Origin of the sequence: Undibacterium paludis (assembly GCF_022568815.1) — a bacterium.
In the GTDB taxonomy this organism is placed as follows: Bacteria; Pseudomonadota; Gammaproteobacteria; order Burkholderiales; family Burkholderiaceae_D; genus Undibacterium.
In genome coordinates, this window is sequence record NZ_JAKZHX010000007.1 from 230686 (window position 1) to 288356 (window position 57671).

At 51.6% G+C, this 57671-nt stretch carries 53 protein-coding genes (2 of these 53 only partly in view); 17 read left to right on the forward strand and 36 right to left on the reverse strand.

Annotation, left to right across the window (positions count from 1 at the left end):
- The 8 genes from LZ463_RS13765 to LZ463_RS13800 all read right to left on the reverse strand — a co-directional run.
- A protein-coding gene (locus LZ463_RS13765) for a cytochrome C assembly family protein (RefSeq protein WP_241456383.1) crosses the window boundary here: on the reverse strand, positions 1–414 show its 5' portion. 396 nt of this gene lie to the left of the window's left edge; 414 of the gene's 810 nt are visible here — the first part of the coding sequence; the start codon lies at positions 412–414; its stop codon lies beyond the left edge, outside the window.
- A gap of 56 nt (positions 415–470) precedes the next feature.
- Positions 471–1829 (reverse strand): sigma-54-dependent transcriptional regulator, encoded by a 1359-nt coding sequence (locus LZ463_RS13770; protein ID WP_241456384.1) that lies wholly within the window; start codon positions 1827–1829, stop codon positions 471–473.
- Between the two features lie 47 nt (positions 1830–1876).
- Positions 1877–3706, reverse strand: coding sequence for a sensor histidine kinase (locus LZ463_RS13775; RefSeq protein ID WP_241456385.1), 1830 nt, complete (start codon positions 3704–3706; stop codon positions 1877–1879).
- A gap of 6 nt (positions 3707–3712) precedes the next feature.
- Entirely contained in the window at positions 3713–4171 is a 459-nt protein-coding gene (locus LZ463_RS13780; RefSeq protein WP_241456386.1) for a cache domain-containing protein, read from the reverse strand.
- A gap of 60 nt (positions 4172–4231) precedes the next feature.
- On the reverse strand, positions 4232–5029 hold the full coding sequence (locus LZ463_RS13785; RefSeq protein WP_241456387.1) for an ABC transporter ATP-binding protein: 798 nt from the start codon (positions 5027–5029) through the stop codon (positions 4232–4234).
- A gap of 1 nt (position 5030) precedes the next feature.
- Positions 5031–5828 carry an ABC transporter permease gene (locus LZ463_RS13790; protein WP_489686118.1) on the reverse strand — a complete coding sequence of 266 codons (798 nt, stop codon included), beginning with the start codon at positions 5826–5828 and terminating at the stop codon, positions 5031–5033.
- 113 nt (positions 5829–5941) lie between these two features.
- A complete protein-coding gene (locus tag LZ463_RS13795) occupies positions 5942–6913 on the reverse strand; it encodes an ABC transporter substrate-binding protein (protein WP_241456389.1) in 972 nt (323 codons plus the stop codon).
- A gap of 210 nt (positions 6914–7123) precedes the next feature.
- Positions 7124–8272: an ABC transporter substrate-binding protein gene (locus LZ463_RS13800; protein ID WP_241456390.1), complete on the reverse strand. Its 1149-nt coding sequence runs from the start codon at positions 8270–8272 to the stop codon at positions 7124–7126.
- 444 nt (positions 8273–8716) lie between these two features.
- On the opposite strand from LZ463_RS13800, the gene ffh reads away from it, so the two are divergent.
- Positions 8717–10084 carry a signal recognition particle protein gene (gene ffh / locus LZ463_RS13805; protein ID WP_241456391.1) on the forward strand — a complete coding sequence of 456 codons (1368 nt, stop codon included), beginning with the start codon at positions 8717–8719 and terminating at the stop codon, positions 10082–10084.
- Positions 10085–10342: 258 nt separating this feature from the next.
- Complete coding sequence (locus LZ463_RS13810; RefSeq protein WP_241456392.1) at positions 10343–10750, forward strand: SWIB/MDM2 domain-containing protein; 408 nt, start codon at positions 10343–10345, stop codon at positions 10748–10750.
- A 308-nt stretch (positions 10751–11058) separates the two neighbouring features.
- On the opposite strand, the gene LZ463_RS13815 is transcribed toward LZ463_RS13810, so the two are convergent.
- From LZ463_RS13815 to LZ463_RS13830, 4 genes are all read right to left on the reverse strand, one after another.
- Positions 11059–11709, reverse strand: coding sequence for a hypothetical protein (locus tag LZ463_RS13815; protein WP_241456393.1), 651 nt, complete (start codon positions 11707–11709; stop codon positions 11059–11061).
- A 62-nt stretch (positions 11710–11771) separates the two neighbouring features.
- The gene (locus LZ463_RS13820; protein ID WP_241456394.1) at positions 11772–12473 is read right to left on the reverse strand and encodes a hypothetical protein; all 702 of its coding nucleotides are present in this window, start codon (positions 12471–12473) and stop codon (positions 11772–11774) included.
- Between the two features lie 366 nt (positions 12474–12839).
- The gene (locus tag LZ463_RS13825; RefSeq protein ID WP_241456475.1) at positions 12840–13418 is read right to left on the reverse strand and encodes a lytic transglycosylase domain-containing protein; all 579 of its coding nucleotides are present in this window, start codon (positions 13416–13418) and stop codon (positions 12840–12842) included.
- 122 nt (positions 13419–13540) lie between these two features.
- Positions 13541–15265: a proline--tRNA ligase gene (locus LZ463_RS13830; protein ID WP_241456395.1), complete on the reverse strand. Its 1725-nt coding sequence runs from the start codon at positions 15263–15265 to the stop codon at positions 13541–13543.
- A gap of 215 nt (positions 15266–15480) precedes the next feature.
- On the opposite strand from LZ463_RS13830, the gene LZ463_RS13835 reads away from it, so the two are divergent.
- Together LZ463_RS13835 and LZ463_RS13840 are read left to right on the forward strand one after the other, a co-directional pair.
- Positions 15481–16053, forward strand: a complete 573-nt coding sequence (locus tag LZ463_RS13835; protein ID WP_241456396.1) for an RNA pyrophosphohydrolase — start codon at positions 15481–15483, stop codon at positions 16051–16053.
- Between the two features lie 3 nt (positions 16054–16056).
- Complete coding sequence (locus LZ463_RS13840; protein ID WP_241456397.1) at positions 16057–16563, forward strand: CNP1-like family protein; 507 nt, start codon at positions 16057–16059, stop codon at positions 16561–16563.
- A gap of 78 nt (positions 16564–16641) precedes the next feature.
- On the opposite strand, the gene proB is transcribed toward LZ463_RS13840, so the two are convergent.
- The 4 genes from proB to rplU form a co-directional block, all read right to left on the reverse strand.
- A complete protein-coding gene (gene proB, locus LZ463_RS13845) occupies positions 16642–17760 on the reverse strand; it encodes a glutamate 5-kinase (protein WP_241456398.1) in 1119 nt (372 codons plus the stop codon).
- A 244-nt stretch (positions 17761–18004) separates the two neighbouring features.
- On the reverse strand, positions 18005–19114 hold the full coding sequence (gene obgE, locus LZ463_RS13850) for a GTPase ObgE (protein ID WP_241456399.1): 1110 nt from the start codon (positions 19112–19114) through the stop codon (positions 18005–18007).
- 271 nt (positions 19115–19385) lie between these two features.
- Positions 19386–19649 (reverse strand): 50S ribosomal protein L27, encoded by a 264-nt coding sequence (gene rpmA, locus LZ463_RS13855; protein WP_241456400.1) that lies wholly within the window; start codon positions 19647–19649, stop codon positions 19386–19388.
- 44 nt (positions 19650–19693) lie between these two features.
- Complete coding sequence (gene rplU, locus LZ463_RS13860) at positions 19694–20005, reverse strand: 50S ribosomal protein L21 (RefSeq protein WP_162020347.1); 312 nt, start codon at positions 20003–20005, stop codon at positions 19694–19696.
- Positions 20006–20246: 241 nt separating this feature from the next.
- On the opposite strand from rplU, the gene ispB reads away from it, so the two are divergent.
- The 7 genes from ispB to LZ463_RS13895 all read left to right on the forward strand — a co-directional run bounded on the left by ispB (position 20247) and on the right by LZ463_RS13895 (position 27155).
- Positions 20247–21251 (forward strand): octaprenyl diphosphate synthase, encoded by a 1005-nt coding sequence (ispB, locus tag LZ463_RS13865; protein WP_277624061.1) that lies wholly within the window; start codon positions 20247–20249, stop codon positions 21249–21251.
- Between the two features lie 337 nt (positions 21252–21588).
- Positions 21589–23316, forward strand: a complete 1728-nt coding sequence (gene pilB / locus LZ463_RS13870) for a type IV-A pilus assembly ATPase PilB (protein ID WP_241456401.1) — start codon at positions 21589–21591, stop codon at positions 23314–23316.
- Between the two features lie 24 nt (positions 23317–23340).
- Positions 23341–24576: a type II secretion system F family protein gene (locus LZ463_RS13875; RefSeq protein WP_241456402.1), complete on the forward strand. Its 1236-nt coding sequence runs from the start codon at positions 23341–23343 to the stop codon at positions 24574–24576.
- Positions 24573–25436, forward strand: a complete 864-nt coding sequence (locus LZ463_RS13880; protein ID WP_277624049.1) for a prepilin peptidase — start codon at positions 24573–24575, stop codon at positions 25434–25436. The genes LZ463_RS13875 and LZ463_RS13880 overlap by 4 nt, the downstream gene beginning before the upstream one ends.
- Positions 25436–26050 carry a dephospho-CoA kinase gene (coaE, locus tag LZ463_RS13885; RefSeq protein WP_241456403.1) on the forward strand — a complete coding sequence of 205 codons (615 nt, stop codon included), beginning with the start codon at positions 25436–25438 and terminating at the stop codon, positions 26048–26050. The genes LZ463_RS13880 and coaE overlap by 1 nt, the downstream gene beginning before the upstream one ends.
- 136 nt (positions 26051–26186) lie before the next feature.
- Complete coding sequence (gene zapD / locus LZ463_RS13890; protein ID WP_241456404.1) at positions 26187–26942, forward strand: cell division protein ZapD; 756 nt, start codon at positions 26187–26189, stop codon at positions 26940–26942.
- Positions 26943–26978: 36 nt separating this feature from the next.
- A complete protein-coding gene (locus tag LZ463_RS13895; protein ID WP_241456405.1) occupies positions 26979–27155 on the forward strand; it encodes a DNA gyrase inhibitor YacG in 177 nt (58 codons plus the stop codon).
- 14 nt (positions 27156–27169) lie between these two features.
- On the opposite strand, the gene LZ463_RS13900 is transcribed toward LZ463_RS13895, so the two are convergent.
- The 4 genes from LZ463_RS13900 to alr form a co-directional block, all read right to left on the reverse strand.
- Positions 27170–28729 carry a sigma-54-dependent transcriptional regulator gene (locus LZ463_RS13900; protein WP_241456406.1) on the reverse strand — a complete coding sequence of 520 codons (1560 nt, stop codon included), beginning with the start codon at positions 28727–28729 and terminating at the stop codon, positions 27170–27172.
- A 42-nt stretch (positions 28730–28771) separates the two neighbouring features.
- Positions 28772–29335 (reverse strand): hypothetical protein, encoded by a 564-nt coding sequence (locus LZ463_RS13905; protein WP_241456407.1) that lies wholly within the window; start codon positions 29333–29335, stop codon positions 28772–28774.
- A complete protein-coding gene (locus LZ463_RS13910) occupies positions 29332–30624 on the reverse strand; it encodes a D-amino acid dehydrogenase (RefSeq protein ID WP_241456408.1) in 1293 nt (430 codons plus the stop codon). Before LZ463_RS13910 ends, LZ463_RS13905 begins: the two co-directional genes overlap by 4 nt.
- 73 nt (positions 30625–30697) lie before the next feature.
- Entirely contained in the window at positions 30698–31801 is a 1104-nt protein-coding gene (alr, locus tag LZ463_RS13915; protein ID WP_241456409.1) for an alanine racemase, read from the reverse strand.
- A gap of 438 nt (positions 31802–32239) precedes the next feature.
- On the opposite strand from alr, the gene LZ463_RS13920 reads away from it, so the two are divergent.
- From LZ463_RS13920 to LZ463_RS13935, 4 genes are read left to right on the forward strand one after another with little or no spacing between them, the layout of a single operon-like run.
- The gene (locus LZ463_RS13920; protein WP_241456410.1) at positions 32240–33346 is read left to right on the forward strand and encodes a hypothetical protein; all 1107 of its coding nucleotides are present in this window, start codon (positions 32240–32242) and stop codon (positions 33344–33346) included.
- 26 nt (positions 33347–33372) lie between these two features.
- Entirely contained in the window at positions 33373–34572 is a 1200-nt protein-coding gene (locus LZ463_RS13925; protein WP_241456411.1) for a toxic anion resistance protein, read from the forward strand.
- 9 nt (positions 34573–34581) lie between these two features.
- Positions 34582–36183 (forward strand): substrate-binding and vWA domain-containing protein, encoded by a 1602-nt coding sequence (locus LZ463_RS13930; protein ID WP_241456412.1) that lies wholly within the window; start codon positions 34582–34584, stop codon positions 36181–36183.
- Positions 36183–36809, forward strand: a complete 627-nt coding sequence (locus LZ463_RS13935) for a hypothetical protein (protein WP_241456413.1) — start codon at positions 36183–36185, stop codon at positions 36807–36809. The genes LZ463_RS13930 and LZ463_RS13935 overlap by 1 nt, the downstream gene beginning before the upstream one ends.
- Positions 36810–36830: 21 nt before the next feature.
- Here LZ463_RS13935 and LZ463_RS13940 read toward each other — a convergent pair whose 3' ends face one another.
- The 6 genes from LZ463_RS13940 to LZ463_RS13965 all read right to left on the reverse strand — a co-directional run bounded on the left by LZ463_RS13940 (position 36831) and on the right by LZ463_RS13965 (position 44864).
- Complete coding sequence (locus tag LZ463_RS13940) at positions 36831–37247, reverse strand: NUDIX domain-containing protein (protein WP_241456414.1); 417 nt, start codon at positions 37245–37247, stop codon at positions 36831–36833.
- A gap of 1 nt (position 37248) precedes the next feature.
- Positions 37249–38118: an ATP-binding protein gene (locus LZ463_RS13945; protein ID WP_241456415.1), complete on the reverse strand. Its 870-nt coding sequence runs from the start codon at positions 38116–38118 to the stop codon at positions 37249–37251.
- A 14-nt stretch (positions 38119–38132) separates the two neighbouring features.
- Positions 38133–39371 (reverse strand): bifunctional glutamate N-acetyltransferase/amino-acid acetyltransferase ArgJ, encoded by a 1239-nt coding sequence (gene argJ, locus LZ463_RS13950; RefSeq protein WP_241456416.1) that lies wholly within the window; start codon positions 39369–39371, stop codon positions 38133–38135.
- Between the two features lie 129 nt (positions 39372–39500).
- Complete coding sequence (locus LZ463_RS13955) at positions 39501–40682, reverse strand: acyl-CoA dehydrogenase family protein (protein WP_241456417.1); 1182 nt, start codon at positions 40680–40682, stop codon at positions 39501–39503.
- A gap of 226 nt (positions 40683–40908) precedes the next feature.
- Positions 40909–43671, reverse strand: coding sequence for a preprotein translocase subunit SecA (gene secA, locus LZ463_RS13960; RefSeq protein ID WP_241456418.1), 2763 nt, complete (start codon positions 43669–43671; stop codon positions 40909–40911).
- A gap of 242 nt (positions 43672–43913) precedes the next feature.
- The gene (locus LZ463_RS13965) at positions 43914–44864 is read right to left on the reverse strand and encodes a M23 family metallopeptidase (RefSeq protein ID WP_241456419.1); all 951 of its coding nucleotides are present in this window, start codon (positions 44862–44864) and stop codon (positions 43914–43916) included.
- Positions 44865–44945: 81 nt separating this feature from the next.
- Here LZ463_RS13965 and LZ463_RS13970 point away from each other — a divergent pair, with 81 nt between their 5' ends.
- The gene (locus LZ463_RS13970) at positions 44946–45446 is read left to right on the forward strand and encodes a DciA family protein (protein ID WP_241456420.1); all 501 of its coding nucleotides are present in this window, start codon (positions 44946–44948) and stop codon (positions 45444–45446) included.
- 69 nt (positions 45447–45515) lie between these two features.
- On the opposite strand, the gene lpxC is transcribed toward LZ463_RS13970, so the two are convergent.
- On the reverse strand, positions 45516–46451 hold the full coding sequence (lpxC, locus tag LZ463_RS13975; RefSeq protein WP_241456478.1) for a UDP-3-O-acyl-N-acetylglucosamine deacetylase: 936 nt from the start codon (positions 46449–46451) through the stop codon (positions 45516–45518).
- Positions 46452–46521: 70 nt separating this feature from the next.
- Here lpxC and LZ463_RS13980 point away from each other — a divergent pair, with 70 nt between their 5' ends.
- Complete coding sequence (locus LZ463_RS13980; RefSeq protein ID WP_241456421.1) at positions 46522–47016, forward strand: GNAT family N-acetyltransferase; 495 nt, start codon at positions 46522–46524, stop codon at positions 47014–47016.
- Between the two features lie 100 nt (positions 47017–47116).
- On the opposite strand, the gene LZ463_RS13985 is transcribed toward LZ463_RS13980, so the two are convergent.
- The 9 genes from LZ463_RS13985 to murD form a co-directional block, all read right to left on the reverse strand.
- Positions 47117–47623, reverse strand: coding sequence for a peroxiredoxin (locus LZ463_RS13985; RefSeq protein WP_241456422.1), 507 nt, complete (start codon positions 47621–47623; stop codon positions 47117–47119).
- A 481-nt stretch (positions 47624–48104) separates the two neighbouring features.
- A complete protein-coding gene (gene ftsZ, locus LZ463_RS13990) occupies positions 48105–49304 on the reverse strand; it encodes a cell division protein FtsZ (protein ID WP_241456479.1) in 1200 nt (399 codons plus the stop codon).
- Between the two features lie 124 nt (positions 49305–49428).
- On the reverse strand, positions 49429–50661 hold the full coding sequence (gene ftsA / locus LZ463_RS13995) for a cell division protein FtsA (RefSeq protein ID WP_241456423.1): 1233 nt from the start codon (positions 50659–50661) through the stop codon (positions 49429–49431).
- A complete protein-coding gene (locus LZ463_RS14000) occupies positions 50658–51452 on the reverse strand; it encodes a cell division protein FtsQ/DivIB (protein ID WP_241456424.1) in 795 nt (264 codons plus the stop codon). Before LZ463_RS14000 ends, ftsA begins: the two co-directional genes overlap by 4 nt.
- A 46-nt stretch (positions 51453–51498) precedes the next feature.
- The gene (locus LZ463_RS14005) at positions 51499–52461 is read right to left on the reverse strand and encodes a D-alanine--D-alanine ligase (protein ID WP_241456425.1); all 963 of its coding nucleotides are present in this window, start codon (positions 52459–52461) and stop codon (positions 51499–51501) included.
- A 21-nt stretch (positions 52462–52482) separates the two neighbouring features.
- The gene (gene murC, locus LZ463_RS14010; RefSeq protein ID WP_241456426.1) at positions 52483–53868 is read right to left on the reverse strand and encodes a UDP-N-acetylmuramate--L-alanine ligase; all 1386 of its coding nucleotides are present in this window, start codon (positions 53866–53868) and stop codon (positions 52483–52485) included.
- Positions 53865–54956 carry an undecaprenyldiphospho-muramoylpentapeptide beta-N-acetylglucosaminyltransferase gene (gene murG / locus LZ463_RS14015; protein WP_241456427.1) on the reverse strand — a complete coding sequence of 364 codons (1092 nt, stop codon included), beginning with the start codon at positions 54954–54956 and terminating at the stop codon, positions 53865–53867. Before murG ends, murC begins: the two co-directional genes overlap by 4 nt.
- The gene (gene ftsW, locus LZ463_RS14020; RefSeq protein ID WP_489686114.1) at positions 54953–56170 is read right to left on the reverse strand and encodes a putative lipid II flippase FtsW; all 1218 of its coding nucleotides are present in this window, start codon (positions 56168–56170) and stop codon (positions 54953–54955) included. Before ftsW ends, murG begins: the two co-directional genes overlap by 4 nt.
- On the reverse strand, positions 56170–57671 hold the 3' portion of the coding sequence (gene murD / locus LZ463_RS14025; protein ID WP_241456428.1) for a UDP-N-acetylmuramoyl-L-alanine--D-glutamate ligase. 13 nt of this gene lie beyond the right edge of the window; 1502 of the gene's 1515 nt are visible here — the last part of the coding sequence; its start codon lies off the right edge, out of view; the stop codon is at positions 56170–56172. The genes ftsW and murD overlap by 1 nt, the downstream gene beginning before the upstream one ends.

Below are 57671 nucleotides of genomic sequence, written 5' to 3' on the forward strand. Positions count from 1 at the left end.
CACCAGCGCATGGAAAGCAGCGATGGTCAGGGTGCTGTAAGCCAGCAAGGCCACCACCACATGCCAGGGAAACATGTCGGTTCTACCTGCCAGCGTAACCAGGCTGCCTGGGAAAAAACCCGGCAGCAAAGCCATCAGTGCAGCATTGGGCATTAACAGCAGCCGCAACCCATCAAGTGACTGATTTCGGTTTTCCAGCCAGCAGACAAATACCGACACCCAAAGTGCTGCCGACAACATGACGGCAAAACCGACACGCAATGCACCTTCAGGGAAGATGGTGAGCCACAACGCCACGCCATGCGTCAACCAGGCCAGCGCGCTAATACCCTTTGCCACATCCAGCCAGCGTTCCGGCAGCAGGATACTGACTATATATATGGTGGCAGCAAGAAATGATAGATAGATTTGCATGGGACAAGTTTACACCATGTCGCCTCAAAAGTTGGACTATGCTCGTTTTATAGCGCTTATCCATTAGTCGGATTGATGAGAGACAAGGATTTTTGATATTTTTTCATCTTGTCATACAGAGTTTTCTTGGGTATGCCCAGGGCGTCTGCCGCTGCAGCAACATTATTGGCATGTTTTTCCAGCGCAGCCTGGATCAGGCTGACCTCGTAAGCGTCGATTTTCTCTGGCAGGCTGACATTTCCCCCCGCTGTCGATGGCTGATCTTGGCCGGCTGGATTATCAGCAAATTCAGCTACTCCCAATACCAGTTGATCGGCAAAATTGCGCAATTGACGTACGTTTCCCTGCCAGTCCCGCTGCATCCAGTGTTGCATCTGTGCAGCAGTCCAGCTAACTACCTGCTTTTGATAGCGCAGAGCAGCTCTTTGTACAAAATAAGACAGCAACAAGGGTATATCCTCACGTCTGTCATTGAGCCGGGGCAGATTGATATTGACCACACTCAGCCGGTAATACAGGTCTTCACGAAATTGCCCCTGAGCGCTGAGCTTGAGCAAATCAGCCTTGCTGGCAGCAATAATCCGGCAATCAAGCGCGATCGATTGATTGCCACCCAGTCTTTCCAGACAGCGTTCCTGCAAGACTCTGAGTAATTTGATTTGCAGGTTCAGGGGCATACTTTCAATTTCATCAAGAAAGACTGTGCCACCTTGTGCATATTCAAGCTTGCCTATGCGTCGCTTCTGGGCACTGGTAAAAGCGCCAGCCTCATGCCCGAAAATCTCGCTTTCAAATACAGACTCGGGCAAGGCGCCGCAATTGATGGCAACGAATTCACCCCGTCGGCCACTTGCCAGGTGCAATTGTCTGGCAACGACTTCCTTGCCTGAACCAGTCGCACCATTGATCAATACATCAGCCTGGGTGGGTCCTATGCTTTGTATGAATTTGCGTACCCGCTCAATTGGCTGGCTCTGACCTATCAGGTCCGGGGTGGCTGCATGATGCAACCAGGACATTTTCAGTTTGCGATTTTCCATGACCAGCCGACGCTTTTCCTGCGCCCGCAGACAGGCATCAAGCAGACGATCCGCTGCAAACGGCTTTTCCAGGAAATCATAGGCGCCATGACGCATGGCTTCCACCGCCATGCTGACATCGCCATGGCCGGTAATGATGATCACTGGCAGTTCACTGTCGATGGCGCGCACTTTTTCCAGCACTTCCAGTCCTGATTTTCCAGGCAGGCGCACATCGGTTACGATGATGCCTGCATAATCAGCGCTGATAGATGACTCGGCCAGCTCGGCACTGGCAAAAGCCATTACCTCAAAGCCACCCAGTTCCAGCGTCTGGGCGGTAGCCAGGCGTACCGCCTGCTCGTCCTCTATTAATATGGCAAACAATTCAGTCATTGTCATTCTTCCTTGATACGCATAGTGTCATATGCATGCACACCAATCTATGCAACGCCCATGAGAGGTAAGCTTACCGTAAATGCGGCGCCCCCCTCTGGTCGGTTACTGGCTGTCAGGCTGCCGTTCATGGCTTGCACGATGGATGAAGAAATTGCCAGCCCCAGACCCAGGCCCTGACCAATTTCCTTGGTAGTGAAAAACGGTTCGAACAAGTGCTTGACTACATGCTCGGGTATGCCGGTACCGCTGTCACTGATACATATGCTGGCCATTTGACCTGTACTGCACAAACGTACCTGCACTTCCCTGCGCTGACTCTGTTCGACAGCGTCAAGTGCATTGCGTATCAGGTTAATCAGCACTTGTTCTATCCTGACCCTATCACCCATGACCACAATAGAGTCGACTATCTCTACATCAAGTTGTACATTGCGTCGCTCTATTTCGCTCTGCAATAAACTGACCGCCGAGTGAATCGCCATTTGCACATCAACCTCGGCTATGGCGTTCGGGCTTTTTCTGGCAAAACCTTTCAGTTGGGTGATAATGCTGCCCATGCGCTCACTGGCATGGCTGATATGCTGCAAATTGGCCAGTGCCTGTTCCGCCTTGCCACGATGCATGAAGGTGATGGCATTGTCTGCAAAGGCGCGGATTGCCGTCAGCGGCTGGTTCAGTTCATGGGTAATGCCGGTGGCCATCTGCCCCAGCATGGCCAGTTTACCAGCCTGCACCATTTCATTCTGGGTTGAGCGCAGTAAATTTTCTGTCTGTTTCAGGGTAAGGTACTTGGCTTCGAACTCTTCATTGGCCTGCGTCAGTTGACGGGTACGTTCTGCGATATGTAATTCCAGCTCATCGGCAGCCTGCTTCAGTGCGAGCTGAGCCTGACGCCCTTCTTCCAGCCTGCGCCTGCGTTGATCAACGACAGCAGCAAAGGCCAGGCCCATACCAAGCATCAGGGTCAACACCAGAGCCGACAAAAACCCGGTGCGCAAGACCTTGCCCTGGTCAGGGAACAACATCAATTGCCATTTCAAACGACCTATCGGCCTTTGCAAATACGTGTCGTAACCTTTTTGCTCTTTCAAGGGCAACTGTGCAATTGCCTGTATATGTTGACCACCGTATTGTAAGGTGGTGCGCAAATTATCTTGCACGCTTGCGGGTAAAACCTGCAGGCTGTGATATTTCCAGGCCGGGCGATTACTCAGGAAGACCACGCCATGACTGTCACTGAGCGCAATCGGCTCTTCGCTGCTGCGCCAGGCCTGTTCAAACTCATTCAAGTCGATCTTGACGGCGATCACACCGATCGGCGCCTGGCTGCCGCGCTGACTGCCGGGCGGGTACACCGGTTGTGAAATAAAGTAACCGGGGATATTGGTAGTATTACCTATTGCATAAAAATGCCCCGGACTTTTTTGTTTCAACGCCTCAGAAAAATAGGGACGAAATGCAAAGTTCTGCCCCAGGTAACTTTGTGGTGTGGACCAGTTACTGGCGGCAATCGTATTCCCCTGCACATCCATCAGGTAAATCGCCGCAACCTTGGCCTGTGCCGCCAGTTCCTGCAAATTCAAATTCAGGTTTTGCCGCACACCGGCACTGGCGTCGCCGTGATCCAGCAGCGCCTGTGCCGTCAAAGGCAGGTAAGAAACGACAAAGGGCAGGGTCTCATAGCGCTCAAGTACAGATTCGATGTCAAGGGCGATGATTTGCAATTGCCGTTCTCCAGACTGCCGGATATTTTCCCTGGCAAATCTGGCCGCAATAAAATAGCTGCCAACGATGAGCGTAATCGAAAAGCTGACGATACTAAGCAATACCCATCGGCTGTGGATGCTGCCCTGCCTGTCATGCTTTGCCGTCACAGCTGCTTATTTATAGATACCGCAGTTGACAATAATATCTTCATACTTTTCGAAGTACATCGATTTTTGCTCTATCTGCTTGGAGACAGGATTGACGAACTTATAGTCTTGCCAGCCCTTGCCCTTGGTTTTGGCGAGTTCCAGACGTTCACGCATGAACAGCTTGCCATCGGCATCCTTCAAATCCAGCAAATCCTTGCCCTGCATTTTGGCATTTGCGCCGTGCGCCAGGTTTTTACCATTCATGTCATTGACCGTGATGTACAGATCACGATCGCGGTAAGGACCTTGCAGGTTGTTAATGTCGGCAAAGGTCTTTTCGCGACCTGCTGACTTGATGCTGGCAATCACTTTTTGCACCATGGCAACGGCCTCAGTCGCCGTGCCATGCGTGCTTTGCGCCTGGCTTGGCACACCCATCAGAAAAACCAGTCCTGCTACTACCATTCTTGCAAATTTCAGCATGATGTCTCTCTCCTTATGATTGTTTGTAGGCATGCCCAAACTACGGCCACGCTGTTTTTACTAATCAACTGCCGCCATTTTCAATTCATCGTTGTGATGTCTTTGCTGCTCTTCCATCACCATCAGGCTTAATTCCCGCTTCAATGCATTAAAGGCCGGACTGGAAGGATCGCGCCCACGAGGCAGTTCCACCAGCAAATCCTTTTTCACTGTACCTGGCCGGTAAGTCATGACAATGATGCGATCAGCCAGGAAAATCGCTTCTTCTATACTGTGGGTCACAAAGATGATGGTTTTTTTCAGCTCTGACCAGATACGCAGTAATTCATCCTGCAGGTTACGTCGTGTCAGGGCATCAAGCGCGCCAAAAGGCTCATCCATTAACATAATAGGTGAATCCAGCGCCAATACGCGGGCAATTGCAACTCGCTGACGCATGCCGCCCGATAAATCCTTGGGAAAACGTGCCTTGAAGTCGCTCAGCCCCAGCATGGCGAGCAGGCTGGCAACGCGAGACTGGATTTCTGCCTTGCCCATGCCCTTGATTTCCAGGCCGAAAGCGATGTTCTGTTCTACCGTCATCCAGGGAAAAAGCGCATATTCCTGGAACACCATGCCACGGTCAGGGCCGGGAGCACTGACCACAGCTCCATTGGCAGTAATAGCCCCCGAAGTCGGCAGGGCAAACCCTGCTACGGCATTGAGCAGTGTCGACTTGCCGCAACCGGAAGGACCGAGCAGGCAGACGAACTGGCCTTCAGGTATTTCAAGATTGATATCGCGCAGGGCAACAACTTCCTTGTCAGCAGTCTTGAAAATCTTATTCACCCCTTGAATTTTAATATGAGTAGCTTTCATCTCAGTTCTCCAGTCCACGGTGCCAGCGCAGCAAGTAATTATTCAGTTTGTTCATGCCCAGGTCGATAGCCAGACCCAGTAGACCTATACTCATCATGCCTGCGATGATCTTGTCCGACCAAAAATATTCACGCGCTTCAAGAATGCGGAAGCCCAGACCATTATTGACGGCAATCATTTCCGACACAATTACGACAATAAAAGCAGTACCGATACCGATACGCACACCCGACAATATGTAAGGGACAGCCGCAGGCAGCATTACCCTTACAAACATGGTCGTCTGACTGGCTCCCAGATTACGGGCTGCGCGTATGTAGATACCATCCACATGGCGCACACCGGCAATCGTATTCATCAATACCGGGAAAAACGCCCCTATCGCAATCAGGAAGATCGCAGGCGGATTACCCAAACCAAACCAGAGTATCGACAAGGGTATATAGGCTATCGGGGGTATCGGCCGCAGGACTTGTAGTAAAGGATTCATCCAGGCATAGGCGCGCTGGCTTGATCCCATGGCCAGGCCCAATGGCAGAGCCAGTCCAGCGCCGACGACAAAACCAACCAGCACACGATACATGCTGCCCATGGTATCGCGTATCAACTCCCCAGAGAACGCCCATGCCAGCCAACTGGTGGTTGCCGGGTCACGCGCTTCATAAGGTGAAGCGTACTCTATCCATTTCTTTACCACCGCCAATGGGGATGGCAACACCTGCGCATTCACCCAGCCCATACTCGTCACCGTCTGCCAGATGATGATCAAAATAACGGGCACAATCAGCCCCGCGCCCATTTCACGCCATTTGAATTTCATGATTTTTCCTTCAAGAGTTTGTGAGCCGGGTGCACTGAGTCCTCAACGGAGGCAATACACCCTTCAAGCTCAACTACTGACTGACTTGATACTTATTTGATATTCAGACTCTTTTTGGCCTGTTCCAGCAGATCGGTTTTTACCCAATCCCTGGCGACTGGCGGTTTGGCCATTTTGCCAACGCCATATTTCTGCATCAGATCAGTGGTGATCTGTATATGCTCCGCTGTCACGTCATAAGAGTATGGGGAATTCTCTATGGCATTGACGAAATCTTCATGGCTGACCTGCCCCTTGAACATGTTTTCACGTACGTATTTTTCGGCCAGTTCCTTATTGTCGATAAAGGTCTTGGTCGCTTCGACAAAACAGCGCATGAATTTTTCAGCAACCGGACGACGTTCTTTATAGAACTTCTCGGTCATGACCATGGTACGCACCGGTTCACCTATCGGTGTGTCATAGGGTTTGATGATTTCATTGCCAAAGCCCTTGTTAATGGCCTGAGAAGAATATGGCTCTGACTGCATGATGGCATCGATATTCTTGCCCAGCAGAGCCTGGTTCAGGTCTGGGAAACCGAGGTAAATGATCTGTACATCCTTGCCCGGCTGATCTGAATACGTCAGGCCGTTTTGCGACAGTTCAGCGGCCAGCAGAATGTCCTGGATGCCACCGCGAGTCACGCCAACCTTCTTGCCTTTCAGGTCTTTTACCGTCTTCATGCCCAGGTCGGTACGGCCAACCAGGCGGGCACCGCCTTTGGCAAAACCGGCCACCAGGTAAATCGGTGTACCGCTGGCGCGGGCAGAAATAACTGCCTCTGAAGAAACTGCACCTACATCAAGTTCACCGGCAATCACGGCCTGCATGGCATCGAGGCCTTTGGCGAAGACGCGCTCCTCTACCTTGATACCGCATTTGGGAGCGATTTCCTTGATATAGGATACGGCGCCATAATGGGCAAATTTCAGATTACCCAGGCGCACAACTTCTTGCGCCTGTACTGCAGCAGTGAAAAAACTACCGGCAATCATCGTTGCCAACAGCACTTTTTTAAGCATCTTTGTCTCCTCGAATTTGGCTGAAGTTCAGTTTGATTTTGTTTTGCACATTCTCTTTAGCAGATACTGTGCCAGCAAACACATAAAAGTAAACACCTGATTTTATTCACTTTTTTCAAATCCAGGGCAATTTCTGTTGCGACTATCCGGATATTTGCAGCGGCGTTTTCGGCTTTTCCGCACTGTTTGCTGGTCAACATATTCAATAGACTAGCGCACGAAGCGCTTGTCCTTGCCTATCATGGTCAGCTCCACAAACTCACTGCCTGTGTGATCACGCTCGCCATAGGTTACCGTAACGCCGCCAAGATCCACCTTATGCATGGATTCCAGTGCGCGGATCAGGCCTTCACGTGTCGGTGTCTTGCCAGCGCGCTTCAAGCCCTCCACCAGCACCTTGGCAGATACAAAGCCTTCCATCGCCGCGTAGGATGGCGACACACCGTTACCCATGGCAACGGTCTTGAATTCCTGGCCCAGTCCGCTCGATACCAGATGTGGCGCCGGCATGATCTGGGAAACCATGATGCCGGTTGCCGATGCCCCCAGGGAATCGATAAAGGATTGCGACGAGTTATTCGACAAAGTCATGATTTGCGCAGTGTTGCCCTTGGCTCGCAAACCAAGAATGAGTTCGGCAACAGTAGTAGCCGAACCGACAATGATCACCGCCTTGGCTGGCGAGGCCATCACTTCGTTTACAGTTTTGGCGACATCCGGCTTGGCCCTGTCGTATTTGGCGACTAATGCGGGCCGTAATTTGAATTCGGCCATCGCCGACTGGAAACCTTCAAGACCATCACCACCAAACGTGTCATCGACATGGACCAGGGCAATGTCCTTGAAACCAATGGTGGACAATTGCTCCACGCCTTTTTTTACTTCATCCTGGTACTTGGCTCTGACATTGAAAATATAGTGATTGACCGGATTGTGGAAGACAGCGGCACCTGTGCTTGGCGCGATCAATGGCACCTTGCTGGCAGCCAGCAAAGGCAGCAAGGCTTGGGTATGCGGAGTGCCACGACATTGGAACAGGGCAAAGACATGCTCCTTCTTGACCAGGGTCTCGGCATTGCTGGCGGACATGGCAGGGTCAAATTTATCGTCCAGTATGCGCAGCTCTATCTTGCGGCCATTGATGCCGCCATTTTTATTGACCTGGGCAAAATAGGCTGCTGCACCCGCATTCATTTCCTTGACGGGCCCGGCTATCTGTCCAGTCAGGCCTACAGTTTGCCCTATCAGGATAGTACTGTCCGTCACACCGTCTTCGGCGCGACTGGCAAGAGGAAGCATAAGCAGGGTACACAGGCTGAGCATGCCTGGCAAGCGCCATGCACGAGGAAGTTGATTCATGATTGTCTCCAGATTATTGAGCGTCTATTCATGGGACAGGCCAAAACACTCTCTGGTAGTCGGAACATACTGCTTTACCATTTAGTCAAGCCAGAATGATAGAGTCAGATACGCCCCGCCAGAAGTACCCTGACAAGCGCTGATAACACTTCTATTAGCAGACTTCGTACCATGCACCAAAATGAAGCCTTGCACATACGTTTTAATTGATTTTTGCCCTAAAATATATACGTAATAACCCACATGCGTCTGAAATCCCGTCCACGCATCTTGCCAGATTCTGGAATTCCGGAATTTCTCCCCTATATACCTGCTATCGGCTGCGAAATGCCTGAGTCACCAGTCGGCTTCAGGTAAAATGCACGTTTTACTGATACTGCTGCTTGCACGACAAGTGCACAGCGTGCCGCTCCATTGATTTTTTCTTAAGATTTTTAAGCAAACATGCTCGATAACCTGACCCAGCGCCTAGCCAAAGTCGTCAAGACCATGCGTGGCGAAGCCCGCCTGACTGAATCCAATACTGCTGACATGTTGCGCGAAGTGCGCATGGCATTGCTGGAAGCCGACGTGGCCCTGCCCGCCGTACGTGAACTGATCGCCCGTGTCAAAGAAAAAGCCATGGGTGAAGAAGTGATTTCGTCGCTGACCCCAGGCCAGGCCCTGGTCGGCGTCGTTCAGAAAGAACTGGCAGCCCTGATGGGTGCTGATCTCGGTGACGAGGCATCGCAATTGAGTTTTGCCTGCCAGCCACCGGCGATCATCCTGATGGCCGGCCTGCAGGGCGCAGGTAAAACCACGACAGTCGGTAAGCTGGCCAAATACCTGCGTGAGCAAAAAAAGAAAAAGGTATTGACTGTTTCTGCCGACGTTTACCGCCCTGCGGCGATAGGCCAGTTGCAAACCGTCACACAACAGGTTGGCGCAGACTTTTTCCCGTCTTCACCGACGGACAAGCCAGTTGATATCGCCCTGGCGGCCCTTGATTATGCGAAAAAACACTATCATGATGTGCTGATCATTGATACTGCCGGTCGCCTTGGCATTGATGAAGCGATGATGCAGGAAATAGCCGCCGTCCACGCTGCCGTCAACCCTATCGAAACCCTGTTTGTGGTCGACGCCATGCTGGGTCAGGATGCTGTCAATACCGCCAAAGCCTTTAATGATGCCCTGCCATTGACCGGTGTAGTGCTGACCAAACTCGACGGTGATGCCCGTGGCGGCGCCGCGCTGTCCGTACGCCATATCACAGGCAAACCGGTCAAGTTTGTCGGTGTTGCCGAAAAACTCGATGGACTGGAATCTTTTGACGCCACCCGCATGGCGAACCGTATTCTGGGCATGGGCGATATCCTGGCCCTGGTCGAATCGGCGCAAAAAGGCATGGACGTAGCGGCGGCCCAGGACCTGGCGCACAAGCTCAAGGATGGCGGCAAATTTGACATGAACGACTTCAAGCTGCAGATTTCCCAAATGAAGAATATGGGTGGCCTGTCGAGTCTGATGGACAAATTACCGGCGCAGATGCAACAGGCAGCCAGCGGTGCAAACATGGACCAGGCTGAAAAACAGGTCAGACGCATGGAAGGCATGATCAATTCCATGACTCCACAGGAAAGAGCAAAACCGGAGTTGATCAAGGCTTCGCGCAAGCGCCGTATCGCTGCCGGGGCAGGTGTGCAGATACAGGAAGTAAACCGCATGCTGGCCCAGTTCGACCAGATGCAATCGATGATGAAGAAATTGCGTGGTGGCGGCATGATGAAAATGTTGCGCAGCATGAAGGGTATGATGCCCGGAAAACGCTGAAATTTCCCTTAACCTGCCGCACAATTCACTCTATGAAAACTGGACCGGATAGCCGCCCCAAAGGTGCTAATCCGGTCTTTTTTAATGCGGAAATCCAACGACAGGCAAAATCCTGCACTTTTTCACTGAAAACCCGCAAAAAACACTTGCATCCCTGTAAAAACCGCACCACTATTAGCGATGCGTGAAGTGACGCAATGCAGGAGCTTTTCAAAACGATCAAAGCTCCATCCAAGAAATTTGTGAAGGAGGCTATTTATGGCAACAGCAGCAAAAAAACCAGCAGCAAAACCGGCAGCCAAAGCAGCAGCAAAGCCAGCGGCAAAACCTGCAGCCAAGGCAGCAGCAAAGCCAGCCGCAAAACCTGCAGCAGCTCCTAAAAAAGCAGCGGCAGCAGCAAAACCGGCAGCAGCGCGCAAGCCAAATGCAGCATTCATGAAGCCGATGACTATCTCTCCAGTTCTGGCAGCAGTAATCGGCGCAGCAGCAATCCCTCGTACTGAAGTCACTAAAAAAGTATGGGAATACATCAAGAAGCACAAACTGCAAGATGAAGCAAACAAACGCAACATCAACGCGGATGACAAGTTGAAAGCCGTTTTCGGTGGCAAGAAACAAGTGTCCATGTTTGAAATGACTAAACTCATTTCCGGCCATCTGTCCTGATTGACAGGGTTAGATTTCCGCAGTTGCTTTGGGAAACTTAAAGGGAAGCAGTCAGTCCCATCCCAAACAAAAATGCCCGCATCGCGCGGGCATTTTTGTTTTCTCAAAACGGAAATCAATTATATTGTTAACTCAAAGCAGGCCATTCCAAGATGGGGACAAGGTATACATACACCTGTAAAACTTTGATTTATTATCTCGTGCTGTCAACAACGTGTGTACAAGCATATTCATTTTCCCGGTCAAATGGCAAGTACTGTACAACTCGGGCATTTCATCGATAAACCGGCGGTGACCAAAGCGTCACGCTACAGGTTATCGCAGGTAACAGGTACCGTCGCCAGCTCATTGCCTATGGTTTCCCCGGGTTTGCGATGCAGGATACAGTAGGTGCCAAACGGTGTAATGACCTTGGATACTGGCCGGCCATCACCCAGCGTATAGACTTCGTGCCTGACACCCTCCCGCATCACTGTCGACGATGCCGCAATTCGTGCGCCAAGTTTGGCCATGGCTGCAGGCGGTACTTTGCTGGTGACACGGTCGCGCTCCTGGAAGTCTTTTTTCATTCCCTGGAAGACCGCAGTGACATCACGATTGATGACAGATGGAGATGACGGACTTTCTGCTGGCGGAAAGGAGAACGTGGAGGAGTCTGGCGTGGTCTCGACAGGTGTCGGCCTTGTCACCGGTTCAACCGTCTGTGCCGGTATGGCTGATGCCAGAGAAGGCTTGCTCAAGCGCTCTGTTGGCCTGACTGGTAACGGTTGCATGGCCAGTTCTTTTTTGGGTGCGGGTAAATTCAAGAAAACCAGGCTGGCAGACGCCTGATTGTCAGATGTGCGCTGCGTCCTGATGATTGGCCAGGTGAAATACAGACACAAATGCAAAACCATCACTGCAAGCAGTATCTGCAAGTCAGAGTGGCGATCATTTTCACGGCTATGCAAGGTCAGCATCGCTCTCTCCAGATATCCGTCAAACAGTCATTTGTGTTCATTGCACGCCCCAGGCAAATCTCTCAATAGTTCCCGCAGCTGACAGTCCTGGTGCCAGGGTCTTTGCCAAAATTCGCCGCCGTCGTCTGGCCGGCAATGACACAATAAGTACCGGCAGGAGTCGTCACCTTGGTAACGGATGTGCCATCAGATAAAGTGAAGGTCTTGATCTCGGTACCACGCGCACGGGCCGCAGCTTCAACATTTTTGGCGAACGTCAGCATGGATGATTTGTCCGGTTTTTCCTGGCCTGGAATAGTGCGATTCGGTAATTCGCGCTGCACTTCCCTGATGATACGACCAAGGTCGCGATTGATGCGTGTTGGTGCTGTAGCGCCAACCTGTGTATCCGGATTCGCTTGCTGTACCTCCGGAAAACCCGGTAACTCGCTTTGCGTTGGTACCTGATTTGTTACCTGGTTTGCTGCCGGATTTTCAGTGCTTACTGATATCGGCGCGTGCGAAGTGACAACTGGCACTGACGGTGTCAGCAGGCGCACTGGTGACTGTGACTGCTTTGACTCCGATTTCCTCTCTGGTTGCCGCAACGGTGGCGGTGATGCGCTCAAGAAAAACAGTTCACCTGCCGTCTTTTCTGCCAGTCTGGCCGGCGTACGTCCCCCGATTATCGGCCAGACAAAATACACACTGACATGCAGCAGGCAGACAATGATCAGTATTCGTCCATGTGAACGTACCAATTTTTCGTCGCTGTAAAATTGCATGCATGACCACCCTGGCTTTTAATAAAAAAGACACTAGTGGACTGTAACAGTGAAAGCGGAAGTGAAGGACATGTGCCCGGTGACTCAGGGCAAGGCAAGGTTTTGACAAATAAACACAGCGATAGCGGGGCTATCGCGCGTATTTGCAACGCCGCCCTGGTCGGCGCGCACATAGTCGGCACTTCGCTTTTCACTGTTACAGTCCGCTAGGGATTGTGCAGGAATTCACGTCTTTTCCAAACAGCCGGCATAAAAAGGCGCATCAGCATGTACCGGAGGTAGCAGGGCATGCCACCTTGCAGCCTTCCTCCACCTGCTGGCAACCTGCTATCTGCCGACACATGTCGTGATGGCGGTGGGTAGTGCTTATTTAGGATATTCCCAATTCTTCCAGTTTGCCAATACTGCCTTGGGATATTCAGGACGGCCACGGCTGCCATTGTAGCGTCCGAGGGCAAGGTAGAGGTCGCCGTTTTCCATGTCGATATACATACGCAGGATGGAGCAGCCGTAACGTAGGTTGGTTTGCATCTGAAACAGCTTTTTCGCATCCCCGTCGCCAATCACACGCGACCAGAAGGGCATGACCTGCATATAACCACGTGCCCCCACTACCGACGTCGCATATTTGCGAAAGGCCGATTCCACCTGCATCAGACCCATGACCATGGCGGTATCAAGACCGGCACGCTTGGATTCATACCAGATGGCTTCCAGCAATTCCCTGCGGGTCTGCATATCAGGAATACGCTTGCTCAGCCGCGTGGACATCTCACCCAGCCAATTCAGGTATTTGATACGCTCTTCAATATTATTGAAAGTCGGTTTGGGTGGCCTGGAATCAGACACTGCTTTAGCCAGGGCGAGGCGGACTGAATCTGCCATCGCCTCTTCTTTTTGATTGCCCGCATGAGCAGGCAATCCTGACAGGGCCAGGATGATCATGCAGCCAGAGGCAAGGAACCTTATCCATGATCTTGCCAATGCCTGCATGCCAAAGCGGTGACTGAAACGACTTCCATTGCGCCATACGCAAAAGCGCAAGTAAAAATAGTTCATCCTGCTATTTATTTTCCTGCGAGTTTGGATTGAATGAAGGCCAGCATTTCTGCAACTGGCACATTGCTGGCTTCGGCATCACGACGTCCCAGGTATTCCAGCTTGCCCTCTTTCAGACCACGGTCGCCAATGACCACACGATGCGGTACACCGATCAATTCCCAATCAGCAAACATGGCGCCTGGACGTTCACCGCGGTCATCGAGAATGACGTCAACACCAGCGGTCAGCAGCGCCTGGTACAGTGCTTCTGTTTCGGTTTTGACAGCCTCGCTGCGATCCATGCCCATAGGACAGATCACGACTTCAAACGGCGCAATGGCGGTGGGCCAGATGATGCCTTTGTCGTCAAAATTCTGTTCAATGGCGGCACCAAGTATGCGTGTCACACCGATGCCGTAACACCCCATTTGCAAGACTTGTGGCTTGCCATTCTCGTCAAGGAAAGTGGCTTTCATGTCGTCGGAATAGCGGGTACCAAGCTGGAATACATGGCCCACTTCGATACCACGCTGTATGGCCAGCACACCTTTGCCATCTGGAGAAGGATCACCGGCAACGACATTGCGCAGGTCGGCCACTTCTGGTTCAGGCAAATCACGCCCCCAGTTGGTACCGGTATAGTGATAATCGGTCTCGTTGGCGCCACAGACAAAATCAGCCATGTTGACGACGGTTCTGTCAGCAACCACCTTGACTGGCTTGACCGTGCCGACAGGACCAAGGTAACCTGGTTTGCTGCCAAAGTGCTCGACGATTTCTGCTTCGGTCGCAAAACGGTAATTAGCCAGGCCGGCAACTTTGCTGGCCTTGACTTCATTGAGCTCATGGTCACCACGCAATAACAGCAGCCAGACTTCTGCACCTTTTTCAGTATCAACCGCCAGTACGATGGACTTGACCGTAGTTTGCAGGGGTATGCCCAGCAATTCCGCCACATCTTCGCACTTGGCTTTGCCAGGTGTTGCCGTTTTGGTCAGCGCAGCGCCAGCAGGCGCACGTTCAGTACTGAGTGCAACGGCTTCCGCGGCTTCCATATTGGCGGCGTAATCTGAGCTTGGGCAATACACCAGCGCGTCTTCACCGGTATCAGCAATCACGTGGAACTCATGCGAACCAGAGCCGCCGATGGCGCCATTGTCAGCAGCAACAGCACGGAACTGCAAGCCAAAACGCTCAAAGATGCGGGTATAGGCGTCATACATGATTTGATAGGATTTTTTCAAGCCCTCAACATCACGGTCGAACGAATAAGCGTCTTTCATGGTGAATTCACGGCCACGCATCAGGCCAAAGCGTGGGCGACGCTCATCACGGAACTTGGTCTGGATATGGTAAAAATTGACCGGCAACTGGCGGTAAGAGCGAATTTCTGTACGAACCACGTCAGTGATCGCTTCTTCGGAGGTCGGCTGGATGATGTAATCGCGGCCATGGCGGTCTTTCACCCGCATCAGTTCTGGTCCCATTTTGTCCCAGCGCCCGGTTTCCTGCCAGAGTTCAGCTGGTTGCACGACAGGCATCAGCATTTCTATCGCGCCGGCGCGATTCATTTCCTCACGAATAATGTTTTCGACTTTGCGGATGATGCGCAGGCCCATGGGCATGTAATTGTAGATACCGGAACCCAGGCGTTTGATCATGCCCGCGCGCATCATCAGTTTATGGCTGACGATTTCGGCATCGGCAGGCGCTTCTTTCAGTGTGGAAATAAAAAATCGTGTAGCACGCATGACAGTGATTCTTTTTAAATGGAGGGTTATAATCAACTCAATTTTAAAGGATTAGCTGGCTAATGCGCCCACTCTTTGCACATTTGATGAAGGAAACTGCGATTTGTTCGCCTCGCTTGACGCTGCCCGCTGAAAAAAGCGGTGTTTTTCGACGAAACTATCGATATCTAATGCAGGAGCAAGCCGTTTAGCCACAGAAAGTTTTGAGGTTGAACATGCTGGATCGTGAAGGCTTCCGCCCTAACGTTGGCATAATTTTGCTAAACGCCAACAATGAGGTATGGTGGGGAAAACGTGTGCGCGAGCACTCCTGGCAATTCCCGCAGGGTGGCATTAAATATGGTGAGTCTCCGGAACAGGCCATGTTCCGTGAACTCGAAGAAGAAACCGGCTTGCTGCCAGAGCATGTCAAAGTCATCGGCCGCACCCGTGACTGGCTGCGCTATGAGGTACCGGATCATTTCATCAAGCGTGAAATTCGCGGGCATTACCGCGGCCAGAAACAAATCTGGTTCCTGTTGCGCATGATAGGCCGTGATTGCGATGTCAATCTGCGGGCCAGCACCCATCCTGAATTTGATGCCTGGCGCTGGCATGATTACTGGGTACCGCTGGATGTGGTGATTGAGTTCAAGCGCGGGGTCTATCAACTGGCCCTGCAGGAATTGTCACGTTATGTGCACAGGACGGAACATCCAAACTCCAACCGCAATCGCTATTTGCGCAGCCAGCAACAGACGCAAAAAGCCCAGAACGGCAAAAAAACCGAACCGGAAGAATCCAAATAATTTATGCCAAATATACAATTACGCCACTTTATCATTCTTGCACTCAGTTGTTTGCCGCTTGTCGGCAGTTATGCAGCAGAACTGGAAGAGGATGATAAAGAATGGCACGAGGTCGCCTTGCAGTTGCCTGAAGCGCCCAAACCAGAAAACCTGTTGAATTTTTACAATAGTGGCAACCAGTCATTCGCCATCGATACCAAGTCTCTATCGGTTGCTGCTGACGGCACGATACGCTATACCCTGGTTGCCACCAGTTCGGCAGGCGCAAAAAATATCAGCTACGAAGGCCTGCGCTGCCAGACTTATGAGGTGAAACTGTATGCATTCGGACGCCCTGATGGTGCCTGGTCACGTTCACGCCGCAACCAGTGGGAAGCAATTTCCAATCGTGGCTTGAACAAGCAGCACAGCACACTGTATTCGGAATATTTTTGCGAAGGGCACACCATAGCCGGCAAGGCCGAGGTTTTACTGGAAAAATTACGCGGTAAGAAATCTCCATGGCGCTGAAACGGATGACGCACTACAAGTCCAGCGAATGAAATCAAAGAGCAGTTTGATGACAAACTGCTCCTTTTTTTATACGATTTACAACAAAACCAGATTGTCCCTGTGTATTAGTTCCGGCTCTTCCACAAAGCCAAGAATGGCCAGGATTTCGCTGGATGCATGACGCTTGATACGGCGTGCGTCAGCACTGGAATAGTTGCTGAGCCCCTTGGCCACAGCATTGCCAGCCTCATCACAACAGGTAACGACAGCGCCGCGACTGAACTCGCCGCGCACGTCAAGCACACCTATGGGTAACAATGACTTACCCTCACGTGTCAGCTTTTGCACGGCACCGGCATCGAGTACGATCTGTCCCAAGGTCTGCAAATGATCCAGCATCCATTGCTTGCGTGCCGCCAGCGGCGCCATTTGCGATATCAATTGCGTGCCTATGGACTCCCCCTGTGCCAGGCGCAGCAGCACATTTTCTTCCCGCCCCCAGGCAATGACCGTATGCGTACCTGAACTGGCGCCACGCTTGGCAGCCAGTATCTTGGTCAGCATGCCACCGCTGCCAAGGCTGGAACCAGCCCCGCCAGCCATAGCCTCCAGCGCCGGATCACCGGCACGCGCCTCATGAACAAATTCTGCATCCGGGTTTTTACGCGGATCTGCCGTGTACAAACCCTTCTGGTCAGTCAGGATGATCAGGGCGTCGCCTTCTATCAGGTTCGCCACGAGGGCGCCAAGGGTGTCATTGTCACCAAACTTGATTTCGTCAGTGACCACTGTGTCGTTTTCATTGATGATAGGGACGACGCCAAAGCGTAACAGGGTAAACAGTGTGGAACGCGCATTCAGATAGCGCTCACGGTCAGCCAGATCAGCATGCGTCAACAGTATCTGCGCCGTACCTATGCCATGCTCACTAAAGCTGCTTTCATAAATTTGCGCCAGCCCCATCTGCCCGACAGCAGCACAAGCCTGCAATTCATGGATGCCAGTCGGTCGTTTTTCAAAACCCAGACGCTGGCGCCCCTCGGCAATGGCGCCGGAGCTGACGAGTACGACTTCCTTCCCCATGCTGCGCAAAGCGGCGATCTGCGCCGCCCATTTGGCGATAGCCACTTTGTCGAGTCCCTTGCCGTCGTTGGTGACGAGTGAAGAACCGACTTTGATGATCAGACGTTTTGCTTGTTGGATGACAGATTGCATAAATGCTCAGTACAAATGATCAAATTGCTGACCACTTTACGGAACGTGGAACAGCGAAAACAGAAAATTATACTTTATATGGATTGAGCATAGACAATCTAAATTAAATTTAGAATCGTGTGATGAATTCTTATTTTAATGAGATTTAAGTTATCAAAAAAATAAATTACGTACTCAAAAGCAACACTAACATCACGCGCAGGACTGCGGGCGAAAAAAAGCCCGGTAAAAACCGGGCTTTCATTCAATCAATTACTTTGAAACGCGGATCATCTGGATCAATGGACAGGATACCCTGTGCTTCCTGTTTCATCTGGGTTTCTTGTGAACGCTGTTCTTGCGTGCGTTTTTCTTCCAGGTACTTGTAAATCTCTGTCACCAGTTGTTCGCAACCCTCGCGGTTCAATGCAGAAATCTCAAAGACGGGGCCTTTCCAGGCGAAACGTTTGACGAAGTCCTTTACCTTTTTCTTGCGCTCGTCTTCTGTCAGTACGTCGAGCTTGTTGAGCACTAGCCAGCGTGGTTTCTCGTACAGGCTTTCATCGTATTTGCGCAATTCCTTGATCAAAGCCTTGGCTTCCTTGACCGGATCGACATTTTCATCAAACGGTGCCAGGTCAACAATGTGCAGCAGCAAACCGGTACGTTGCAAATGCTTTAAGAATTGTATGCCCAGACCCGCGCCATCTGCCGCCCCTTCGATCAGACCAGGGATGTCAGCAATAACAAAGCTCTTTTCATGACTGACACGCACCATGCCCAGATTAGGGTGCAAAGTCGTGAAAGGATAATCAGCAATTTTCGGGCGCGCATTCGATACTGCCGTGATGAAAGTGGATTTACCCGCATTAGGCAAACCCAGCAGACCAACGTCAGCCAGAACTTTCAATTCCAGGCGCAATTCACGACGTTCGCCTTCTTTACCGTCGGTACGCTGACGCGGGGCACGGTTGGTGGAAGTCTTGAAGTGGATATTGCCCCAGCCGCCCTCGCCACCTTTGACCAGTTCCACCTCCTGGCCATGTTCGGTCAGGTCAGCGATCACTTCATCGGTATTCCGGTCGCAGATCAGCGTGCCTACCGGCATGCGCAAGCGGATGTCTTCAGCACCTTTGCCATAGCAGTCTGCGCCACGACCGTTTTCACCGTCTTTGGCTTTATGCAATTTGGAATAGCGATAATCAACCAGGGTGTTGATATTGCGGTCAGCCACCGCCCAGATGCTGCCACCACGACCGCCATCGCCGCCGTCAGGGCCGCCAAACGGGCGGAATTTTTCACGACAGAAGGATGCCACGCCATTACCGCCGTCACCGGCAATCACTTCGATACGGGCTTCATCAATAAATTTCATTTTTTACCACCTAAAAAAGCTTGTATAAATTTTTGTATCCTGATGGAACAATAAATTTATACAGGATTTCTTCAAATTAAAAGGATCAACAGCGAGTCCGTCAGCAAAATCTGGTCAAAGAAGAATAGCGTTTTGTACGTTTCTGACGTGTGCGCTTGATGGCACATACTCATTGCCCCGGTCTTGCGCCGGAACCAACTAAAAAGGCTCTACCAATGGCAGAGCCTTTTATCATACTGGCTTGCGCCCTGCTTTGAATTACTTCAATGCATTACGCTGCGTCAGCAACAACAATTGCGTACTGGTGCTTGTTGGCACCTTTGGTCGCGAATTGTACTTTGCCGTTAACCAGGGCGAACAGAGTGTGGTCTTTGCCCATGCCTACGTTTTCACCAGCGTGTACGCGTGTGCCGCGTTGACGAATGATGATGCCGCCAGCATTGATGGTCTGACCGCCGTAAACTTTAACGCCAAGACGTTTCGATTCCGAGTCACGGCCGTTGCGCGTGGTGCCGCCGCCTTTTTTGTGTGCCATTTATTAGCTCCTTGAATACAGGTAGATGGTTGCTGATCTACAGATTAGCCGTTGATAGAGACGATTTGCAATTCAGTGTAGTTTTGGCGATGGCCTTGACGTTTCTGATAGTGCTTACGACGACGCATTTTGAAAATGCGCACTTTGTCGTGACGACCGTGATCTACAACCTTAGCCAGCACCGTAGCACCTGCGACCAATGGAGCACCAAACTTAATGGTCTCACCAGCACCCAAAGCGAGTACTTGATCAATGGTGATTTCGGAGCCAATGTCTGCAGGTATCTGTTCTACTTTAAGTTTTTCACCAGCGACAACTTTATATTGTTTGCCGCCGGTTTTTATGACCGCGTACATGTGAAACCTCATCAAATGAATAAAAAGAATTTTTCTCCCGCTACAGAGCGAAAAACCATCTGAGAAATCGGGAAAACCCCAGATTGTACATAATCCTCACCCTAGCGTCAAAGACTATTTGCATATTTTTTCAGCAAACCCATGGTAAACAGGCAATCGGCTTGCGATAAATACGGGAAACATGAGAGAACAAGTGCAATTCAAGCAAAACATCAGCTCTGCATCGTATAATCTGACCATCATGGATTTTTTTGCAGGTTCCCCCTTGTCTGCCACAAATAACACTAACCCCATCACTGATCTGATCGCCTCTGACATGTCTGAGGTCAACCAGGTAATCCGCACCAAACTGCATTCTGAAGTTGCCCTGGTCAACCAGATCGCCGAATACATTATCAGCGCAGGTGGCAAACGGATACGGCCCGTCCTGGTCTTGCTGGTTGCCAATGCCTATCAGTACAAAGGCCGGCATCACCATGAGTTGGCAGCCATTGTTGAGTTCATTCATACCGCCACCCTGTTGCATGACGACGTGGTCGATGAGTCATCAATGCGGCGTGGCCGCAAGACCGCCAACGCTCTGTTTGGCAATGCGGCCTCGGTACTGGTGGGTGATTTCCTGTATTCACGGGCTTTCCAGATGATGGTGTCAATCAACAGCATGCAGATCATGCAGATCCTTGCTGATGCCACCAATGTGATTGCTGAAGGTGAAGTCTTGCAGTTGCTCAATATGCATGATCCGGATGTCACGGAAGAACGCTATTTGCAGGTGATACGCTCGAAAACGGCCAAACTGTTTGAAGCAGCCGCAGAGATTGGCGCCCTGATTGCCGGTGCCAACCAGGTGCAGATAGAGGCAGCAGGCGAATATGGCCGCTCGCTCGGTACAGCCTTCCAGCTCATCGACGATGTTCTTGATTATTCCGGCAATGCGGAAGACATAGGCAAAAACGTTGGCGATGACCTGCGTGAAGGCAAACCCACCCTGCCTTTGATCTATCTGATGAAAAATGGCACAACGGAAGAAAAAGAACTGGTACGCGCCTGCATAGAAAATGGTGATGAATCCAAATTTGACGCCATTCTGGCGGCAATTACAAAATCGGGAGCCCTCGCCTATACTCAGGATGAAGCAGTAAAAGCAGCGAACCGTGCAGCCGCAGCGATTGCCAATTTACCCGAAAGCGCTTTCAAGGAAGCAATGATAAAACTCTGTGCATTTGCCGTCGGCAGGAATCATTAAATCGACTATTTAACAGATTGTTACAAAATTGAACACCCCTCTTTCTGGTGTCGCCGCAGCCGTCCACGGCAACTGCAGAGAAGGGGAAAGCCCATCATTCCACAGGACGGGAAGATGGCTGCTATACAGAGTATATACAGAGTAAAGAAACCGCAAACTACCGTCGTTACCAGCAGATAAAGTTGAACTGATTTTTGAACTTGCAGCAAAAGTAAGCGCCTTGTATTTTATGCCCGGTATTGTGTCATAACAGCCCGGAGCGACTTTACAAATAACGGGCTTGGTTGCATTATCCTAAAGCAACTGATTGTTTTGGCAAATCTACTCAAAGTATCCTATGTCCGCTGTTCTACCAAATCCAACATCGCAAGCGCCAAGCTCGGGCCTGGCAAGGGCACTGACTCAGGCTAATTTATTAACTGCGGCGCAAATCGAGACCGTCAATAAAAAAGCGCAGGCAGAAAAGAGTAGCTTTATTGATGCACTTACCCAAAGCGGCACGCTGAGTGCGCGTGACCTGGCCACTTTTTGCTCGGATGCCTTTGGCTATCCCTTGCTCGACCTGACACTGATCAATGAGTCCCTGATCCCGGAAAAACTGGTTGATCACAAGCTCATGCAGGCACAACGCCTGATCGCCATTGCCAAGAAGGGCAACAAGGTTTCACTGGCCATATCAGACCCGACCAATAATTCAGCCCTCGACCAGGTCAAGTTCCAGACTGGTCTGGGTGTTGATGTCATCATCGTCCAGCACGACGCCCTGATCAAGCTGCTGGACCGTCTTGGCAAATCGTCTGAACAAAGCCTCAATGAAATTGGCGGCGATGAATTTGAGCTGGAATTCAAGGAAGACGACCTTGGTGCAGCGGCGGCAGAGGCGCAAGCTACTGAAATTGATGATGCCCCCGTCGTCAAGTTCCTGCAAAAGATGCTGGTAGACGCCATTAATATGGGCGCGTCCGACTTGCACTTCGAACCTTTTGAGAAGTTCTATCGCATACGATTCCGTGTTGATGGTGAGCTGAGGGAAATTGCCCAGCCACCACTGGCCATCAAAGAAAAACTGGCATCGCGTATCAAGGTTATTTCCAAACTCGACATCTCGGAAAAACGCATACCGCAAGACGGCCGCATGAAGCTGCAACTGAGCGCCAGCAAGTCCATCGACTTTCGTGTAAGTACTTTGCCTACGCTGTTCGGCGAAAAGATCGTTATGCGTATTCTGGATGGTTCCCAGGCGCAAATGGGTATTGATGCCCTTGGTTATGATCCCGATCATAAAGCGATCCTCCTGGACGCCATTCAACGCCCTTATGGGATGGTACTGGTTACCGGGCCTACCGGCTCCGGTAAAACCGTTTCCCTGTACACCTGTCTGAACGTCATCAATAAGCCTGGCATCAATATTTCAACCGCTGAAGATCCGGCCGAGATCAATTTGCCAGGCGTCAATCAGGTTAACGTCAATGACAAGGCCGGGCTAACCTTTGCAGCAGCCCTGAAATCCTTCCTGCGTCAAGATCCCGACGTCATCATGGTTGGTGAAATTCGTGACCTGGAAACCGCCGATATTGCCATCAAGGCAGCGCAAACCGGTCACATGGTGTTTTCCACCCTGCATACCAATGATGCGCCTGCAACGCTGACGCGCTTGATGAACATGGGAGTTGCCCCGTTCAATATTGCATCTTCAGTCATTCTCATTACGGCACAAAGGCTGGCGCGCCGACTCTGCACTTGCAAAAAACCCGTCGAAATCCTTGATGAAGTTTTGCTGCAGGCCGGTTTCAAGGATGATGACCTTGATGGTACCTGGAAACCCTATGGGCCTGTGGGTTGCGAACGCTGCAACGGCGGTGGTTACAAGGGCCGTGTCGGTATTTATCAGCTGATGCCAATTTCAGAATCAATAGAAAGACTGATCCTGGCCAGTGCCAGCGCGTTGGATATTGAAGAGCAGGCACAGAGAGAAGGTATCAGGAATTTGCGCCAGTCTGGATTATTGAAAGTAAGACAAGGATTAACCAGCCTGGAAGAAGTGCTTGGATGCACAAACGAATAATAAGAGAGATAAGAGAGTAGTGATATGGCAACCAGTGCAGCAAAATCAGCAAAATCAGGACAACCTAAAGAACAGTTATATGCCTGGGAAGGCAAGGATAAGTTTGGTAAGGTCGTCAGGGGTGAAACACGTGCGGGCGGCGAAGCGATCGTCAACGCGACCCTGCGCAGACAGGGTATCCTGGTTACCAAGCTCAAAAAGAAATCGTATACCTCCGGCAAGGCCATTACTGAAAAAGATATCACCTTGTTTACTCGCCAGCTGGCGACCATGATGAAGGCTGGCGTACCTTTGTTGCAGTCTTTTGATATTGTTTCCAAGGGCCATGCCAATCCTTCTGTATCCAAGTTATTGCAGGATATACGCGGCGACGTGGAAACCGGCACCAGCCTGAATGCGGCTTTCCGCAAGTTCCCATTATATTTCGACCCACTATTTTGCAATCTGGTTGGCGCTGGTGAGCAAGCAGGTATTCTGGAAGATTTGCTGGCACGTCTGGCGCTATACAAAGAAAAAACCATGGCCATCAAGGCCAAAATCAAGTCAGCGCTGACCTACCCGATCGCCATCCTGGGCATCGCCTTTATCGTTACTGCAGTGATCATGATCTGGGTCGTTCCAGCATTTAAGCAGGCTTTCAGCAGCTTTGGCGCCGAGTTGCCTGCACCGACGCTGATCGTGATGAATATTTCTGACAATTTTGTCAAATACTGGTACATCATTTTTGGCAGCCTGTTTGGCGGTATCTACTTCTTTTTTCAAACATGGCGACGTTCATTGAAGATGCAGCAAACCATGGACAGATTATTGCTGCAGGCGCCTATTTTTGGCGAAGTAGTCAGAAAGGCAACCATTGCGCGCTGGACGCGCACCCTGGCAACCATGTTTGCTGCCGGCGTACCGCTGGTTGAATCATTGGACTCAGTTGGCGGGGCGGCCGGCAATGCCGTCTACCTCGAAGCAACGATCAAGATACAGACAGAAGTCAGCACGGGTACAAGCCTGACCGTGGCCATGCAAAATTCCAATGTTTTTCCCAATATGGTCACGCAGATGGTGGCAATTGGTGAGGAGTCGGGCGCGCTGGATCAGATGCTGGGCAAGGTAGCCGATTTTTATGAAGATGAAGTCGATGAGGCGGTAGCATCCCTGTCCAGTTTGATGGAACCGATCATCATGGTGATCTTGGGTGTCGTTATTGGTGGCCTGGTTGTCGCCATGTACCTGCCTATCTTCAAAATGGGTGCGGTTGCGGGATGATGGAAATACTGGTTTTTGCAGCACCGCATGACTGGCCGTCGACAATAGCCTTCGGGCTATTGGGACTGCTGATAGGCAGTTTTCTCAATGTCGTTATTTACCGGCTGCCCAAAATGCTGATACGCGCCTGGGAAAACGACTATGCCACCGAGCATGGGCAAGAGCCACTACATACCGACACCTTTAATCTGATGCTGCCGAGATCTGCCTGTCCACATTGCGGGCACAAGATCACATCCATGGAAAATATCCCTGTGATCAGCTATCTGGCCATAGGTGGAAAATGCACCGGCTGCAAGGCAAAGATTTCCATACGCTACCCTTTGATAGAAGCGCTGACCGGGCTGATGTCGGCGGGCATGATATGGCATTTTGGCAGTGGTATTGCAGGTATGGCGGCCGTCGTCTTTGTCTGGTTATTGATTGCGATGACCTTTATCGATCTGGACACGCAGTTCCTGCCAGACGACTTGACCCTGAGCCTGCTATGGCTGGGCATGCTGGTCAATATCACGGCAACATTTACGCCTCTCAAGGACGCCGTCATCGGCACAGTACTAGGCTATCTTGCCTTATGGATAGTGGACCAAATTTTTTTCATGGTTCGCAAGGTACATGGTTTTGGCAACGGTGATTTCAAATTGCTGGCAGCCTTTGGCGCCTGGATGGGTTGGACCATGTTGCCAGTTGTCATTATATTTTCCTCATTCGTCGGCGCTGCAATCGGTATTGCACAGATATTGCTGAAACGGCTGGGTTGGTCACAACCCATTCCATTTGGTCCCTATCTTGCTGGCGCCGGCCTGATCGCTTTGCTTTGGGGCAAGGACATTGTCGGTTTCTATTTGAAAACGCTCTAATGACCAGCAATTTTTCATTGGGGCTGACAGGTGGCATAGGCAGTGGAAAAACCACTGTTGCCAATATGTTTGGCGAACTTGGTGCTGCCCTGATTGATACGGATCTGATTGCCCACCAGCTTACTGTTGCTGGAGGACTGGCTATACCGGCCATACGTACACAATTTGGTGATGCTGCCATTGCTGCAGATGGCTCCATGGACAGAGCAGCCATACGAGAGCTGGTATTTGCCGACCATGGACAAAAGCAAAAGCTGGAAGCCATACTGCACCCCTTGATACGCAAGGAAACTGAACGGGCGGCCCTGGAGTCCATTGGAGATTACCGCATTTTTGTGGTTCCCCTGCTGGTTGAATCAGGTAACTGGAAAAACCGTGTAAATCGCATCCTGGTCGTTGATTGCGATGAAGAAACACAGGTATTGCGCGTGATGTCCCGCAATAACATGGAGCGTGCGCAGGTAGAAGCCATCATGCGCAACCAGGTCAGTCGCCAACAGAGACTGGCTGCTGCCGATGACGTAATCGTCAACGATGGTGATCTGGAGAAGATACGTGCTGAAGTTTTACGTCTGCACCAGACTTATCTCGCGCTGGCTGCTCGTCACGAATAAATGTTGATCCACAAGCTGTAACATCAGGAAATAAAATAATTGCAGTAAATCTGCACGCGATGTTTGTAATTTCACACAGTATGGTTCAGAATCATGTGCAGCTTTGATTGGCACTAATTTTGACAGGGAAACTATTTTGATTGTTTACGAATACCCTTTTAACGAGCGTATTCGCACGTTATTGCGGCTGGAAGACCTGTATGAAAAATTCACTTTTTTCCTGCATCAGTCTGATCCCATGCAGCATCACGTTGCCCTTGCCACCATTTTTGAAATGTTGGAAGTCGCTGGTCGTGCCGACCTGAAATCTGATCTGCTGCAAGAACTCGAAAGGCAAAAGCACACGCTCATCAGTTTCAAATCCAATCCCAATGTGCAGGCTGACATGCTCGACAAGGTGCTCGACGATGTTGATCGCGCCAGTAGCGGACTGGTTGGCAGTACCGGCAAGACCGGACAGAATATCCGTGATAATGAATGGCTGATGAGCATACGCGGCCGCACCATCATCCCGGGTGGCGCCTGTGAATTTGACCTCCCCAGTTATCACGCCTGGCAGAAAAACCCCGCAGAAAAACGCTATGCCGACATCAGCGCCTGGTTTGCCCCGATTGCTCCGCTGTTTGACGCCATCAATGTCGTGCTGCGCCTGTTGCGTGAATCAGGTTCAACGTCCAAGGTGATAGCCCAGGCAGGGAGTTATCAGCAAATGCTGCAAGGCAAGATTTATCAGCTGTTACGGGTCAGTGTGGCACAGGAAATGGGGGCCATCCCTGAGATTTCGGCCAATAAATACATGCTGTGGATACGTTTTATGTCACAGGATGGCGACATGAAACCCAAGGCGTTTGAAAACGATATTCCGTTTGACCTGACGCTGTGCAATTTCTGATCTGTTTTTTGAATTTATACTGAATTTTTACTGAACATGGCAACTTTTGTTGACTGCCCCACCTGCAAAACCAGGGTGGAATGGCTGGAAGCCAATCGCTGGCGTCCATTTTGCTCTGAACGCTGCAAGCAAATTGATCTCGGTGCCTGGGCTGAAGAGAAGTACACCATCCCGGCAGTCAATCTCCCGGAAGACCCGGAACAGGCCGAATAAGCAAAACAGGCAAGCTACCGCTTTTGCGGTATGCCGTATTTGCGCAGCTTGGTCGCTATCATTGAATGTGAAGTATCGAGTCGCGCCGCCAGTTTGCGGCTTGATGGATATTGCGGATACAGGGTTTCCAGCAAATTGCGCTCAAAGGCACTGATGGACAAGTCCCAGTTTTCAGTCGCATCCGTCTTCACTACATCCGCTGTAATACTGCCCTCTGCCCAATCAAGATCGGCAGCATCGAGCACGCGCTGGTCTGACATCGTAATCGCCCGAAACACCACATTCTGCAATTGCCGGACATTGCCTGGCCAGTGATTGGATACCAGGGCGGCACAGGCAGCCGCATTCAGGCGGCAAACCGGTTTTTGCGCCTGGGTGCAGGCACGTTCTATAAAGTGTCTGGCGAGAGGTAGGATATCGTCAGGACGCTCGCGCAGGGCTGGCATTTCCAGATGCAGTACATTCAGGCGATAAAACAGGTCTTCACGGAAGCTGCCTTCCTGCACCATTTTGCGCAAATTCCTGTGTGTAGCGCTGACAATGCGAACATCGACCTTGACTTCCTTGTCGCTACCTATGCGACGAAACTTTCCGTCATTCAAGAAGCGCAAAAGCTTGGCTTGCAGATACAGCGACATTTCACCGATTTCATCCAGGAAAACGGTACCGCCATCGGCCATTTCAAACAAGCCGGGCTTGCCGCCACGCTGGGCACCGGTGAAGGCTCCGGACATATAACCAAATAATTCGCTTTCTGCCAGACTCTCAGGCAAGGCAGCACAGTTCAATTCCAGAAAAGGCGCGTTGCTGCGTCCACTGACGCCATGGCAGGCCTGCGCCAGCAACTCCTTGCCTGTCCCGGTTTCACCGGTAATCAGCAAAGGTGCATCAACGACAGCCACGCGGGCGGCACGGGTCTTTAAGGCCCGTATCTGCTCGGATTCACCGATGATGAAATGAAAGCCACTGCCTTCGGAATGTTGTAAGGCATGCAGGCGACCGCCGATACGGGTCGGCGCATGAAAGGTCAGCACGGCACCGACAGAACGTCCATGCTGGGCGAGATCCATACCCTGGGGTTCGGATACCGGGGTCACGTCCATGAAATAAGGTTCACCGTTCAGGCTGACTTCACGGCTAGGCAGGCGAAAAGCACAGCTGATCAATTCTTCCTGTATGCCTGCGTCATCAAGGACCTGGTTCAGGCTCTGTTGACACAGGGCAGCTTCGCTCAAGCGGGTGGCGCTGGCGGCGGCTGCATTGGCTATCACGATATGACCGCTGGCATCAATCGCCAATACCGGGTCTTCCATGACTGCCATCATGGTATCGAGGTTGAGACGGCGGCGTATGCCGGGCAAAACATCCAGCACCTTGATTTCACCTACACCGCGTACAGACTGGCAATCAGCCTGCAGGGAAGGCAACATAAATTCCAGCAATTCAGGGCTGTCTATGTAGATATGGGGTGGATCAACTTCCACCGCAACCACATTCAGGCCTCGACGCGCCAATACCGCCAGTATTTCGTGGGCAATACCTACTCTGTCCTTGAACTGGATATTGATGCGCATGCTGTAAAGTTTTGGTGTAACGGTTTTGGGTGCGACGACGGTTTAAAAGGGCTCCGGTATATAGCCACGCGGACGGGCATGCTGGCGACGGAAGGCACTGTTCGATGCCAGTCCGCGCAAGCGACCCAGGTCAAATTGCTCGAGCTGCTGCAAGACTGCGCGATTTAATGTCATTTTAACTTGCATCATCAGCAAATCGACACTTTGCTGACTGGATGTACGGGTGCTGCGTCTTTCTTGCGGTACATCAGCAGCGTCTTCCTGCGCTGCTTTTTCTGCCGCCTTGGCAGCAGCTTTCTCTTCTGCCATGACAAAACAGCGATAAACATCAGCCAGGGTGATGATGCCATTGCAGTCGCGGCAATGCCAGGCATCTTTCTCCTTGGCGTCGCGGCTGACTAGGGCATCCTTGCTCAGGGTCGCCAGTATCGAGCGTATCAGGCGTGGGGTTTTGCCCGTTGCCTGCGCCAGTGTAGTGATGTTCGCGGTACGCGGCATCACCATCATGATTTGTGCCAGTAGTTCTATGGCGGTATAAAACCGCGCATTCAGATTGGCGTCAGAAAAGACCTGGGTTGATGACAATAATTCTTCAAATTGATTCATGCCAACTCCTTGCTTATAAAAATGGGGCGATTCACGCTACCGTAACGATCCATGAACAAACCTTCGGTCGAAATGGCCGGACGCTTGCCAGAGACAATATCCGCCATGAACTGACCGGAACCGCATGCCATGGTCCAGCCCAGGGTACCGTGTCCGGTATTGAGGTAGAGATTACGATAGGGGGTAGGGCCAATGACTGGCGTGCCGTCTGGCGTCATGGGGCGCAAACCAGTCCAGAATTCAGCCTTGGCCACATCACCACCACCCGGGAACAGGTCAGTCACGGAATGCACCAGGGTTGCACGGCGGTCTGCGCGCAGGTCAAGATTGTAGCCAGTGATTTCTGCCGTGCCGCCAACACGTATGCGGTCACCAAGACGGGTGATGGCAACCTTGTAGGTTTCATCCATGACCGTTGATTCCGGCGCTTTTTGCGCATCGGTAATCGGTACAGTGATGGAATAACCTTTGATAGGGTAAACCGGTATCCTGATACCAAGTTCTTTCAGCAGAATAGGCGAGTAACTTCCCAGAGCCAGCACAAAGGTATCGGCCTTGATTTCGCCCTCAGAAGTCATCACGGAACTGATCCTGTCACCCTCTTTCACCAGTCTTTGTATGGTGACGCCATACTTGAATTGCACGCCAAGCTCTTGCGCCAATGTTGACAGGTTCTGGGTGAACTTGAAACAGTCACCGGTTTCGTCGCCCGGCAGGCGCAGTGCGCCGACGAATTTTTCCTGCACATTGGCCAGTGCCGGTTCCACCTTCAGGCAGGCAGCCTTGTCGAGCTTTTCATAGGGAACGTCATAGCGCTTGAGGATGGCGATGTCAGCATCGGCACCATCAAGCTGCTGCTGGTTGCGGAACAGTTGCAACGTGCCCTGGGTACGTTCGTCGTAATGAATACCGGTATTACTACGCAATTGTTGCAGCACATCACGGCTATATTCAGCCATACGCAACATGCGGCCTTTGTTGATTTCATAGCGTTTGCTGGTGCAATTCATCAGCATCTGCGTAACCCAGCGCCACATGGTCGGATCCAGGCTGGGACGTATCGCCAGCGGGCTGTGCTGCATCATCAACCATTTGATCGCCTTGAGCGGCACACCAGGACCTGCCCATGGAGCGGAATAACCAGGTGATACTTCGCCAGCATTAGCATAGCTGGTCTCCAGGCCTGCCGCTGGCTGACGTTCTATGACTGTCACTTCATGGCCGGCCTTGGCCAGAAAGTAAGCTGACGCTGTACCAATAACACCCGCACCCAAGATCACAACTTTCATTTCATTTCTCCCGCTTATTCTTTGATTTTCGATTTATTCTGTTTGTATGTGTCGCCAAGCAATCAGATCTGGTTCAATCGCTGTAGCTGCGCTCATAGCGCGCACCCAGACTGGTCAGCACCTCATAGCCGATGGACCCTGCCCTGGCGGCTACCTGATCTACTGTGTTTTCAGCAGAAATGAGGTCAACCAGAGCACCAGGCTGCAAATGCTCTGCCGGTACGGCAGTCACATCCAGGGTGATGGTATCCATGGACACATTGCCTACCATGGGGACGGTGTATCCGGCGATATGGGCAACACCGCGGTTACTGAGGCTACGCAACCAGCCGTCAGCATAACCAACGGCTACTGTGGCGATACGGCTGGTTTCCTTGCTACACCAGGTAGCACCGTAACCGACACCAGTACCGGCAGGAATTTCACGTGTCTGAATAATCCGGCCCTGCAAATAAGCAACCGGCTTCAAGGGATTAGACCGCCCCGCTACCGGCGCCACGCCATACAAGGCAGCCCCTGGACGGGCCAGATCGAAATGAAAGTCCTTTCCTAAAAAAATACCCGAGGAGTTGGCCAGGCTGGCCTTACAGCCAGGCATGCGTGCACGTAAGGCGTTGAAGGCGGTTAGTTGCTGCTGATTGGCTGGGTTGGACTGATCTTCGGCACTGGCCAGATGGCTCATCAGGTATTGCACCTGTATGCCGTCAAGCAACTCTGGCTGCGCGAAAAATTGCCTTGCTTCAGCATCGGACAATCCCATGCGTGACATGCCGGTATCAAATTGCACGATGGCGGGCAGACGGCGTTGTATTTTTGCCGCAAGTTGCCGCCAGGATATTATCTGACTGATACTGTTTAATACTGGTATGCAATTATTTTCCAGAAATTCTGCCTCATAACCCACCGGCGAACCATGCATGACATAAATTTCCGCTTCAGGCGGCAGATGTGGTCGCAAGAAAATCGCCTCTTCCAGATGTGCCACAAAGAAATGCCGACAGGACTCTTGTAGCAAAGCCTTGGCAACAGGCACCACACCCAGACCATATGCATCGGCTTTCACCGCTGCCCCGCATTGCCCTGACCCCAGCATGCCTTGCAAAAGGCGATAGTTATCCCGTACTGCCCTAAGATCAATACGAAGTACTGCGCCTGCTTTCCCAGCTACTTGCATCATATTTCACCACTCCATCACGTAAGTTAACGTGATTCGTAGAAGCAATCCCTGTGCCAAAAAAATTTATTGAATAGATTCAATAACTTACAAACGGCGGTTGGTAAATATATTCAAAACTGTATTGAATTCAATACACAGTGAATTTCTGTTATCAGTCAGTGTAGAGTCCAGCCTCGGCAATGTACAGAAAACGACACATTGTATTGATTTGAATACACTGTAATGAATTAAATACACTAAATCATTTAAGAAATAGAAACGCATGATTCCCGCCTCCAGATAGACAGGCAATTGTGGAAACTACGCAAAAGAAAACAGTTGAAATTCAAAAATAAGCCTGTCGCTTTTTTTTGATTTCACAGAGTTGTCACGAAAATGTCATAAATGCATGCGCATAATCACGAGTGTCATGAATTAGCATGCCGGGAATATTGCCTAATGGAAATCAAACGAATAGTAGGACCCGCCCTTGCGGTGGTTTTGTTAATAGGAATAGGTGCAGCAACATATACGTCATACCAAAAAAATCATGCGCTGGAAGCGGCCAAACTGGTTTCTGCAGCGATAGTTGAAGTCAAGGGCATGATAGGTTCGGAAAAGGAATCGTATTTTTCTGACCCCAGAGTCATCGCTGTCCTTGCCAGCAAAGGTCTGCGCGTCAAAGTCGAAAAGACTGGCTCGCGCGAAATCATTTCACGTGATTTCAATACCTATGATTTTGCCTTCCCCGCCGGCGCGCCGGCCGCACTGGCCCTGCAAAACAAGGCGAAGGCAAAGCAGGTTTACCCCACTTTCTTTACGCCCATGGCAATCGCCTCCTGGGTACAATTGATACCAACACTGGAAAAAGAAGGCATAGTCAAAAAGATCAATGATGCCTACTACATCGTTGACATGAAAAAACTGCTGAGCCTGAGCGAGAAAGGCACACGCTGGCGCGAACTCAAAGACAATACCGCCTATGCCACGGGCAAGAGCATACTGATCAGTTCCACCGATGTCAGGAAATCCAATTCCGCGGCCATGTATCTGTCATTGGCAAGCTATGTAAGCAATGACAATAATGTTGTGGACGATAACGAACAAATCAACAAGGTCTTGCCCTTTGTGTCGTCACTGTTCCTGCGTCAGGGCTTGCAGGAATCCAGCAGTGCCGGGCCTTTTGAGGATTACACCACCATGGGCATGGGCAAGGCGCCATTGGTGATGATTTACGAAAGCCAGTTCCTTGAGTACCAGTCCAAGCGGCCAAAACCGAATGCTGACATGGTCTTGCTCTACCCTCAGCCTACCATTTATACCAAGCACATCGTTGTGCCCTTTAATGAAAATGGCCGACGCCTTGGAGAAGCCCTGGCCACCGATCCTGAATTGCAGAAACTGGCGGCCGAGTACGGCTACCGCACCGCCACGCCTGAACATTTTATTGCCTTCCTGAAGAGTAAAAACCTGCAGGCACCGAATTCGCTGGTGGATGTGATCGACCCGCCCAGCTTTGAAATCCTGGAACGCATGATCCAGAACATAGAAAAGAAATTTCAGTAAATAGCCACTCTCACCGGGACATTAAAATGACTGCCACGACGACACAAGAAGCCCCTATGATCCTGACACCGCCAGAAATATTGACGCCGGTAGCAGAAAAAAAAGCGCCGGAGATGGTGCCACTGAAGGCCGAAGTACAAGAAAAAATAGATGTGCAGGTCAACGCCTATATAGACAGCATCCTCAAAGAAGACGTGCAAAGCAGCGGCTTTCAAAGCAAGCTCGATTCTGCATTTCGTCTCGGCAGGGAAGAGATTTCCAATGCATCGGCCCTGATGACAGGCCGCTTCATGGAGCGCAATTTTGTCGGCATAGAAGATTCTGCCGCCTTTAAATCCATGCAAGAGATGCGCGTCATGCTCGATGATCTGAATCCGGGCAAACAAGGAGATTTACTGTCACAGAACAAGATTTTGGGCATCATCCCCTTCGGTAACAAGCTGCAAGCCTACTTCCGTAAGTTCCAGACTGCCGGTTCGCAATTGCAAACCCTGATGACACAGATTTATGCGGCACGCGATGACATGCAGCGTGATGCGACAGAAATTGAACTGGTGAAAACCAAGCTCTGGGAAGCCATGCAAAAACTCAAGGGCGCCATTTATTTTGCCGAACAACTCGACAAACATGTCGCCAGCCATGTAGAAACGATCAAAGCCACTGATCCCCTGCGGGCCAAGGCCCTGGAACAGGAAGTGCTGTTTTATGCACGCCAGAACCTGCAAGACATGCAAACCCAGATGGCAGTTAACGTCAACGGCTACCTGTCCATGGATTTGCTCAAGAAGACGGCGCGCGAAATGGTCAATGGCTGCAACCGCGTTGCCACCACCGGCATGTCCGCCATGGCGACGGCGCAGACGGTGGCGCGCGCCACCGGCAACCAGATGCAGGTCATGGAGATGCTGACAGGCGTCAGCGACACCATCGGCGACCTGGTCACCGAGACCTCGAGGCAACTGGGCAGGCATGTGGAAAAAACTGGTGAATTTGCAGCCAATCCGCTGATAGGCATACAAAAAATCCAGGAGATGTTCGACAACACCTTCAAGGCCATGGATGCGATGGATAATTTCCGTTCACAAGCCATAGACAGCATGGGCAAGAACAACGCCATGCTCAAAGAGCAGATCAGCCGCACCGAACAATACATGGACAGAACCCGTGCAGAGCAGGCACGCACTGCCATGATTTCAGCAGCCCCGGATGGCCCGGTCAAACTCTAGGAACTGGCGATGAAATCATTCTATCAATTAGCCGGTGCGGTGACGCTGGTCATGCTGTGCCTGGTTGCCTGCAAAGACGGTAACAACAATAGATCCGCGCCAGCGCAGGCAGACAACTCCCCTGCCAGCAGTCTGACCGTGATGGCCGGTTCAGAGCTCAAGGACATCGAACCGCTATTGCCTTCTATCGCCAAGGCAACAGGCATCAACCTGCGACTGCAATATACCGGTACGCTGGAAGCAGTTGAAAAGTTGCAGTCTGGTGAACAGGTGGACCTGGCCTGGCTGGCCAGCAATAAATATGCGATGCTGCTACCCGCTGCCAAGTCACGCATACTGGCGTCAGAGAGAACCATGCTGACTCCGGTAGTACTGGGCCTGAAAGACAGCAAAGCCGCAGCCCTGGGCTGGAAAGACAACCCGGCCGTTACCTGGAAAGACATTTCCGAAGCGGCAAAAAAAGGCAAATTCACCTTTGGCATGACCAGCCCTTCTTCATCCAATACCGGTTTTTCCGGCTTGCTAGGTCTCGCTGCGGCCTTATCTGGCCAAGGTGATGCACTCGAAGAAAAAGATATCAACGCCAAGAGCCTGACCGCCTTTTTCCAGGCACAAAGGCTGACTGCGGGCAGCTCAGGCTGGCTGGCGGATGCCTATGTACGCGAGCAGGACAAGGTCGATGGCATCATCAATTATGCTTCGACCCTGCAGAGCATGAACCGCAATGCGGCATTGAGGGAAAAACTGGTACTGGTCTATCCCCAGGATGGCATCGTTACGGCAGATTATCCCATCATGCTGATCAACCCGGCCAAGCGAGAAGCGTATGACAAGGTGGTCGCCTATTTGCGTGGCAAAGAGTTCCAGCAAGCCATGTACAACGCCACCCTGCGGCGGCCAGTCAACCCGGATGTGGTGGTCAGTGACCTTCCGAAACAGGCGCTGGTCGAACTCGCCTTCCCGGCCAAACTGAATGTCGTCGATGCCATATTGAGTGCATTCGACAATCACCTGCGCCTGCCAACCGACAGTACCTTTGTGCTTGATACCAGCGGTTCCATGCAGGGTGCACGCATCAGGGATTTGAAAACCGCCATGCAGGGCCTCTCTGGCGCAGACGCCAGCATCAGTGGTCGCTTTGCCCGCTTCCGCAACCGTGAACGCATACTGATACTGCCCTTCAGCAATGAAGTAGGCGCCTCAGAACTATTCGAAATGGGGAATGCAGAAAAAGATAATCAGGCGACACTGGTGGCACTGTCTGCCCATGTACAGAATTTACGCGCCAACGGTGGCACGGCAATCTTTTCCGCCACCAGGGAAGCTTATGCCAAGGCTATGGAACGCAAGCGCGCCGACCCTGCACGTTTTTACTCCATCATCGTGATGACAGACGGTATCAATAACAATGGCATCAACTACAATGAGTTTGAAGGCTGGTATAACTCACTGCCGGAAAATGAAAAAGGCATCAAGATTTTCACCGTGCTGTTTGGTGAAGCAGCGCCCGATGAATTGAAAAAACTGTCGGACTTGTCCGGCGGCAGAATGTTTGACAGTCGCAAGGCGAGTTTGCAATCCATCTTCAAAGAAATACGCGGATACCAATAATGCAGCCTCTGACGTTCAAAATGCGCGCACTGCTGTTCTTGTACAGCAACCAGAACCTGCTCGGCTGCTGCCTGGCCTTGCTGGGCCTGGGCATGTTTTTTACCGGTATTATTACTGACTGGTGGTTCCCCATCGTCGTCGCCCTGTATGCCGTCGCCTGGCTGGCCATACCGGCAGACAAGGAACTGGAATTGCAACTGCAAAGTGAAAGTTCGCAAAGCAGCTTGACCGACAGTGTTGACGCGCTGATACGCGAATCAAAATCACGCCTGCCGCATGAGGCCGTCGATGGCCTGCGCCGCATCCAGGCGATCTTGCAAGACCTGGCACCGAAGATTTTTTCTGGCGAGGTGGCGATGAATTATGTGAGCCTGCTGGTCAACGCAGTCAACCGCGACCTGCCACAAACCATCAGGAATTACCTGCACCTGCCAACGGCCTTTGCCACCATGCACGTCATAGAAAATGGCAAGACCTGCAAGCAGCTGCTGCTGGAACAATTGCATTTGCTCGAAACCCAGCTCGGTAAAATCGCGACCGACATCTACAAGAATGATGCCGATTCCCTGGTCATCAATGGGGAGTTTCTAAAAGAAAAGTTTCATACAGTGAGCTTCATACAATAGAGCCCACTGTACACAAGTGGATCAGCCTGCAATGCTCTTTTCTTCGTGACGTAAAGCATCAAGCCATTCCAGCAGGGGAATGGTGGCGGGCAGCAAAGGTGTCAGTTCCACGCTCCCCTGCCAGGCAAAGGCCTGCCCTTCCAGGCTTTGCGGCTCACCTTGCCACTCACGGCTGATATAAAAATGCAGGCGGACGTGGGCATGCGGATAAATATGCTCTACGCCGCACCATGGTTCAGCGGTCAGCACCTGTATGCCCAGCTCTTCTACAAATTCACGCTTGAGTGCGTCGAGTATGGACTCATCAGTTTCCACTTTGCCGCCGGGGAATTCCCAGTAGCCTTCATAAGGTTTGCCAGCAGGCCGTTGGCCGAGCAAGACATCGCCATTGGCTTTCATCAGGATGCCGACAGCAACATCCACAGGTTTTGCTGTCATCTCAGGACTCCGCCAGCTTACCGGCGTAATCACGGGCAAATTGCCAGGCAACGCGACCAGAACGTGAACCACGCTGCAATGCCCAGCGCAAGGCGTCACCACGCGCTTCTTCTATCTGTGTCGCAGTACAGCCCATGCTGTTCAACCAGTAAACAACGATATCGAGATAATCATCCTGTTTGAACGGGTAGAACGACACCCACAGACCAAAGCGCTCGGACAGGGAAATTTTTTCTTCTACCGTCTCACCAGGATGCAGGTCACCATCGTCACCATGTTTGTAACCCGCATTGTCTGACATTTTTTCCGGCAGCAGATGACGGCGGTTGGAGGTCGCATAAATCAATACATTGTCTGATTGCGCGGCGATGCTGCCATCGAGTGCGACCTTCAGCGCCTTATAGCCAGCCTCGCCTTCTTCAAACGAGAGGTCATCGCAGAAAATAATGAAGCGCTCAGGCCGTTCAGCGATCAGGTCGACAATATCAGGCAAGTCTGCCAGGTCAGTTTTATCTACTTCGATGAGGCGCAAACCCTGATCAGCAAACTGGTTAAGGCAAGCCTTGATCAGCGATGATTTGCCTGTGCCACGGGCGCCGGTCAGCAAGACATTATTGGCCGGTTTGCCATGCACAAACTGCCTGGTGTTCTGTTCTATCTGGGCCTTTTGTATCGCGACATTGCGCAAGTCATCCAGCGCTATCGTCGAAACATGACGCACGACTTGCAAATAACCCTGTCCGCCACGCTTGCGCCAGCGGTAGGCATGGCCCAGGTGCCAGTCCGGTGCCGGGGTGGCAGCAGGCAGCAGTGTTTCCAGCCTGTTCAACAAATGTTCTGCACGCGTCAAAAATTGATCAAGCTGGGTCATGGTATGCAGTAATTTTATGAACGGTAATCGGCATTGATCGATACATAGTCATGCGACAGGTCGCAAGTCCAGACGGTTGCAGCAGCATGACCACGCGCCAGTTTCACGCGTATGGTGATTTCACTTTGCTTCATGACGCGCTGACCATCTTCTTCACGGTAATCCGGGTTACGGCCGCCATTTTTTGCAACCCAGACATCATCGAGATACAAATTCAATTTGCCAACATCAAGATCATTCACACCGGCATATCCGATGGCAGCCAGGATACGGCCCAGGTTGGGATCAGAGGCGAAGAAAGCCGTTTTTACCAGTGGTGAATGAGCAATGGAGTACGCTATCTTGCGGCATTCTTCCACGTCACGCCCTTCTTCAACGGCAATCGTCATGAACTTGGTCGCGCCTTCGCCATCACGAATAATCATGTGGGCCAGCTTTTGCGACAAGGCAGTGACGGCTTCAGCCAGGGTGACATATTCCGGCGTGTCGATATCATTGACTTCGACTTCACCGGCACCGGTGGCGATCAGCATGAAAGAATCATTGGTCGAGGTATCACCGTCTATGGTAATGCAGTTAAAAGACTTGTCCGCCGCCTGCTTGACCATATGGTCCAATGCTGTCTGCGATACCTTCGCATCAATAGCCAGGTAACCCAGCATGGTCGCCATGTTGGGCTTGATCATGCCAGCGCCTTTGCTGATGCCTGTCATGGTCACGGTTTTACCATTGATCACGACTGTCGCTGATGCCGCCTTGGGCTGGGTGTCAGTTGTCATGATGGCTTCGGCTGCATTGAACCAGTTGTCTGCCTTGAGATTTTCTATGGCTTTGGGCAAACCGGCAACCAGCCTGTCGACGGGTAATTGTTCAAGGATAACGCCAGTGGAAAACGGCAAAATTTGCGCAGCTTCGCAACCCAGCAATTCAGCCAGCGCTGCGCAGGTAGCATTGGCGGCAGCCAGGCCTGCATCACCAGTGCCGGCATTGGCGTTGCCGGTATTGACCACCAGCGCGCGTATCGGGCCTGAGGTCATGTGCAGGCCTTCCAGATGGGCTTTGCAAACCTGTACCGGGGCAGCGCAAAAACGATTGGTCGTAAATACACCTGATACTGTTGCAGTCGGCGCCAGCTCCATCACCAGCACATCTTTACGGTTGGCTTTACGTATGCCTGCCTCGGCATAGCCCAGACGTATGCCAGCTACCGGCTTCAAATCTGCAGCAACAGGAATAGGTGAATTAACGGCCATGATAGTTTTCCTTGCGTTGAAATCAAGCCGTTATTGTAGGGCATTTTGCTGCGCTGCGAAGCATGTTTGCACTGAGGAAAATTCATCTATAGGCAAGGCATGTTACCAAGGGCCTGGGCCGTTTCCATTTCATAAACCAATGATCATTTGCGCAATGATGTTCTTTTGTATTTCGTTTGAACCACCGTAAATCGACAACTTGCGCATGTTCAGGTAATTGACAGCCAGTGAGCTGGCCTGCTCTGTTGTATCCAGCCGTTCACGCAAGGGCTGGGCCTGCGGCCCGACAGCCTGGACCAGCAAATCGGTGATCGCCTGCTGTATTTCCGTGCCCTTGATCTTCAGTATGGATGCCTCAGGCCCCGGTGCATGGCTTTGTTCTTCTGCCGACAAGACCCGTAAGTTGGTGATTTCCAGGGCCATCAAATCTATTTCCACTTGCGCCAGGCGGCTGGCAAACAAGCTATCCTCCAGCAGAGGCTTGCCATTTTTCCATTCACGCGCAGCGACTCGCTTCAACCGCGCCAGTTCGCGCTTGGCTATGCCTATGCCGGCAATATTGGTACGCTCATGTCCCAGCAAAAACTTGGCATAGGTCCAACCCTGGTTTTCTTTGCCAACCAGGTTGGCGACGGGTACGCGGACATCATCAAGCCAGACCTCATTGACTTCATGCGCACCATCCATGGTGATAATCGGCCTGACGCTGACACCAGGGGAGGTCATGTCAACAAGCAAAAACGATATGCCACGCTGTGCCTTGGCCTCTTTGTCAGTGCGCACCAGGCAAAAGATCCAGTCGGCATATTGTCCCAGTGTAGTCCAGGTCTTTTGCCCGTTCACCAGATAATATTCCCCCTGCTCATCGCGATGGCGGATTGCTGTGGTTTTGATTGAGGCCAGGTCCGACCCCGAACCCGGCTCGGAATAGCCCTGGCACCACCATTCGTCAGCAGACAGTATTTTTGGCAGGAATCTTTGCTGTTGCTCGGGCGAGCCAAATTCCATGATGACAGGCGCCACCATCTTGGTGCCGAAAGGCGGCAGGCGCGGCGCTCCGGCAGCGGCACATTCTTCTTCAAAAATATAGCGCTGTACGGCAGACCAGCCGGTACCGCCATGCGCAACTGGCCAGGATAAAGCTCCCCACCCTTGGGCGTGCAATATCTTTTGCCATTGCTGATAATCGCTCTTTTCCAGCGCTATGCCATGATGCACTTTATGGCTGATGGACTGGGGTAATGAAGTTTGCAGAAAGTGGCGGACCATTTGACGGAAACCAAGCTCTGCATCATTAAAATTCAAGTCCATAAGTTCCCTCAGGTCTGGCAATCATCGTATGAGATTCTGTGCTACAGAATATATACTCAAATAAAGCACGCCCGTTCACTTTACCCCCGCTTCACTCAGGCGTCAAGCCAAGGCATGATGACCATCAGAGAACACAAACCCGGAATATGACGTCGGCCGAGGCTTATACAGAATTGCAAAACAAAAGGCGACCATTGGTCGCCTTTTGTTTTTTACCGCTCAGTGATCAGGCAAGTTTGCCGTGGCACTGCTTGAACTTTTTGCCACTGCCACAAGGGCAAGGATCATTGCGACCAATCTTCAACGCATAGCCGACCTCAGGTTGACCATCACCGCCTGCGATTGCAACAGGCGCCAGCATCTCTTCCGGCGACGCATCTGCATCAAAATCTGCGTGTTGATAATGAACATTTTCTATTTGCTGCTGCGCCATCTGCTCTTCTGCAGCTTCTATCTCTTCACGTGACTGTATGCGTACGGTAACGACAGTCCTGACCACTTCATTCTTGATGGCATCCAGCATCTGGCCAAACAGTTCAAAGGCTTCGCGCTTGTATTCCTGCTTAGGGTTCTTCTGCGCGTAACCGCGCAGATGTATGCCCTGGCGCAAATGATCCAGTGCAGCCAAGTGTTCACGCCAGTGCGTATCTATGCTTTGCAGCATGATGCTACGCTCAAAACCGGCAAAAGACTCTTTGCCGACTATGGCGATCTTGGCTTCATAGACATCATTGGCGGCTTTTTGCACACGCTCCAGAATATCTTCGTCAGTGATATTGGCGTCGTCCTTGAGCATCTGTGCCAATGGCAATTCAAGCGCCCAGTCATTTTTCAGTGTGTTTTCGAGGCCAGGAATATCCCATTGCTCTTCAACGGACTCTGCCGGTACATATTCACGCACCACGTCCTGGAACATGCCATAACGCAGAGACGAGATCAGTTCGGACATGTCCTGCGCTTCCAGCAATTCATTACGCTGCTGGTAAATTACCTTACGCTGGTCATTGGCGACATCATCATACTCAAGCAATTGTTTGCGTATATCAAAGTTGCGTGCCTCTACCTTGCGCTGTGCAGATTCTATTGAACGGGTCACCATGCCTGCTTCTATCGGCTCACCTTCAGGCATTTTCAGCCTGTCCATGATGGCGCGGACGCGGTCGCCAGCAAAAATGCGCAGCAGCGTATCGTCCAGTGACAGGTAGAAGCGGGATGAGCCAGGGTCGCCCTGACGGCCGGAACGGCCACGCAACTGGTTATCTACACGACGCGATTCATGACGTTCAGTACCAACGATATGCAGGCCACCCGCAGTCACGACTGCTTCGTGCAGGGATTGCCATTCGTCGCGCAGTTTTTGCGACTGTGCCTGCTTGTCCGCATCCGACAAAGCGGCATTGGCTTCTATCATCTCTACCTGTTTGGCGACATTACCCCCGAGGACAATATCAGTACCGCGACCTGCCATATTGGTAGCGATGGTAATCGCTTTGGGACGACCGGCCTGTGCAATAATTTCCGCCTCACGTGCATGCTGCTTGGCGTTCAGGACATTATGGGGCAAACCCGCCTTGGTCAGAATACCGGACAGGAGCTCGGAATTTTCAATCGATGTCGTACCAACCAGCACCGGCTGACCGCGTTCATAGCAGTCTTTGATGTCGATCAGCATGGCATTGTATTTTTCATTATTGGACTTGTAGACCTGGTCTTGCCTGTCCTTGCGCTGAGAAGGACGGTTAGGCGGAATGACCACGGTTTCGAGACCGTAGATTTCCTGGAATTCATAAGCTTCCGTATCTGCCGTACCCGTCATGCCCGACAGTTTGGTGTACATACGGAAGTAATTCTGGAAGGTGATCGATGCCAGTGTCTGGTTTTCATTCTGGATGCGCACACCTTCTTTGGCTTCTACTGCCTGGTGCAGGCCATCCGACCAGCGACGGCCCGTCATCATGCGGCCAGTGAATTCATCGACGATGACGATTTCGTCATTCTGCACAACATAGTGCTGGTCTTTGAAATAAAGGGCATGTGCGCGCAAGGCGGCATACAGATGATGAATCAGGGTAATATTGGCCGCATCGTACAGCGATGCACCTTCTGGCAACAAACCCATTTGCGTCAGAATGCGCTCAGCCTTGTCGTGGCCTGCTTCAGTCAGCAAGACCTGATGCGCTTTCTCGTCTTTGGTGTAATCACCTGGTACCTCAACCTTGCCCTTGCCATCCGGTGTTTCTTCGCCGATTTGCAAAGTCAGCAGTTTGGGGACTTCATTGATCTTGTAATACAGCTCGGTATGATTTTCAGCCTGGCCGGAAATGATCAGCGGCGTACGCGCCTCATCAATCAGAATCGAGTCAACTTCATCGACAACGGCAAAATTCAGGCCACGCTGCACGCGGTCCTTGGCTTCATACACCATGTTATCGCGCAGGTAGTCAAAGCCATATTCATTGTTGGTGCCATAGGTAATATCCGAACCATAGGCTACCTGCTTTGCATCATGGTCCAGTTGTGACAGGTTGATGCCTGTGGTCAGTCCCAGCCAGCCATACAGGCGCCCCATCCATTCCGCATCACGCTGTGCCAGGTAATCGTTGACGGTCACTACGTGCACGCCTTTGCCAGACAAGGCATTGAGGTAGATAGGCAGGGTCGCCATCAGGGTTTTACCTTCACCGGTACCCATTTCAGCAATTTTGCCATAATGCAAAACCATACCACCTATCATCTGCACGTCGAAGTGGCGCATTTTCAGGACACGCTTGCTGGCTTCACGGCAGACAGCAAAGGCTTCCACCAGGATACTGTCCAGTGTCTCTCCATTCGCAACACGTGTCTTGAACTCGGCAGTCTTGGCTTTCAAGGCGTCATCCGCCAATGCTTCCAGCTTGGGTTCCAATGCGTTGATCTCACGCACAGTCTTTTGGTATTGCTTCAAGAGCCGCTGATTGCGGCTGCCGAATATCTTGGTCAGGAATGACATGCTATGAACGGAAAGTTAAATTCTTAAAAAAGTCACCGCAAACCAATCAAACGATGATTAATTCAACAGCAACAATAGGCTAACCCATGATTTTACCATGTGACACTCAATTCACCAGCAATTGCGCAATTTGCTTACATTCATGTAAAAAGTCACCAACAAAATGCTGGCAAATATGCAACAACAAGCTCCGCAAGTACCAATAGAAGCATGCAGTTGGAGGCTAAAGCAGCAAACTCAAGTTATTTTTGATTCAAGGCAGCAAGTTTTGCCTGGTCAGCACCTGCAGACAGGAATTTATGCGGGTTTTGTGGCACGCCTTTGACATGCACTTCAAAATGCAGGTGGGCGCCCGTGGAACGGCCAGTAGAACCGATATCAGCAATATGCTGACCACGCTTGACGATATCACCAAGCTTGACATAGACCTTGGATGAATGTGCATAACGGGTCATGATCTCGCCACCGTGGTCAATTTCCACCATATTGCCAAACTGCGGGTGATATTCTGCCGCCACGACCACACCACCGGCAGCTGCCACGATGGGTGTACCAGAAGGGCCGGAAAAATCGATGCCCTCATGAAATGCACTGCGGCCAGAAAACGGATCAAGGCGCCAGCCAAAGCCAGATGCATTATAGGCCACGTTGACTGGTTGTATAGTAGGCAATAATTTGGACTGTACCTTAAAACCCATCAGCTTGGTTTCAACCACGTTCATATAATCAGACCGGTGTTCTATGTCTACCGACATTGCCGCCAGTGCTGCCTGGAATTCTGCCATGTTCAGTTCCTTTGCCGGCTGACTACTCACTTCCGGCCCACCGCGACCTGGCAATTCCTTGAAATTGAACTCTTCGGGTTTAACGCCTGCCAGGCCCTGCACCCTTTCACCAAGCGCATCAAGCCGTATCAATTGCGCCTGCATCTCACCAACCTTGGCTGCCATGGCGGCCAGGTTCTCTTTCATATACTTGTCTTTGTTGCCTATCTCACTGGTAGCCGGTGCGGGAACCAGGTCACGCAAGACAGGCAAATCAGCACTTGCCAGCTTCAGGGTCAGGGCGGCCATCATTGCTGCGCAGAAGGTGGTAACAAGAAGAAATGCAAATAAGGCAAGAATTACATGACGTGAAGACAAAGTCACTGACTTGGCCTGGGTGAAGCGGGAGTGCATCAAAATGATTTGCATCAGTGTGCTCCTCAGAAAATGATGACTACATTGGCATCTTGACGACAGCCCGATAGTCCTGTTTGTGGTAAGGTAGTACGCATGTCATTTTCACGCCCTACCTACCCAATTAATATTAAACGCGGTCGCAAAGTACCTGGCGTCAGCGGCGCAGCCGATTTTTTACGCAGTAACGAGAGACTGGCGCAACTGCTGCCCACGGTACAGCGACATATGGCGCTGCAAAAAGATTGTGGGTCCATACTGCCGCCTATTTTTGCATCTTGTGAGGTTATGCAGGTATCGGAAGGACAGCTGACGCTGTCTGCTCCCAATGCCGCATTGGCGACAAAGTTGAAACAACAATGCCCGAAATTGCAAGCATATTTACAAGAACGGGGTTGGCAGATTAACGCAATCCGCATCAAAGTACAAGTAAAGCGCGTTATAGAGAAACCAATTAGTGAGAAAAAAATCGCACTGACCGGAAAGGCTTTGCAGTCTTTCGACCAATTGGAACAAACGTTGGAAAAGACCCAGCAAAATGCAGGATTAAGAGCAGCATTGGCGCGCCTGGTAAATCGCCATCGTAGCAGCGATTAATATCAAAAACACCACAAACCGGCAACTGCCAGCAAGCATGATCAAAACGGCCTGACTAAGCGAGCAGTTTCAAGCGAGTGCCCACTCCCGGTCAGCCTGGGTTGCATAGGTCGGGGGCGCCGCCTCTGCATCATCAAAACTGACGATTTCATAGGCGTCAGGCTGGGCCAGTAAAGCGCGCAACAACTGATTATTGAGACCATGACCTGATTTGTGTGCGGTATAACTGGCCAGGAAAGGATGGCCAATCAGGTAAAGATCGCCGATCGCGTCAAGAATCTTGTGACGGACAAACTCATCATCAAAACGCAAACCGTCTGAATTGAGAATGCGGTATTCGTCCATGACGATGGCGTTTTCCATGGACCCACCTCGCGCCAGACCGATGCCCCTGAGCATTTCCACGTCCTGCATGAAGCCAAAAGTACGTGCCCTGGCGACATCCTGCACAAAAGAAGAACGGGCAAAGTCAACTTCTGCCGTCTGTACCGTGCCGTCCACAGCAGGGTGATTGAATTCAATGAAAAAATGCAGTTTGAAACCGTCATAGGGCTCCAGCCTGGCCCATTTTTCTGATTTACCCGTACCCTCACGGATTTCCACTGGTTTCAGGACGCGGATGAATTTCTTGGCGGCATTCTGTTCCTGCATACCACCTTGTTGCAACAAATAGACAAACGAAGAGGCAGAGCCATCCATGATGGGGATTTCTTCGGCACTGACATCAATGTATAAATTATCTATGCCAAGACCGGCGCAGGCAGACAGCAAATGTTCAACCGTCGACACCTTGCCATTTTCATTCGACAAGCTTGAAGCCATGCGGGTATCCCCCACAGCCAGGGCCTGAGCGGGCAAGACAACTGGCGGCACCAGGTCGGTGCGTGTGAAGATAATGCCGGTATTGACCGGCGCCGGGCGCATGACAAGTTCAACTTTGGTGCCGGAATGTAAACCGACACCAACAGTTTTCACCAGGTGTTTGATTGTTCTTTGTTTTAACATGGCGCTATTATAGCGTTTCATGCCATGCCCCAAGGGAAGACCATGGAAATTGTGCTTTTTACATTCACAAATGCGTACAAAAACAACAATTCAAATTCGCCTGGCAGCGAATACTGATCTTGAAGCCATCTGTGAACTCAGTGACCAGATTAACGCGCAACACCATGCCGCGGCCCCCACTGTTTTTGTTCAGCACAACAGGCGGGAACTGGATCGCCTGTTCTGGCAAACCACTTTTCAGGGCCCGACAACTTGTGCTTTTGTCGCCTGCGATGAAGATGAGGCAGTACTGGGCTTCATTACCGTCAGTTGGCAAGAGAACAACACCATTCCTTTTTTACAGCGCCGCAAAATCTGTCGCATAGGCACCATCGTGGTGGCAGATAGCCATCAACATCAGGGCATAGGCAAATTGCTGATGGATGCCGCTCTAGCCTGGGGGCGCGAACAGGGCGCAGTGGAAGTCAGGCTGGAAGTGTTTGATTTCAATCGAAATGCGATAGAGTTTTACCAGACACAAGGTTATCAGGTGCAATCACATATCATGTGCAAGAGCCTGGACTGAAATCATGGCATCTGGTGCAAGCAATAAAAAAAACGGCACCTTATGTGCCGTTTTTTCATCGATGTCCTTGCCATGGTCAGGAAGGACAAAGCAAGACCGATCAGCTCAATTGCGCCAGCAGTGTTTCTGCATTGGACACTTCAAACTTGCCGCCTTCTTCGATATTCAATTGTTTGACGACACCGTCAACGGCCAGCAGGGAATAACGCTGTGAGCGTACACCCATGCCGAATTTGCTGAAATCTGCGTCCAGACCCAGGGCCTTGCTGAAATCAGCATTACCATCAGCCATCATGCGAACGATGCCTGTGGATTTCTGGTCACGACCCCATGCGCCCATGACGAATGCATCATTGACGGAGATACACCAGATTTCATCAACGCCCTTGGCTTTCAATTCAGCCGCGTGAGCAACATAGCCAGGCACGTGCTTGGCAGAGCAAGTTGGTGTGTATGCGCCGGGCAAGCCAAAGATCGCAATGGTCTTACCTTTGGTCAGGTCTGCTACCTGGAACGTGTTCGGGCCAAGTGAACAGCCCTCAGATTCCACTTCAATAAATTCTGCCAGGCTGCCTGCTGGCAGGGTATCGCCAATCTTGATTGTCATTTTATGTACTCCCTAGATAAGTATTCGGATATTCATTGCCTTGCTGTACGCTGCCCTGCAAAAAAAGCAGGAAATTTGAGTCATATCAACACCGACAGTGAAGGACGCAAGTATGCCTGAGCTAGAATTTTCTTGCAGAGTACCTCTCAACACAGAGACACAGAGGAAGGAAAGTCTGCTTGCAAGCAGGCTTCGTTACGCAGGCGCGCGGCATGCCGCCCTGCGCGGGCCACACGAATTCCCTGCTACACCACATAGAAAGGCAAGAGAAAAGCAAATCATATCTTCAAATATTGCTTATCAATGTTCATAAAACCATTCCATCAATATCTATTGAATATCGAAAACTGCTTTCGATTTCTCATGTTCTTCTCATTGTCTCTATGCCTCTGTGGTGAGCTTTTTGGTCTGGCTTTTCGATCTACCAAATAAAAACGCCAGCCTCTTTCGAAGCTGGCGCTTTGCAGCAAAACAAGATAAATCAGTCAGCCTGTTTGCGCAGGAAAGCTGGAATGTCGTAAGTTTCCATACCATTTTTTTCCAGGGCGCGTACTGTTTCTGATGCCGACTCACGACGCCATACTGCCGGTTTGGAAAGGCCATCGAAACCTGCCGAACCAGTTGCTGTACCAGTGCTGATGGTGGCAGATGTCATGACCGCGCTGGCCATCACGGTTTCATTGTGTGTGCCAGTACGCAGCATCGGTGTTTGCACCAGCTGGATATTTTTCTTGCCACGGCCAAGGCCGGTTGCCACTACCGTCACGCGGATATCGTCACCCATGTTGTCATCGTAAGCAATACCTTGTGCGATCGATGCATCCGGTGCAGCGAAAGCACGTACTGTAGACATGACTTCCTTGATCTCTTTACCTTTGAGACCACGGCTGGCAGTGACATTGACCAGCACGCCACGTGCACCGGACAGATCGATCCCATCCAGCAGTGGGGATGCCACTGCCTGTTCAGCAGCGATACGTGCGCGGTCAACGCCAGAAGCAGTTGCCGTACCCATCATTGCCTTGCCCTGCTCACCCATGATCGTTTTCACGTCATTGAAGTCGACGTTAATATGACCAGGTACGTTGATGATCTCGGCAATACCAGCGACGGCATTGTTCAGGACATCATCAGCGTGTTGCAGCCACTCGATCATGCTGTCGTCTTCGTAAATCTCTTCGAGTTTTTCGTTGAGGATGACAATCAGGGAATCAACATGCTGGGACAGAGCTTCCAGACCTTCGTCGGCGATGTCCATGCACTTTTGACCTTCGTAGGAAAATGGTTTGGATACGACCGCCACTGTCAGCGCCCCCAGTTCTTTGGCCACTTGCGCAACCACCGGTGCAGCACCTGTACCTGTACCACCACCCATGCCGGCAGCGATAAATACCATGTGTGCACCACGCAGTGCATCTTCAATGCGGGCGCGCGAATCTTCAGCCAGCTTGCGGCCGACGTCAGGTTTCATGCCTGCACCCAGACCCGTTTCGCCGATCTGTATCACGTTGTTTGCCTTGGACATCAACAGTGCTTGCGCATCTGTATTTGCAGCAATGAACTCAACGCCGGACACGCCTTTGTTGATCATGTGCTGTACCGCATTGCCGCCTGCGCCACCTACGCCGACAACCTTGATCACGGTGCCTTGTGTGGCGTTATCAACCATATCGAACTCCATCATGACTCCTCCAGGTAGGCAGTTATCAGTCGCTAGGCATCACCGGGATGTGACGACTAGCGACTAATAACTGTATATCGAACTATTATAAAATGACTACACCAATTTAGATACAAAATACAAGCTAAAAATTCCCTAAAAACCACTCTTTCATGCGTTGCCAGACTGCTTTGGCCGATCCTTCCTGCCGAGTGACCAAATGGCCGCGCAAATACTGCTTCTTCGCTTCCAACAACAACCCCAAAACTGTGGCGTAACGCAGGCTGCGCACAACGTCTGCCAATTGCCCGCTGTACGCTGGCATGCCCAATCTTGTCGGCTTCAAAAAGATGTCTTCCGCCATTTCGACCATGCCTGGCATGGCGGCAGAACCGCCTGTCAGCACGATGCCTGAAGACAGCACATCTTCATAACCGGATTCGCGCACGACCTGATGTACCAGCGCAAACAACTCCTCGACACGCGGCTCAATCACGGCGGCCAGTGCCTGACGCGACAAAGAACGCGGGCCGCGATCACCCAGGCCTGGCACTTCGAGCGTATCGGCCGGGTCTGCCAGTACCTGCTTGGCGACACCAAAACGCACCTTGATTTCTTCTGCTTCTGACGTCGGCGTACGCAAAGCCATGGCGATATCATTGGTGATCTGGTCACCAGCAATCGGTATCACCGCGGTATGACGTATTGCCCCCTCACTGAAAACTGCCACATCTGTCGTACCGCCGCCGATGTCGATCAATACGACGCCAAGCTCTTTTTCATCCTTGGTCAGCACGGCTTCAGCGGACGCCATCGGCTGTAGTATCAGGTCAGACACTTCCAGACCGCAACGACGCACGCACTTGACAATGTTCTGTACCGCAGACACGGCACCGGTGACAATATGCACTTTGACTTCCAGGCGTATGCCGCTCATGCCTATCGGTTCGCGCACATCATCCTGGCTATCGACGATGAATTCCTGCGGCAGCGTGTGCAGCAATTGCTGGTCAGTCGGGATATTGACAGCCTTGGCAGTTTCTATAACACGCGAGACGTCAGCTGCGGTGACTTCTTTATCCTTGATCGCTACCATGCCGCTGGAATTAAAGCTGCGGATATGACTGCCCGCAATGCCGGTATAGACATTACGGATCTTGCAGTCAGCCATCAGTTCAGCTTCTTCCAGCGCACGCTGTATCGATTCGACAGTGGCTTCAATGTTGACGACGACGCCTTTTTTCAGCCCTTTTGACTCATGCTGGCCCAGGCCGATGACTTCATGTCGGCCGTCAGGCATGACCTCTGCCACGACCGCCACAATTTTAGAGGTGCCGATATCGAGACCAACGATCAGATTTTTAGCGTCTTTTGTCATGTCTTTCCACTTGCTTTTGTTTGCTTTTTCAACCCGATATTGCTATGGCTCGATCTGAGCGCAAGGCCATTCGGATAACGCATGTCCACATTTTCAATACTGTCCTGCAAACTGGCCAGCAATTGCGGGTAGACCTGCATCAATTTGTCCACCCTGCTCTTGAGCGTATTGGCATCCTGCACCCTGCCCAATTCCACCTGCATGCCATTGTTCAGTTTCAGACCCCAGGCATAGCGGCTGGAATAATTGACTGATTCCGGTGCCAGATTGATTTTTGCAAACCAGTTTTTAAATTCCAGATACTGCGCCAATACTTCTTTTTCACTACCTTCTGGCCCGTTCAAGGCAATCAGGTCTGCATCATCCTCTGCTTCCGCCAGATTGGCGGTAAATACGTCACCCTTGACAGAAATCAGGCGTCCGTCTTCGCCCCAGGTACCCAATGCCACATGTTCCTCCAGTGTGACGATGAGCTTGTTCGGCCACTCTCTCTGCACACTGGCCCGACGTACCCAGGGTACTGCTTCAAACGCGGCACGTACTGCATCAAGATTGGCGGTAAAAAAATTGCCCCTGATTCTGGGTAAAGCCGTATTCCTGATGGTCAGCGGGTTGACATGTCTCAGACCCGATCCATCGCTGCCGACATTCACTGCGTCAACCTTGATCACACGCAGGGTAAATACCGGACGCTGTATCACCCACCATACGCCAGACAGCAGCAACATGAACAATACCAGCCCAAACAGGGCGTTGGCAGTATTGTTCATCAGCTTGGTGTCATGCCACATTGTTTGCTCTTGCCTGTTACTGTTATTTACTCTGCTTACTTCTTATTTACTTCTTTGCTTCAGATTTGATCTTCAAACTGGCTGTCTTCAAGATTTCCACACACAGGTCTTCATAACTGATACCAACCGCCTTGGCCGCCATGGGCACCAGCGAATGGCCGGTCATACCAGGGGATGTATTAATTTCCAGCAAAAATGGCTTGTTATCTGTCTTGCGCAACAGCACATCGACACGCGCCCAACCTTCACAATCAAGGGCACGATAGGCGTCGACGGCCATCTTGCGTATGGTATCGGTCAAATCCTGCTCCAGCACTGCCGGGCAGATGTACTGGGTATCGTCCGTAAAATACTTGTTCTGGTAATCGTAATTACCGTCAGGTGCAACGATTTCAGTAATCGGCAAGGCATAGGCCTGGGCGCCTTTGCCCAGCACCGCCACGGTCAGCTCACGTCCTTCGACAAATTCTTCTGCCAGCACCACATCATCAAACTGGGCCGCCAGGGCATAGGCTTCCTGCATGCCTGAGTATCCGCTGACTTTGGTGATGCCTATTGTAGAACCTTCATGTGGCGGCTTGATGATAAGCGGCAGTCCAAGATCATCGGGCACACGGCGCAACTCGGTATCTGGCGTCAGCACGGCATAAGCTGGCGTGCTCAAACCATAGGTTTGCCAGATGCGCTTGGTAAAAATCTTGTCCATGGCAATCGCTGACGCCATCACGCCGCTGCCGGTGTAAGGGATATTCAATTGTTCCAGCACTCCTTGCAGACTGCCGTCTTCACCATAGCGACCGTGCAGGGCAATAAATACACGGTCAAATTTTTCTGCTGCCAGTTCGGCGATGCTGCGTTCTGCCGTATCAAAGCCATGCGCATCGACGCCCTTGCTTTTCAATGCCTGCAAGACACCGCTGCCTGACATCAGGGAAACTTCACGTTCCGCCGAGCGGCCGCCAAACAGTACGCCCACCTTGCCCAGAGATTTCAAATTCAATTCGCTCATGATGATCTGATCACTTAACTATCACACAGACTGAGCCAGTTTTGCCGGCACAGCATTGATGGAACCTGCCCCCATGACGATGACGACATCACCGTCTTTCAATACCCGCAAGATACTTTCGGTCATTTCCTGCATGTCTTCGACAAATACCGGTTCAACCTTGCCCATCACCCGCAGGGCCCTGGCCATGGAACGACCATCAGCCGCCAGTATCGGCGCTTCACCCGCGGCATAGACTTCTGCCAGCACCACCGCATCTGCACTGGAAATCACTCGGACAAAATCTTCAAACAAATCACGCGTACGGGTATAGCGATGCGGCTGGAAAGCCAGCACCAGACGACGGCCAGGATAGGCGCCACGCGCCGCCGCCAATGTCGCTGCCATTTCCACAGGGTGATGACCATAGTCATCAACCAGGGCAAAAGTACCTCCCGCCGCCAGGGCGATTTCACCATAACGGGTAAAGCGACGACCCACGCCGTTGAATTCACTCAGGGCCTTTTGTGTTGCCTCATCACTGACACCGACCTCGCGGGCAATCGCAATTGCCGCACAGGCATTTTGCACATTGTGCATGCCAGGCTGGTTCAGGCTGACCTGCATGTTCTCATAGCCATCTTGCACTACCGTGAAATGCATCTTGCCACTTGATGCGGTGGCATCAATCGCCCGTACATCAGCATCTTCATGGAAGCCATACGTCACGATAGGCTTGGAAACAAAAGGCATGATTTCACGCACATTGGCGTCATCCAGGCACAACACGGCAACACCATAAAATGGCAGACGCTGGGTAAATTCAATAAAAGCCTGCTTCAGGCGCGCGAAATCATGACCATAGGTTTCCATATGGTCAGCATCGATATTGGTGATGACTTCAATCACCGGCAACAGGTTTAAGAAGGAAGCATCAGATTCATCGGCCTCTGCCACGATGAAATCACCGCTACCGAGCTTGGCATTGGCGCCGGCGCTGTTGAGCAAGCCACCGATGACAAAAGTCGGATCAAGCCCGCCTTGCGCCAGGACACTGGCGACCAGACTGGTCGTGGTCGTTTTGCCGTGAGTGCCGGCGATGGCGATACCGCTTTTCAGGCGCATGAGTTCAGCCAGCATCATCGCGCGTGGCACAATGGGGATATGTCTGGCGCGTGCAGCAATGACTTCCGGGTTATCACCCTTGACAGCGGTGGATGTCACCACAGCGTCAGCGCCATCTATATTCTCAGCTGCATGACCCAGCATGACTTTTGCGCCAAGTTGCGCCAGACGTTTCGAGGCAGCATTACTACCGAGATCAGAACCGGAAATGGTATAACCGAGATTCAACAGGACTTCGGCGATACCGCTCATGCCTGAGCCGCCTATGCCAACAAAATGGATGTGTTTTACTTTGTGTTTCATGCTAATGCTTCCAGAATGTGGGCGATGTTCGCACTGGCTTCGCGCTGCCCAAGGGCATAGGCAGTTTCCGCCATCGCCAGGCATTGTGCTCTGTCCAGTGTTTGTAATTGTTCTGCCAGCCGTGCCGGGCTTAATTCAGTTTGTGGCAGATGGATAGCGGCTTTCTGGCTCGCCATCCACTGTGCGTTTGCCTTTTGGTGGGACGTGCTCGACGCCATGAAGGGTACCAGTATGCTGGCCACACCGGCAGCAGTCAGTTCAGATACGGTAATGGCGCCGGCACGGCATATCACCAGGTCAGCCTCGGCATAACGACGCGGCATGTCATCGATGAAATCCAGTACTTCGGCTTGCACACCAGCTTTTGCATAACTTTGACGCAAGGCCTCTATATGCTGCTTGCCAGACTGGTGCGTGATTTGCGGACGCAACTCTGCAGGCATCAGGGCTACCGCCTGTGGTACGCCATCATTGAGCACCTTGGCGCCCAGGCTGCCACCGACCACCAGTATGCGTAAAGGGCCTGTACGTCCGGCATAACGTTTTGCAGGTACTGGCAATTCACAAATTTCTTTGCGTATGGGATTACCGATGACTGCAGTTTTTTGGTCAGCAGTCACTGTTGAAGATGGCAAGCCAAACAATAATTTACTGGCGAAAGGGCGCAAAGCCTTGTTCGACAACAACAAGGCTGCATCAGCATTCATCAACACCACAGGCTTGCCGCGCAAGGCCGCCATCATGCCGCCGGGCACGGTCACATAACCGCCCATCCCCAGCACCACATCTGGCTGACGGCGACCGATAATGCTGAAACAGCTGAAAAAACTCTTGAGCAGCTTGAAAGCACCGCTGATCGTATGCGACCAGCCCTTGCCGCGCAAACCGGAGAAATCAATATTGTCCATGACAATATTGTGTTTGGGGACGATCTGTCCTTCCATGCCGATTTGTGTGCCCAGCCAGCTGACCTGCCAGCCACGCTCACGCATGATGTCGGCAATCGCCAGGCCAGGGAAGATATGACCACCGGTACCGGCTGCCATGATCAGCAAAGTCTTTTGACGGATTTGAACTGGCAGACTCATGCGCGGCCTCCACGCATCAGCACACGGTTTTCATAATCCACACGCAATAATATCGCCAGACCTACACAATTAATCATCACGCCAGAACCACCATAACTCATCAAAGGCAGGGTCAAACCCTTGGTTGGCAACAAACCAAGGTTGACACCCATATTAATAAAAGCCTGTACACCTATCCAGATACCGATGCCCTTGGCCAGCAGACCGGCAAAGGTCTGGTCGAGGGCAATCGCCTGACGGCCAATTTCAAAAGCGCGTTTCAGCAACCAGTAAAACAGCAACACCACCACCAGTACACCAACGAAGCCGAGCTCTTCGCCGATGACAGCCAGCAGAAAATCTGTATGTGCTTCTGGCAAATAGTGCAGTTTTTGTACGCTGGCACCCAGGCCAACACCAAATATCTCACCGCGCCCAAAAGCAATCAGGGAGTGCGTGAGTTGATATGCCTTGCCGAGGGCATTATCTTCTTCAAAAGGGTTGAGGTAGGCAAAAATACGTTCACGACGCCATGGTGACAGCACGATAACCATGGTAAAGATACCAACCAGGGTGGCAGCAATACCGCCAAACCAGATGCCATTGATACCGCCCAAAAACAGGATGCCCATGGCGATACAGACGATCACGCCAAAAGCACCCAGATCAGGCTCCAGCAACAACAGCAAACCAACCACGCCTACCGCCATCAGCATGGGTACGAAACCCTTGGTCAGTTTGTGCATGTATTCCTGTTTGCGCACGGTATAGTCAGCAGCATACAGAACCATGAACAGCTTCATCAATTCAGATGGTTGCAGATTCAGGACCTTGAAAGACAGCCAGCGTTTGGCACCATTCACACCTTTACCCAGGCCCGGGATCAGCACTGCCGCCAGCAATATCAGGGTGGCTACAAAAAAGTAAGGCGCATATTTTTGCCAGACGGCGACCGGTATACGAAAAGCCAGGGCGCCGGCAATCAGGGCGACAATCACGAAAATGGCCTGACGTACCAGAAAATGCGAATTCTTGTAGTTTGCATATTTCGGTGAATCAGGCAGTGAGATCGAGGCCGAATACACCATCACCATGCCAAACAGCATCAGGATGATGGTCACCCATACCAGCGGCTGGTCATAGTCCATCATCTTGGAGCGGCTGACCAGGTTGGTACTGACCGGCGGGCTGCCAAATGGCGACCATCTTTGCAGTGGCAGCAAGAGCTGGCGCATCAGCAAACCTCCCCGCGTGCCAGGGCAATCTCACGCACTGCATCAACAAACACCTGGGCACGATGTGCATAATTGCGGAACATATCGAGGCTGGCGCAAGCGGGCGACAGCAAAACAATATCACCCTCTGTTGCCAGTTCAGATGCTGCCTGCACTGCTATTTCCAGGGTTGCCACGTCATGCAAAGGTACTGCCGTGATTGCCAGTGCCTGTTGCAATTCTTCCCTGGCCTTGCCTATCAGGACAACAGCCTTGGTGTAACGCTCCACCGGATCAGCCAGCGGTGAAAAATCCTGGCCCTTGCCTTCACCACCGGCAATCAGGATGATGCGTTTGTGCAAGGCATCGGATTGTTGTCCCAGTCCTTTCAGGGCAGCGACGGTAGCACCAACATTGGTCCCTTTGCTGTCGTCGATGTAATCAACATCGGCAATGGTAGCGACCTGCTCGACACGATGCGGTTCACCTTTGTAATCACGCAGGCCGTGCAGCAAAGGGGCAAACGACAAACCTATGCCACGGCACAAAGCCAGGGCCGCCAGGGCATTGGCCGCATTATGCTGACCACGAATCTGCAATGCATCAGTTGGCATCAGGCGTGTGACGATAGTGGCAATTTCTTCCACTTCTTTTTTCTTGCGACGGCTGCTGGTCACGACAGGTGCGTCCTCAGCCGGGTTGGCGGTAGCCAGCCAGCCCATGCCATGCTCATTGAGCAAACCCATGTCACCAAGCTGCCTGGGGGCATCAACCCCAAAGCTGATAACGTTGCCATGCGATTTTGCCATCGCCATGACCTGCGCATCGTCGCGGTTCAAGACCTGCAAAGTCTGTTCGCCAAAAATGCGTGCCTTGTCAGCACAATAGGCTTGCAGGTTGCCATGCCAGTCCAGATGGTCCTGGGTGATGTTCAGGACTGTTGCCACATCAGCTTGCAGGCTATGTGTCGTATGGAGCTGGAAGCTCGACAATTCCAGCACCCAGACCTGGGGCAAAGTGTCTTGATCCAGGCATTCACGCAAGACATCCAGTACGGCAGGGCTGATATTACCGGCCACCTTAACCGTCAAACCGGCGCGTTCAACCAGCAAACCCGTCAGGCTGGTCACCGTTGTTTTACCATTGGTACCAGTGATGGCAATGACTTTGGGCTGATATTCGCGTTCAGCCTTCAAGGTGACCAGCGCCCGGGCAAACAATTCAATCTCACCCCATACCGGGATAGATTTGTCGGCCGCAACCGGTAATAGTTCCTGCAATTCACGCTGGGGTGAAAGCCCAGGGCTGACAGTCATGACATCCATGCCATCAAGCAAAGCACCGGTGAAAGCGCCGCCGATAAATTCTATCTGTCCTGGTTGACCTGACAGCGCCTGCAATTGCGGCAACCTCTCTGGTGCTTCGCGGGTATCTGCAACACGCAGGTGGGCGCCAGCGCGCAGCAGCCATTGCGCCATCGCCAGACCTGTCTCACCCAGGCCCAAAACCAGCACATGTTTAC

Coding starts and splice junctions, on each gene's coding strand:
- LZ463_RS13770 (WP_241456384.1), bottom strand. CDS start 1,829: ATGACTGAATTGTTTGCCATATTAATAGAGGACGAGCAGGCGGTACGC.
- LZ463_RS13780 (WP_241456386.1), bottom strand. CDS start 4,171: ATGCTGAAATTTGCAAGAATGGTAGTAGCAGGACTGGTTTTTCTGATG.
- LZ463_RS13785 (WP_241456387.1), bottom strand. CDS start 5,029: ATGAAAGCTACTCATATTAAAATTCAAGGGGTGAATAAGATTTTCAAG.
- LZ463_RS13790 (WP_489686118.1), bottom strand. CDS start 5,828: ATGGGCGCGGGGCTGATTGTGCCCGTTATTTTGATCATCATCTGGCAG.
- LZ463_RS13795 (WP_241456389.1), bottom strand. CDS start 6,913: ATGCTTAAAAAAGTGCTGTTGGCAACGATGATTGCCGGTAGTTTTTTC.
- LZ463_RS13800 (WP_241456390.1), bottom strand. CDS start 8,272: ATGAATCAACTTCCTCGTGCATGGCGCTTGCCAGGCATGCTCAGCCTG.
- ffh (WP_241456391.1), top strand. CDS start 8,717: ATGCTCGATAACCTGACCCAGCGCCTAGCCAAAGTCGTCAAGACCATG.
- LZ463_RS13810 (WP_241456392.1), top strand. CDS start 10,343: ATGGCAACAGCAGCAAAAAAACCAGCAGCAAAACCGGCAGCCAAAGCA.
- LZ463_RS13815 (WP_241456393.1), bottom strand. CDS start 11,709: ATGCTGACCTTGCATAGCCGTGAAAATGATCGCCACTCTGACTTGCAG.
- LZ463_RS13820 (WP_241456394.1), bottom strand. CDS start 12,473: ATGCAATTTTACAGCGACGAAAAATTGGTACGTTCACATGGACGAATA.
- LZ463_RS13825 (WP_241456475.1), bottom strand. CDS start 13,418: ATGATCATCCTGGCCCTGTCAGGATTGCCTGCTCATGCGGGCAATCAA.
- LZ463_RS13830 (WP_241456395.1), bottom strand. CDS start 15,265: ATGCGTGCTACACGATTTTTTATTTCCACACTGAAAGAAGCGCCTGCC.
- LZ463_RS13835 (WP_241456396.1), top strand. CDS start 15,481: ATGCTGGATCGTGAAGGCTTCCGCCCTAACGTTGGCATAATTTTGCTA.
- LZ463_RS13840 (WP_241456397.1), top strand. CDS start 16,057: ATGCCAAATATACAATTACGCCACTTTATCATTCTTGCACTCAGTTGT.
- proB (WP_241456398.1), bottom strand. CDS start 17,760: ATGCAATCTGTCATCCAACAAGCAAAACGTCTGATCATCAAAGTCGGT.
- obgE (WP_241456399.1), bottom strand. CDS start 19,114: ATGAAATTTATTGATGAAGCCCGTATCGAAGTGATTGCCGGTGACGGC.
- rpmA (WP_241456400.1), bottom strand. CDS start 19,649: ATGGCACACAAAAAAGGCGGCGGCACCACGCGCAACGGCCGTGACTCG.
- rplU (WP_162020347.1), bottom strand. CDS start 20,005: ATGTACGCGGTCATAAAAACCGGCGGCAAACAATATAAAGTTGTCGCT.
- ispB (WP_277624061.1), top strand. CDS start 20,247: ATGGATTTTTTTGCAGGTTCCCCCTTGTCTGCCACAAATAACACTAAC.
- pilB (WP_241456401.1), top strand. CDS start 21,589: ATGTCCGCTGTTCTACCAAATCCAACATCGCAAGCGCCAAGCTCGGGC.
- LZ463_RS13875 (WP_241456402.1), top strand. CDS start 23,341: ATGGCAACCAGTGCAGCAAAATCAGCAAAATCAGGACAACCTAAAGAA.
- LZ463_RS13880 (WP_277624049.1), top strand. CDS start 24,573: ATGATGGAAATACTGGTTTTTGCAGCACCGCATGACTGGCCGTCGACA.
- coaE (WP_241456403.1), top strand. CDS start 25,436: ATGACCAGCAATTTTTCATTGGGGCTGACAGGTGGCATAGGCAGTGGA.
- LZ463_RS13895 (WP_241456405.1), top strand. CDS start 26,979: ATGGCAACTTTTGTTGACTGCCCCACCTGCAAAACCAGGGTGGAATGG.
- LZ463_RS13900 (WP_241456406.1), bottom strand. CDS start 28,729: ATGCGCATCAATATCCAGTTCAAGGACAGAGTAGGTATTGCCCACGAA.
- LZ463_RS13905 (WP_241456407.1), bottom strand. CDS start 29,335: ATGAATCAATTTGAAGAATTATTGTCATCAACCCAGGTCTTTTCTGAC.
- LZ463_RS13910 (WP_241456408.1), bottom strand. CDS start 30,624: ATGAAAGTTGTGATCTTGGGTGCGGGTGTTATTGGTACAGCGTCAGCT.
- alr (WP_241456409.1), bottom strand. CDS start 31,801: ATGATGCAAGTAGCTGGGAAAGCAGGCGCAGTACTTCGTATTGATCTT.
- LZ463_RS13920 (WP_241456410.1), top strand. CDS start 32,240: ATGGAAATCAAACGAATAGTAGGACCCGCCCTTGCGGTGGTTTTGTTA.
- LZ463_RS13925 (WP_241456411.1), top strand. CDS start 33,373: ATGACTGCCACGACGACACAAGAAGCCCCTATGATCCTGACACCGCCA.
- LZ463_RS13930 (WP_241456412.1), top strand. CDS start 34,582: ATGAAATCATTCTATCAATTAGCCGGTGCGGTGACGCTGGTCATGCTG.
- LZ463_RS13935 (WP_241456413.1), top strand. CDS start 36,183: ATGCAGCCTCTGACGTTCAAAATGCGCGCACTGCTGTTCTTGTACAGC.
- LZ463_RS13940 (WP_241456414.1), bottom strand. CDS start 37,247: ATGACAGCAAAACCTGTGGATGTTGCTGTCGGCATCCTGATGAAAGCC.
- LZ463_RS13945 (WP_241456415.1), bottom strand. CDS start 38,118: ATGACCCAGCTTGATCAATTTTTGACGCGTGCAGAACATTTGTTGAAC.
- argJ (WP_241456416.1), bottom strand. CDS start 39,371: ATGGCCGTTAATTCACCTATTCCTGTTGCTGCAGATTTGAAGCCGGTA.
- LZ463_RS13955 (WP_241456417.1), bottom strand. CDS start 40,682: ATGGACTTGAATTTTAATGATGCAGAGCTTGGTTTCCGTCAAATGGTC.
- secA (WP_241456418.1), bottom strand. CDS start 43,671: ATGTCATTCCTGACCAAGATATTCGGCAGCCGCAATCAGCGGCTCTTG.
- LZ463_RS13965 (WP_241456419.1), bottom strand. CDS start 44,864: ATGCAAATCATTTTGATGCACTCCCGCTTCACCCAGGCCAAGTCAGTG.
- LZ463_RS13970 (WP_241456420.1), top strand. CDS start 44,946: ATGTCATTTTCACGCCCTACCTACCCAATTAATATTAAACGCGGTCGC.
- lpxC (WP_241456478.1), bottom strand. CDS start 46,451: ATGTTAAAACAAAGAACAATCAAACACCTGGTGAAAACTGTTGGTGTC.
- LZ463_RS13980 (WP_241456421.1), top strand. CDS start 46,522: ATGCGTACAAAAACAACAATTCAAATTCGCCTGGCAGCGAATACTGAT.
- LZ463_RS13985 (WP_241456422.1), bottom strand. CDS start 47,623: ATGACAATCAAGATTGGCGATACCCTGCCAGCAGGCAGCCTGGCAGAA.
- ftsZ (WP_241456479.1), bottom strand. CDS start 49,304: ATGGAGTTCGATATGGTTGATAACGCCACACAAGGCACCGTGATCAAG.
- ftsA (WP_241456423.1), bottom strand. CDS start 50,661: ATGACAAAAGACGCTAAAAATCTGATCGTTGGTCTCGATATCGGCACC.
- LZ463_RS14000 (WP_241456424.1), bottom strand. CDS start 51,452: ATGTGGCATGACACCAAGCTGATGAACAATACTGCCAACGCCCTGTTT.
- LZ463_RS14005 (WP_241456425.1), bottom strand. CDS start 52,461: ATGAGCGAATTGAATTTGAAATCTCTGGGCAAGGTGGGCGTACTGTTT.
- murC (WP_241456426.1), bottom strand. CDS start 53,868: ATGAAACACAAAGTAAAACACATCCATTTTGTTGGCATAGGCGGCTCA.
- murG (WP_241456427.1), bottom strand. CDS start 54,956: ATGAGTCTGCCAGTTCAAATCCGTCAAAAGACTTTGCTGATCATGGCA.
- ftsW (WP_489686114.1), bottom strand. CDS start 56,170: ATGCGCCAGCTCTTGCTGCCACTGCAAAGATGGTCGCCATTTGGCAGC.